Origin of the sequence: Pseudomonas sp. MN1F (genome assembly GCF_009391885.1) — a bacterium.
Lineage (GTDB): Bacteria > Pseudomonadota > Gammaproteobacteria > Pseudomonadales > Pseudomonadaceae > Aquipseudomonas.
The window spans coordinates 55,089-112,759 of record NZ_VZII01000023.1 but is presented as its reverse complement, the minus strand read 5'-3'; the positions used below and the strand labels follow the sequence as shown (position 1 = coordinate 112,759).

The following is a 57,671-nucleotide window of genomic DNA, read 5'->3' as shown; positions in this document are numbered from 1 at the left end:
CATCAGCACGTCCGCAGCGGTCTGGCTGTCCACACCCATCATCACGCTCAGGGCAGTGACGGTGAGGATGGAGAAGCCGAACACCTTGCGCGCCCACTTGCTGTCGTCCTCGGCCTTGTAACCACCCCAGGCCATGTACAGCCAGTACAGGCCCATGGCAGCTGCCACGGCCAGGTAGCCGAGGCCGGCGTAACCGCCGAGGGTGAGCATCAAGGTGGCGAGCAGGAATGCCAGCACGTACAGCACGATCTGCTTCTTCGCTGCGAGAACACCACGTGCCACCGGCAGGACCGGAATGTTTGCAGCGCTGTAATCCTTGAAGCGGAAGATCGCGATGGCAAAGCTGTGCGGCATCTGCCACAGGCTGAACATCACCAGCAGGGTCACAGCAGCCAGGTCGAAGCTGTTGCTCACGGCGCAGTAGCCGATCACCGGAGGCATGGCACCAGACAGGCTGCCGACCAAGGTGCCGTGCACCGATTTGCGCTTCAGCCAGAGGCTGTAGAAACCGACGTAGACGATGAAACCGATCAGCGCGCAGAACGCCGACAACGGGTTGGCCTGCACATACAGCAGGCTGAAGCCCGCCACCCCGAGGAGGGTGGCGTAGACCAGCGCGAGGGTCAGCGACATGCCGCCCTGCACCATGACGCGGTTCTTGGTGCGTTCCATCTTGTGGTCGATGTCACGGTCGATGCAGTTGTTGAACACGCATCCGGACGCCACCACCAGCGAAGTACCGATCACCACCGCCAGGAACAGGGCGAAGTCCACATGGCCCTTCGAGGCAAGGAAGAAACCGCCTGCCACGGAAAGCACGTTACCGAAAATGATCCCCGGTTTGGTGATTTGGATAAAGTGCTTAACGGACATGCAGTCTTACCTCACTTGGCCATCATTTCGAAGTGGATGCTGAACATGATCCACAGCGACAGGCCGACCAGCAGAGCGATTACCAGCGCGGTGAACAGGAACGTCGACACATTGGAACGCTGCTCTTTCGAGCGGTCCATGTGCAGGAAGTACACGAGGTGTACCACTACCTGAATCACGGCCATGGCCACGATGATCAGAACGGTCAGGTTCTTCGGCAGGCTTGGCGACATGGCCAGGCCAAACGGGATCGCGGTCAGGATGATCGACAGGATGAAGCCGATCATGTACGACTTGACGCTGCCGTGGTTACCTTCGTGATGAGTGTCGTGTGCGTTAGCCATTACAGAACCCCCAGCAGGTAGACGACGGTGAATACGCAGATCCAGACCACGTCCAGGAAGTGCCAGAACAGGCTCAGGCAGCTCATGCGGGTCTTGGCGGTCGGCGTGATGCCGTGCTTGTTGATCTGGTACATCATGATTGCCATCCAGATCAGGCCGGCGGTCACGTGCAGACCGTGGGTACCTACCAGGGCGAAGAAGCCCGACAGGAAGCCACTGCGGGTTGGGCCGAAGCCCTCGCCGATCAGGTGATGGAATTCATAGATTTCCATCGCGATGAAGCCTGCACCGAACAGGAAGGTCACAGCCAACCAGCCCAGTACGCCCGCTTTCTTGCCGTCGAACATCTTCAGCATGGCGAAGCCGAAGGTGATCGAGGACAGCAGCAGGAACAGCGTTTCAACAGCTACGAAGTCGAGCTGGAAGATGTCGTGACCCGACGGGCCGCCGGCAAAACTGCCGGACAGCACCGCGTAGGTGGCGAAGAGCGACGCAAACAGGATGCAGTCGGTCATCAGGTACAGCCAGAAACCGAGGACGGTCATCTGGCCCGAGTCGTGGTGGTGGTCATCGTGAGCATGGTCATGACCATGCGCGCCACCGTGGATTACTTGACTGGACATTGATTACACCCGTTCAAACGATTCGACACGTGCGCCGGCAGGCAGAGCACCTGCTTTGGCCAGCGCTTTGAGACGCTCGCCTTCGATGCGCGCCACTTCTTCGGCCGGAACCATGTAGCCCTGGTCGTCACGCGCAGCGTGGCGAACGAAGACTGCGATGGTTGCCAGCAGGCTCGCGCCAACCAGCCACCAGATGTGCCAGATGAAAGCGAAGCCGAAGACAGTCAGGAACATACCCATGAACAGACCGGTAGCGGTGTTGTTCGGCATGTGGATCGCTTCGTACTTGCCCGGCACCTTGTAGGCAACACCGGCTTCCTTGGCTTCGTTCCAGCAGTCCAGGCCAACTTTTTCTGGCATGTGGGCGAAGTTGTAGAACGGAGGTGGCGACGAGGTCGACCATTCCAGGGTACGGCCGCCCCATGGGTCGCCGGTCACGTCCAGGTTCTGCTCGCGATCGCGGATCGAAACGACGATCTGGATCAGCTGGCAGGCGATACCGAACAGGATCAGCACGGCGCCGACTACGGCTACGTACAGGTAGGGTTCCCACAGTGGGTTGTCGGAGTGGTTCAGACGACGGGTCATGCCCATGAAGCCCAGGGCGTACAGCGGCATGAACGCTACGTAGAAACCGGAGATCCAGAACCAGAAGGCAGCTTTGCCCCACTTCTCGTTCAGCTTGAAGCCGAACGCTTTTGGCCACCAGTAGGCGAAGCCGGCGATGTAGCCGAATACCGCACCACCGATGATCACGTTGTGGAAGTGAGCGATTACGAACAGGCTGTTGTGCAGCACGAAGTCAGCACCTGGAACAGCCAGCAGAACGCCAGTCATGCCACCGATCGAGAAGGTGATCATGAAGCCCAGGGTCCACAGCATCGGTGCGGTGAAGCGCACACGGCCCTGGTACATGGTGAACAGCCAGTTGAACAGCTTCACACCGGTCGGAATGGAGATCAGCATCGTCGCCAGGCCGAAGAAGGTGTTGACGCTGGCGCCGGCACCCATGGTGAAGAAGTGGTGCAGCCATACAGCGAAGCCCAGAACGGCGATGGCGCCCGATGCGTAGATCATCGAGTGGTGGCCGAACAGACGCTTGCCGGAGAAGGTCGAAGTCACTTCCGAGAACACGCCGAAGGCCGGCAGGATCAGGATGTAAACCTCAGGGTGACCCCACGCCCAGAACAGGTTGACGTACATCATCGGGTTCCCACCAAGCTCGTTGGTGAAAATGTGGAAGTCCAGATAACGGTCAACAGTCAGCAGAGCGAGTGCAGCGGTCAGGATCGGGAACGAAGCCACGATCAGCACGTTGGCCCAGGTGCAGGTCCAGGTGAAGATCGGCATGTCCATCAGCTTCATGCCAGGTGCGCGCATCTTCATCACGGTGACGAGGAAGTTCACGCCGGTCAGTGTCGTACCCAAGCCTGAGAGCTGTAGCGCCCAGATGTAGTAGTCAACACCCACCCCAGGGCTGTACTGAATGCCCGCGAGCGGCGGATAGGCAACCCAGCCGGTCTTGGCGAATTCACCAACGCCCAGCGAGATGTTGACCAGCAGCACGCCTGCCAGCAGCAGGTAGAAGCTCAGCGAGTTCAGGAACGGGAAGGCAACGTCACGTGCACCGATCTGCAGAGGAACCGCGAGGTTCATCAGGCCGGTGAAGAACGGCATCGCCATGAAGATGATCATGATCACACCGTGAGCGGTGAAGATCTGGTCATAGTGTTCAGGCGGCAGGTAGCCTTCGGAGCCACCGGTAGCGGCAGCCAGCTGGGTACGCATCATGATGGCGTCGGCAAAGCCGCGCAGCAGCATGACCATCGCGACGACGATGTACATCACCCCGATTTTCTTGTGGTCGACGGTGGTCAACCACTCGGTCCACAAGTAGGTCCACTTGCGGAAATAGGTGATAGCACCAACGACAGCAATACCCCCGAGCGCGATCATGGCAAGCGTCACCATGACTATCGGCTCGTGGAAGGGTATCGCCTCCAGGGTTAATTTACCGAACATCTCTTACTCCTCTGCACCGGCAGCTGGTTGCATACTCGATTCCACACCCTTGGTTGTGGCCAGATCTTTGCTGCCTGCTTCTTCGTGGACCGGCTTGCCGCGGTTCATGCCTTCGTACTTGTCGACGATGGTCTGGAACAGCTCTGCTGGTGCCTCGCTGTACAGCGCGACTGGGTTGTATTCGCTAGGCTTGGCCAGAGCTTCGTACTCGGCTTTGCCCAGTTTCAGTGGCGACTGCTTGACCTCGGCGACCCACTTGTCGAAGTCTTCCTGAGAGGTTGCAGTGGCCTTGAATTTCATGCCGGTAAAGCCAGCGCCGCTGTAGTTGGCACTGATACCGTCGAATTCGCCGTTTTCGTTGGCGATCAGGTGCAGCTTGGTGGTCATGCCGGCCATGGCGTAGATCTGGCCACCCAGGCCCGGGATGAAGAACGAGTTCATCACGGCGTCGGAGGTGACGCGGAAGTTGACCGGGACGTTAGCCGGGAAGTTGATCTTGTTGACCGTGGCAATGCCCTGTTCCGGGTAGATGAACAGCCATTTCCAGTCCAGCGCGACCACGTCGATCTGAATCGGCTTCACGTCCGAATCCAGCGGACGGTATGGGTCCAGCTTGTGGGTCGACTTGTAGGTGACGTAACCCAGGGCGATGATGATGATGATCGGGATGATCCACACCGCGGCTTCGATCTTGGTCGAGTGCGACCAGTCGGGGGTGTAGGTGGCGGCCTTGTTGGAAGCACGGTACTTCCAGGCGAATGCCACGGTCATGATGATGACCGGAATCACCACCAGCAGCATCAGGCCGGTAGCGATCAGGATCAGGTTCTTTTGCTCAATGCCGACCTGACCTTTCGGGTCGAGCAGGGTCCAGTTGCACCCACTGAGTAAAAGCATGCCTAAAAAGGGCAATATGCCAAACAGTCTGGGGTAACGCTTTTTACTCATCTCACGACCTCTAGATCAGCTTGCTTCAATGCAATTTGTGTTTTGGTAGCCAACACTTCGTCCTGCCAAGTGCGGCATTTCGCGCCCGTACTCGCTCCTGCCCGGGCCCGACTGCAGGACCTTGGCGCAAAGCGTGTTAGCGGTGCTTATGGTTTCGTAGGCAACAGGCCTGTACTTCAGACCAAGTCCATTTGGTGCGGGAAAACGCGGAGGGGGGTCCGCCCGGTATCGCCGTTGGGCGAAACTTGACGAAGTCAGCAAAAAGGAGCGCTGGGGCTTCCTTCAATCCTGCGACTCGCAAGCAGTGCCGAACGGAAATTGGGGGCGATTGTAGATAGGTCGCCAACCCTTGACTATGACTTATTGAGCAACAGTCTTTTACAGAATCCGTAACAATACCGCTCTACAAATCAACTTCGCGACAGTTTGTCGCACCCCGCTTGCTAGCCCTCAAACCCGCATTACGCAAGGCTTCGAGGTTGATCTGGATCAAGCGGGAGAGGACTTTTTGCTCTTCTCATCCGGTGTAAAAGACCACACCGAAATCAGGACTTATGTCTAAGACTGGCGCCGGTTGCGGTAGATGCCGAACGGTACCAGGATGGCGGTCAGGACGAATGCCACCAGTGCCCACTGCGCCAGCGACAAACCGAGGATCGGCGGGTATGGCGTGCTGCAGAAGCCGTCGACCTGGAACGCCAGCGGCCAGAGCTTGGCCAGGGGCAGGTCATCGACGATCGGTTGCAGGGTATCGATGCCGCAACTGACCATGGGGTTGGCGAGTATATACACATGGTTGCCAGCCGCAATGATTCCGCCAATGGCACTGAGCACCACCAGGCCCTCGAACAGGGTCAGGCTGCGGCGCCCGGGCATGGCGGCGGCAATGAACGCGAAGAGGGCGATAAAGAGCAATGCATAGCGTTGCAGGATGCACAGCGGGCAAGGTGCCTCACCCAGTACCACCTGCATGTACAGCGCACCGCCAATCAGGGCGAGGCAGATCACCCCCAGCAGCACCAGAAAGCGCCGTTCGCGGTTCAGGCGCGATGTTTGTTCGTTCATTGCCGATTCCTTCGATGGATAGGTGGCAGCGTGGTCCGCCCGCCTGAGTGCAATTCTACACGCAGGCATGGCCCCTTAGCGTGTCGAGGAAGCGGCGAGACAGCACTGCGCAGGGCTATCCGGAGATGCTGTGACCGGCTGCAGCGACGTCGGTTCAACGTCGGCCGGTAAAAAAGCGGCTGCCCGGGTGCCGCGCAGGGGCATGCCCCTCGACACCCGGGAGTGAAGGATACAGTGATTAAAGGAGGATTAAAGGTGAAAGGTGCCCGAGGCACCTTTCATCTTTCCTTATATATAGGCAGGAAGTCTTGATCGGCCCTTTCGCGGGCAAGCCCGCGAAGAGGCCGGCACGCTCAATACATCACTTCAGGGCAGCCGCCGGCCCGAAGAACTCATAGCGGCTCTGCTGTTCCGGCACACCCAGGCCCTTGAGCTGGCGCTTGACCGCCGCCATGAAGCCTTTGGGCCCAAGGAAGTAGGCATCCACGTCACGCCCGTGCGGCAGCCACTCGGCCAGCAGGTCTTCGCTCAGCAAGCCCACGGCATCGGCGGCCGAGCCACCTTCCGCCTCGGCGTAGCAGTAGAAGCGCTTGAGCTGCGGATGACGCTCGGCCAGGCCGTCGACCCAGTCGCGGAAGGCATGTACGGCCCCGTTGCGCGCACAGTGGATGAAATGCACTTCACGCGGAGTCTGCAGTGCCGCCTCCAGCATGGCCAGGGTCGGGGTGATGCCCACGCCACCGCTGATCAGCACCAGCGGCTTGTCGCTGGCCGCCAGGGTAAAGTCACCGGCCGGCGGGAACAGCTGCAGCGTATCGCCCACCAGCAACTGGTCATGCAGGTAATTGGAGACCTTGCCGCCCTCCTCGCGCTTGACACTGATGCGGTATTCCTGGCCGTCGCACAGGGCCGACAGCGAGTAGTTGCGGCGCTGCTCGGCACCGTCGATGAACAGCTGCAGGCCGATATACTGGCCAGGCTCGGCCTTGAGTACCGGTTGGCCATCCACCGGGGCGAAATAGAACGAGGTGATTTCACTGCTTTCCTGCTCGCGACGAACCACGCGGAATTCGCGGGCACCGCGCCAGCCGCCAGCGGCTTCTTCCTTCTGTTTGTAGAGGCCTTCTTCGGCGCCGATCAGGATGTCGGCCAGCTGGCCATAGGCAGCGGCCCAGGCAGCGATCACCTCAGGGGTGGCGATTTCCTTGCCCAGCACTTCTTCGATGGCGCGCAGCAGGCAGCTGCCGACGATCGGGTAGTGCTCCGGCAGAATCTGCAGGGCAACGTGTTTGTTGATGATCTGGCCGACCAGGCCACCGAGCTGCTCCAGCTGGTCGATGTGACGGGCATACATCAGCACGCCATTGGCCAGCGCGCGCGGCTGGTCGCCACTGGCCTGGTGGGCCTGGTTGAACAGCGGGCGTACTTCTGGGTACTCGCTGAGCATCATCTTGTAGAAGTGGGTGGTCAGCGCTTCACCACCGGTTTCCAGCAGCGGGACAGTGGCTTTGATGATTGCACGTTGTTCGGCATTGAGCATTTGCGACAACTCCTGAGCCTGAGGCTTCAAATGGTTGCCCTTGTTATTACAGCAATCGTGCCAACTTTTTTCGCCAATGAAATCAGGGCATTGACGCCTATCATGTCAAAACGACCTACTACGGCGTATAGTCAAATCGACCAATAGGAGTCCATATGACTACAAAGCCGTTGCTCACCACCTTGCTCCCCCTGGTCAGTGACCTGTCCCGCGACTTGCCCGACCAGGAGCGCTACCGCCGCCTGCTGCAGGCCATGCGTGGGCTGCTGCCCTGCGATGCCGCCGCACTGCTGCGCCTGGAGGGTGAATGGCTGGTGCCGCTGGCCGTCGATGGGCTTTCGCCAGATACCCTGGGCCGTCGCTTCAAGGTCAGTGAACACCCGCGCTTCCAGATCCTGCTCAGCCGCCCGGAGCCGACTCGCTTTGCCAGCGACTCCGAGCTGCCCGACCCTTACGATGGCCTGGTCAACGCCCCTGACGCCGACCTTGAAGTGCACGACTGCATGGGCTGCCCGCTGATGGTCGACGAGCGCCCGTGGGGCCTGGTTACCCTCGACGCCCTCACCCCCGGCCAGTTCCAGAGCCTGGAGCTGGACGCCCTGCAAGCCTTCGCCAGCCTGGCCGCCGCCACCGTGACCGTGGCCGAACGCATCGAGCACCTGGCCCTGCGCGCCGAGGACGAGCACCACCGCGCCGAGCTCTACCGCCAGGCCAGCGGCCAGGACAAGGAGCTGATCGGCCAGAGCCCGGCGCACAAGCGCCTGCTGGAAGAAATCCGCCTGGTCGGTGGCAGCGAGCTGACCGTGCTGATTACCGGCGAAACCGGCGTGGGCAAGGAACTGGTGGCCATGGCCCTGCACCAGGCCAGCAACCGCGCCGACCAACCCTTGGTCAGCCTCAACTGCGCAGCCCTCCCCGATACCCTGGTGGAAAGCGAACTGTTCGGCCATGTGCGCGGCGCGTTCACCGGTGCCCACGGCGAGCGGCGTGGCAAGTTCGAACTGGCCAACGGTGGCACGCTGTTTCTTGATGAAGTCGGCGAATTGCCACTGACCGTGCAAGCCAAGCTGCTGCGCGTGCTGCAGAGCGGCCAACTGCAACGCCTGGGCTCGGACCGCGAACACCGCGTCGATGTGCGCCTGATCGCCGCCACCAACCGCGACCTGGCCGCCGAGGTGCGCACGGGCAACTACCGCGCCGACTTCTACCACCGCCTCAGCGTGTACCCGCTACAGGTGCCACCGTTACGCGAACGAGGGCGAGATGTGCTGCTTCTTGCCGGCTATTTCCTCGAACAGAACCGGTCACGCCTGGGCTTGAACAGCCTTCGGCTGAGCAGTGAGGCGCAAGCGGCACTGCTGGCGTATGACTGGCCGGGCAACGTGCGCGAGCTTGAACACTTGATCGGTCGCTCGGCCCTCAAGGCCATGGGGCAACACCCGCAACGCCCACGTATCCTCACCTTGGAAGCTAGCGACCTCGACCTGCGACCCACTCAGCCAACTGCGACTGCCCCCCTTTCCCCGGCCACGCCCGCGGCCCTTGCGATACCTGCCGGTGGTCTGCGCGAAGCTACCGATGACTACCAGCGACAGATGATCGATGCCTGCCTGCAACGTCATGAGGACAACTGGGCCGCGGCGGCCCGCGAGCTAGGGCTGGACCGTGCAAACCTGAGCCGCCTGGCTCGTCGCCTGGGGCTTCGCTGAACCAGCAACTCACTAAAGAACTATCCGTAAAGCCATCTGGTGGCAATCCGCTGGGCTGCTATATCTCCCTAATCTCCGGTTACGCGGCCACTACTCGGCCAAGCTGTGCACAACACGTTCAGTTCGTCGGGCAGGTTGTGCCAGCCAAGGATCGCGAAGACGGTCCTGTGTACCGAAATCCAGCAGGGAGCACTCATGGACAACATCGTCGTCGCCGACAAGCAATCTGCCGTCGCCACCCAGAATGCCTGGGGCAACATCACCCTCAACAGCCCAGGCGTCGTGCAGATGCCGGTCGCGCCCGACCAGGTGGCGACCGTCACCCGGCGCAGTCAGGACCTGATCGTCACGCTCAAGAACGGAGAAAAGGTCACCGTCGGCAATTTCTTTGCCGTGGACCAGGCAGGTGTGGGCAGTGACATGGTGTTCGTCGGCGAAGACGGCACCCTCTGGCACGCCAACTATGACGCGACGGCGTTCACGGGCTTTACCTTCGACGAAGTGAATTCGCTCGACGAACTGGTGGCCGGCATCGGCACCGCCGGTAACGAAACCTCGACCTTTGCTATTGCCGGCCTGAGCCTGCTCGGTGTCGGCGGCGTGGCTGCCGCGGCAAACAACGGTGGTGGTGGCGGCGGCGGTGGCGGTGGCGGCAGCGCGCCGGGCGACACCACTGCACCGGCCACGCCCATCGACCTGCTGGTCTCGCCTGATGGCCTGCGCCTGAGCGGGCGCGGTGAAGCGGGTGCCACGGTGAAGGTGTTCGATGCCGCCGGCAACCTGATTGGCAGCGGCACGGTGAATGCCGATGGCAGCTTCGATGTCGCCCTGAACAGCCCGCAGGGCAACGGCGAAAACCTCGGCGTCTCGCTGACCGATGCTGCCGGCAACACCTCGCAGCCCGGTGCCGTCACCGCACCCGACTTCACCGCGCCCACGGCACCGACGGAGCTGGTGATCAACGCACCAGGCAATACCCTGACCGGCCGCGCCGAACCAGGCTCGACCGTGCAGGTACTGGGTGCCAACGGCGCTGTATTGGGAAGCGCGGTGGCCGGTGCCGACGGCCAGTTCAGCGTTACCTTGCAACCGCCGCAGACAGACGGCCAAGCCTTGCAAGTGACTGCCACCGACGCGGCCGGCAACGCCTCCCCCGCCACCGCCATCACCGCACCACACGACAGCGTCGTGAACCCACCCGATACCACGCCCCCGAACGCCCCGACCAACCTGGCCGTCAGCGCCGACGGGCGCACTGTCTCGGGCCGTGGCGAAGTTGGTGCCACCGTCAAGGTGCTGAACGACCAAGGTCAACTGATCGGCACCGGTACCGTTCAAGCCGATGGCAGCTTCACCTTGCAACTGACTTCGCCGGTGGTCGATGGCTCATCGTTGCAGGTCACCCTCACCGATGCCGCCGGCAACGTCTCGACGCCAAGCCCGCTGACCGCACCGGACCTGGTGCCGCCAGCTCAGCCCACCGGGCTCAGCCTGGTCGATGGCGTGACCCTGAGCGGCAGCGCCGAAGCGGGTACCCGGGTGGAAGTGCGCGATGCCAACGGCACCCTGATCGGCAGCGGCATCGTCGGGCCGGATGGCCGCTTCAGCTTCACCCTCGTCGCGGCCCAGACTGACGGCGAACACCTGGCCATCAGCGTGTTCGATGCCGCCGGCAACCGTTCGGCACTGCTGGATTACACCGTGCCGGACACCACACCACCGTCGATCATCAGCAACGTCATCATTGGCGCCGGTAGCCTGGTGGTGGCCGGCCGAGGCGAGCCAGGTGCCACGGTAGAAGTACGTGACGCCAATGGCACGGTCATTGGTACTGGCGTGGTGACAGCCAACGGCACCTTCCTGGTCGATCTGAACGGCCCGGTCAGCGCCGGAGAGTCCATCACCCTGATACAGACCGACCCTGCCGGCAACCCCTCGGTCGCGCTTACCGTCATCGTCCCCGCCGTTGCCGTGCCAGAAAGCCCTGCCGGGCTGGTGCTGGCCGCCGACGGTTCGTCCATCAGCGGCACCGCCCCGGTGGGCAGCCTGGTGGAGGTACGCGATGCCAACGGCACACTCATCGGCAGCGTGCAGGTGGGTAACGATGGCACCTTCACCATTGCCCTCGCCCCGGCCCAGGCCAATGGCGAACTGCTCGACGTGGTGGCCATCGACGCCGACGGCAACAGTTCGTTGCCGAGCCAGATCAATGCCCCGGACATCACCCCGCCGAGCGCGGCCAGCGACCTGAGCCTTACGGCAGACGGCATCACCCTCAGTGGCCGCGGTGAGGTCGGCGCCACCGTGCAGGTCACCAATGCCCAAGGCACGCTGCTGGGCACCGCCACGGTCGGCGCCAACGGTTACTTCACCGTCACGCTGTCGCCCGCCCAGGTCAACGGCCAGGCGCTCGACGTGGTGCTGCGCGATGCCGCCGGCAACAGCTCCACCGCCCCCCTCACCGCGCCCGACCTGGATGGCCCGCTACAACCTTCGGCGCTGGCCGTCGACGCCACCGGCCTGCACCTCACCGGCTCCGGCCAGGCAGGCTCGATCGTCACCGTGCGCGCCGCCGACGGCAGCGTGCTGGGTACGGCCATCGTTGCCGCCGACGGGCACTTCGACGTCACCCTCAACCTGCCCCAGCGCAACGGTGAAGCACTGAGCGTCGAAGCCACCGACTCGCTGGGCAACAGCGCCGGGCCGGTCAGCTTCACCGCCCCCGACAGCACGCCACCGCAGAGCGTGAGCAACCCGAGCATCAACGGTACCGGCACCAGCGTCACCGGCACTGGCGAACCGGGCGCCACGGTCACCGTGCGCGGCCCGAACGGCACTGTGCTGGGCACCGCCGTGGTCAACGGCGACGGCAGCTTCCAGGTCACCCTGAACCCAACCCAAGCCAATGGCCAGGCCCTGACCGTCGAGCAACGCGACCCGACCGGCAACGTCTCGGCCGCCGTCGACCTGACGGCGCCAGACACCCAGGCGCCAGCCATCACTGCCGGGCTGGCGCTGTCCGCCGACGGCACGGTGATGACCGGCACCGGCGAGCCCGGCGCGCAAGTGCAGGTGACGGGCATCGGCGGCGCGGTGCTGGGCACTGCCGTGGTCGAGGCCGACGGTAGCTTCCGCATCACCCTCGCCCCGCCGCAACTCAACGGCCAGCTGCTGACGGTGGTGCAGACCGACGGTGCTGGCAATCCCTCCCCCGCCAACACCCTGACCGCCAGCGACCGCGAAGCGCCAGCCCCTGCCCAAGGCCTCGGGCTCAGTGGCGATGGCATCACCCTCACGGGCCAGGGCGAAGCCGGTGCCACCGTGCAGGTGCGCGATACTGCCGGGCAGTTGCTCGGCAGCGGTGTGGTCGAGGACGACGGCACCTTCAGCATCACCCTGACACCCGCCCAGACCCGCGGCGAAACCGTATCGGTGGTACTCACCGATGCCGCTGGCAACGCCTCGCCATCGGCGCCGTTCACCGCCGCCGACAGCAGCGCCCCGGCCACCCCGGGCGGGTTGCAGGTCAGCGCCGACGGCACCCAGGTGCAAGGTACCGGTGAAGCGGGTGCCACCGTGCAAGTGCGCAACGCCGCTGGCGACCTGCTGGGCAGCGTAGTGGTGCCGGCCAGTGGCAGCTTCAGCGTGTCGCTGAACCCGCCGCAGTTGGACGGCCAGACCCTCGACGTGACCCAGACCGATCCCGAGGGCCATGCCTCCAGTGCCGGCCAGGCGACCGCACCGGATCTCACCCCGCCTGCCCTCCCCACAGGCCTGGCGATCAGCGCCGATGGCCTGACACTGACCGGCAACGCGCCCGGCGCGGCTTCCGTCACCGTGCTCAGCCCGACGGGCGTCGAAACCACCGTCTCGGTCAACCCCGACGGCAGCTTCAGCGTGCCGCTGTCCCCGGCCCTGATCAATGGCGAGACGGTGACCGTGGTGGTCGCCGATGCCGCCGGCAACGGCACCGCGCCGACCAGCTTGACTGCGGCCGACAATTCACCACCGGCACCGGCCAGCGGCATTGCGGTCAGCCCGGATGGCAGCATCATCAGCGGCACCGCCGAACCGGGCACCACCGTAATCGTGCGCGACGGCAGCACCGAGCTGGGCACCGCCACGGTCGGCCCGGACGGTACCTTCGTGGTGCAGGTCAGCCCACCGCTGGCCGCTGGCGACAGCGTGCAACTGGTGGTCCATGATGCCGGCAACAACGAAACCGCCATCACCGTGAACGGCCCGAGTGGCAGCGAGCTCGCCGCACCGACAAACCTTGCCATCAGCGCCGACGGCTTCCTGCTGACCGGCCAAGGCACCGCCGGCTCACTGATCACCGTCACTTCCGGCGGCACTACCCTGGGCACCGGCACGGTCGGCAGCGACGGTTTCTTCCGCATCTTCTTCGCCAATGCCCAGCTCAACGCCCAGATCCTCAACGTCACCGCCCGGGATTCGTCCAGCGGCACCCCGTCAGTGCCTGCCACCATCGTGGCGGCGGACACCACCCCACCCGACGCCCCCACCCAGGTGGCCATCAACCGCAGCGGCAACACGCTCAGCGGCCATGGTGAAGTCGGTGCGACCGTGAGGGTGACCGACGCCAGTGGCACGCTTGTAGGTACCGGCACCGTGGGCAGCAACGGCCTGTTCAACATCAGCCTGGTGCCAGCGCAGACCAACGCGCAGAACCTCACCATTACCCAGGCCGACGCCGCCGGTAACGTGTCGCTGGCCGCCACCTTGCAGGCGCCTGACCTGCAAGCCCCGGATGCCGCCAGCGGCCTGAGCCTGAACAGCGCCGCCACGGTGGTCAGTGGCCTGGGCGAAGCGGGCGCACTGGTGACCGTGCGCGATGCCAGTGGCGCCGTATTGGCCACCGGCACGGTCAACCAGAGCGGCCAGTTCCAGATCACCCTGCCCAGCGCACAGACCACCGGCAGCACGCTCCAGGTCACCCTCAGCGACGCCGCCGGCAACGTGTCCGGCCCGGCCAGCCTGGCAACCCCGGACCGCACGCCACCGGCAGCCATTACCAACCCAGCGCTCAGCAACGATGGCCGGCAGCTGTCCGGCAGCGGTGAAGTCGGTGCCACGGTGCAGGTGCGCGATGCCAGCGGCGCCGTGCTGGGCAGCGCCACCGTGGGTGCCGACGGGCGCTTCACGGTCACCTTCGCGACCTCGCAGGCCACCGGCCAGGCGCTCGGCGTGACCCAGCTGGATGCTGCGGGCAACACCTCGCCAGCAGTCACTGTCGTCACCAGCGACCTCAGTGCCCCGGCGGCGCTGACCAACGTAGTGCTCAACAACAACGGCCTGACCCTCACCGGCCTGGGTGAAGCCGGCGCCTCGGTGACCGTGCGTGGCCCTGACGGCACCATCATCGGCACCGGCCTGGTGGCCGCCAACGGCAGCTTCACCCTCAACCTCACCAGTGCGCAGCTCAACGCCGAGCGCCTGAGCGTGACCCAGACCGACGCTGGCAACAACACCTCTGCCGCCGTCGCTGTGACCGCCCCCGACCATACCCCACCCGCGGCGCCCACCGCCCTGGCCCTGGCCGGCAGCGGCCTGCAACTGAGCGGCAGTGCCGAGGCCGGCAGCACGGTGACCGTGCGCGACGCCGCGGGCAATCTGCTCGGCACCGTCGTGGCCAACAGCAACGGCACCTTCCAGGTCACCCTGAACAGTGCCCAGACCAACGGCCAGACCTTGCACGTCACGGCCACCGATGCAGCAGGCAACGTATCGCCCGCAGCGTCGTACACCGCTGCCGACACCACAGCACCAGCAGCAGTCGCCAACCTGGCGGTATCCGCCGACGGCACCACGTTGATGGGGACCGGCGAAGCGGGCGCAACGGTCACCGTACGCGCCCCGGACGGTTCGTCGCTCGGCACCGCCACGGTGGGCAACGATGGTCGCTTCACGGTCAGCCTTGCACCGGCCGCCACGACGGGCGCAAGCCTCAGCGTGGTGCAGACTGACGCTGCGCAAAATGCCTCGCCAGCCCAAAGCGTCACTGCACCCGGTGCGCTGGCGCCAGACGCACCCGACAACCTGGTGCTGTCCGCCGATGGCCTGGTCGTCACCGGCAGCGCCGCGCCAGGCAGCACGGTCAACGTCTACGGCGCCGGCGGTGTGCTGCTGGGCTCCGCCCCGGTCGGCAACGACGGCACCTTCACCGTCAACCTCGGCAGCGCCCAGGCCAACGGCGAGCTGTTGCAAGTCAGCGCCGTAGGGACCGATGGCAGCGCCTCCCTGCCGGCCGACCTGCAGGCACCGGACACCACTGCGCCGCAAGCGCTGACCAACCTGGTGCTGTCCAACGATGGTCTGGTGCTCACCGGCCATGGCGAACCAGGTGCCACGGTGACCGTGCTCGGTTTCGGCGGGGCCAATCTGGGCACCGCCGTGGTGGGCGCCAATGGCAACTTCAGCGTCAACCTCGCCGCCGCCCAGGTCAACGGCGAACGGCTCAGCGCCGCGCAAACCGACGCTGCCGGCAACGAGTCCAACAGCGTCAGCCTGACCGCGCCTGACACCACTGCACCGAATGCGCCAGCCAACCTGGCATTCGCCAGTGGCGGCAGCCTGCTCAACGGTACCGGCGAAGCCAATACCACGGTGAAAGTCGTCGCGGCCGACGGCACCGTGCTGGGCACCGCCACGGTGATGAGCAACGGCAGCTTCCAGGTCACCCTCAACCCGCCACAGGCCAACGGCCAGGCGGTGCAGGTGGTGCTGACCGATGCCGCCGGCAACCAGTCCAGCGCCAGCGCCATCACCGCACCCGACACCACCCCCCCTGATGCGCCCAGCGAACTGGCCATCTCCAGCGATGGTGCGACCATCACCGGGCGAGGCGAAGCCGGCGCCACGGTAATCGTGACCAGCCCGGCCGGCCAGCAGATCGGCACGGCCCTGGTCGATGCCAGCGGCTACTTCACCCTGACCCTCAACCCGGCCCTGGGCAACGCCGAAGTGCTCAGCTTCACCCAGACCGACGGCGCCGGTACCGTGTCGCCAGCCGCCACCCTGCAGACACCTGACTTCACGCCGCCAGACATCCTCACCAACGTGGTGATCAATGCCAACGGCAGCGTGGTCAGCGGCTCGGGCGAGCCCGGTGCGACAGTCACCGTGACCAACACCGCCGGCGTGGTGCTGGGCACCACCGTGGTGCTCGCCGATGGCAGCTTCCGTGTCGAACTGAGCCCCGCGCAGGTCAACCAGCAGGTGCTGTCGGTGCAGCAGGCCGACCCACCCGGCAACATCAGCGAGCCGGTCACGCTCAACGCACCGGACCTCACCCCGCCGGCCGCAGCCACCAACCTGCACCTCAATGCGGCAGGTGACCAGCTCGGCGGTACCGGCGAAGTCGGCAGCACCGTGCGCGTGTTCGCCGGCACTACCGAAATCGGCACCGCCACGGTCGGGCCCAACGGCACCTTCGTGGTCAACCTCAGCCCAGCCCAGCTCAACGGCCAGACCCTGCAAGTGACCCTGGCGGACGCCAGCGGCAACGTCTCGCCAATCAGTACCGTCACCGCCATCGACAGCACGCCACCGGCCACGGTAGTCGCCAGCCTCAACGCCAGCGGCACCCAGCTGGTGGGCACCGGTGAGGCCGGAGCGCGCGTCACCGTGATGGACAGCCAGGGCAATATGCTCGGCCAGGGCACCATCGACCCTGACGGCACCTTCGTACTCAACCTGACTTCAGCGCAAATCAACGGCCAAGTGCTCAGCGTCATTGCCCAGGACGCCACCGGCAACCCATCTGCACCGCTGCAGCTGACCGCGCCCGACCTGACCCCACCGACGCAGCCCGCCAACCTCAACCTGACCGGCAACGGCACATTACTCAGCGGCACCGGTGAGGTGGGCAGCATCATCAGCGTGCGCGATCCGGCCGGCACCGTGGTCGGTACCGTCACCGTGCCAGCGGGCGGTAACTTCACCGTGACCCTGAACGCGGCGCAGAACAACGGCCAGCTGCTGACCGTGATCGCCACCGACAGCGCCGGCAACACCTCGACGCCCGCCCAGTACCAGACCGCCGACACCTCACCGCCTGCGGCCGTGACCAACCTCGCCGTCAACAACACCTACGACATCCTCACCGGGCGCGGCGAAGCCGGCGCCCGCGTGACCGTCAGCTTCGGCGGCGTGGTAATAGGCACCGGCCTGGTGGACGCCGGCGGCAACTTCTCGATCAACCTGCAACCGGCACCCGGGTCGGTCGCCTCCCTGGCCGTGACCCAGACCGACGCCGCCAACAACACCTCGGCCGTGGCGACCTACGTCACGCCACTGGTGCCGCCACCGGAGCCCCCCATCAGCGTGACACTGGCCGCCGACGGCCTGACCCTCACGGGGACCGCCGCCACCGGCACCTCCATCCGTGTCTATGACGCCGCGGGCAACCTGATTGGCAGCGGCTCGGCCAACATCCTCAACGGTGGTTTCTCCATCACCCTGAGCGCCGCCCAGCTCAACGGGCAACATTTGTCGGTGACTTCGGTGTCGCTGCTGGGGGGTGAGTCGCAACCGGTATTCGTCACCGCCGCCGACATCACTCCACCGGCCAACCCGGTGGTCAGCGCGCTGTCGGCCAACGGCCTGGTGCTCAGCGGTACCGGTGAAGCCGGCGCCACGGTGACCGTGCGCGATGCCGGCGGCAACATCCTCGGCAGCGGCCTGGTCAATGGCGCCGGGGCGTTCAGCATCAACCTCAGCAGTGCCCAGCTCAACGGTCAGGTACTGAGCCTGACCCAGGCCGACGCCGCGCAAAACGTTTCCGGCGCCACCAGCTACACCGCGCCCGACACCCAGGCGCCACTGGCACCGACCAACCTGGCAATCAATGGCGCGGGCACCGTGCTCACCGGTAACGGCGAGCCGGGTGCCACCGTGACCGTGCAAGGCCCGGGTGGTTCGCTCGGCTCCGCCATCGTGCAGGGCGACGGCACCTTCAGCGTCACCCTGACCAGCACCCAGAACAACGGCCAGGCCCTGGTCGTGCGCCAGACTGACGCCGGCAACAACGTGTCTGGCAGTACCGGCATCACCGCGCCCGACACCAGCCCGCCAGCCGCGCCGGTGGCCGCCATCAACGCCAATGGCACCTCGGTCAGCGGCTCTGGCGAAATCGGCAGCACGGTCACCGTGCGCAACAGTGCCGGCACCGTGCTCGGCACCGCCACGGTGGGCAGCAACGGCCAGTACGTGGTCAGCCTGAGCACGGCGCAAATCAACTTCCAGGCACTGACCGTCACCCTCACTGACGCCGCAGGCAACACCTCCACCGCCACGGCGCTGACCGCCCCGGACCTCACCCCACCGGCCAACGCCAGCAACCTGGTGATCAGCGCCGACGGCACCACCCTCACCGGCACCGGCGAGGTCGGCGCCACGGTCACCGTGCGCAGCGCCAGCGGCACCGTGCTGCAAACCGCCGTGGTGCAGGCCAACGGCACCTTCACTGTCACCCTGAGCCCGGCCCAGGACAACGGCCAGGTGCTGTCGGTGACCTTGACCGACCCACGCAGCAACGTCTCCGGCAACGTCAACATCACCGCGCCCGACGTCGATGCCAACGCCCCGGTAGTCGCCAGCAACAACCTGGCCACCGCCACCGTCAACCTGGCGCCGGTCACCGCCACCACCACCTACACCGACAGCTTCACCACCCTGTTGTCGGGCTTCAGCAAGACCTACACCTGGACGGTGGCGCCCGGCACCACGGTCGACCCGACCCTGACGCTGACCACCAACAGCGTGCTGGCACTGCTCAACAACTCCACCTTCACCCTGCAGGTAAAAGACGCCAGCGGTGCCTGGGTCACCATCGCCACCGGCAACACCCAGGGGCTGCTCGACCTGATCGTGCTGCCGCTGGGGCTCCAGGTCGACATCGGCAAGCTGCAGGCAGGCGACTACCGCCTGACCGTGGCCAGCGGCGGCATTGGCCTGGTGACCCAGGTCACCACCAGCCTGGACATCGAAGCCACCAGCCTGACCCAGTTCACGGGCACCGGCACCGCCACCTCGGGCAACGTCATCACCGACCCGGGCACCAATGGCGCGGTCGACGCCCTCGGCCCGGACAGCGGCGCCGTGCTGAAGGTACTGATCAACGGCACCTACGTGACCGCAGCCAGCGGCGCGGGCACCACGGTGCAGGGCCAGTACGGCACCCTGGTGATCCATGCCGACGGCAGCTACACCTACACCCCCAACGGCAGCCCGGCGAGCGTCGGCAAGGTGGATGTGTTCAGCTACGAGCTGGTGCACCCGAACGGGCTGACCTCTACGGCCAACCTCTACGTGCGCATCGACAGCCCACAAGCCACGGAGACCTGGAACAACAGCAACCTCGGCGCGCCGGCCACGGTGGTGGATGCGGTCAACGACGTCGACAGCAGCCACATCACCCTGGGCAACCGGGTCGACAGCAGCAGCGCTACCCTAGGCTCACTGAATCTGCCACTGATCGGCTCGCGCTCGGCCACCTACACCACTACGGTGGCCGCCGACACCACAGCCAACCTGCAAGTGGTGGTCAACTCCACCAATCTGCTGAGCCTGCTCAACGGCACCACCATCCAACTGCTCAAGCTCAACACCAGCACCGGTCAGTACGACGTGGTGCAGACGGTCAGCGGCAGCTCGCTGATCAGCCTGCTCGGTGGCGGCGCCGGCTATACCTTCCAGAACCAGGGCGCAGGCACCTACCACATCGTGGTCAGCGCCGGTGGCATCGGCCTGGCCAGTTCGATCACCACCAGCCTCAATACCACCACCACGCACCTCACCGAGTTCGTGGTCAGCAGCGCCACGGTGGCCAGCGGCAACCTGATCACCGACCCGGCCGGTACCGACAACCTGGGTTCGGCATTGACCGTGCTGAGCGTGCTGACGGCCGCTGGCACCTACACCATCCCAGGCTACAACGGGGTCAGTGTGGCCGGCACCTACGGCACGCTGCTGGTGCATGCGGACGGCAGCTACACCTACACCCTCAACAGCGGGCTGACCTCGGCGGTGATCGGCCAGCACGACACCTTCACCTACGAACTGACCCACCCTAACGGCACCACCGACACCGCCACACTCACCGTCAACCTGGACAACGCCGCCAGCGTCACTACCTTCTCCGCACTGGTGGCCGACACCAGCGACGACAGCCTCACCGTGGCCAGCGTGGCGGCCGCCACGTCCAGCGAAGTGCTCGCCGGTAGCGACGGCAACGACCACCTGGTCGGCAGCCAGGGCGGGCACATCACCCTGGAAGGCGGCGCTGGCAACGACATCCTCGAAGTGGCCGACCAGCAGTTCGCCAGCGTCGATGGCGGCATTGGTACCGACACCCTGCTGTGGGGTGGCGGCGATGCCAGCATCGACCTGGGCACCCTGGCCGACCGTATCCACAACATCGAGGTGATCGACCTCAACGACACCAGTGCGGTGGCCCTGACCCTCAACCTGGCGGACGTGGTGGCAATCACCGAAACCGGCAACGACACGCTGATCATCAAGGGGGATGACAAAGATTCGGTGCACATGACAGACAACTGGACCCTGGTCGGCAACCAGACCGTCGACGGCATCGACTATAACCAGTACACGGCCCAGGAAGATCCAAGCCACCACCTGTGGGTGCAGAACAGCATCCATGTCGTTTGAGGCCGGCGCAATCCGCCGGGCAGTGCGCCCGGCGGCAAGGACGAACAGCAGTAAGGGAATTTCGTGAAGCGACGCAGTCCGCTGTCACCGCTGTGGCTGGGGGCCTTCGGGCTCCTGGTGTTGAACCTCAACCCGGTTGCCCAGGCAGCCGATGACATAGACCCCAGACTGCGCACCATCGGGCCGTCATTGATGCGTGATGCGCCCGATGCCATCCCCGCTCGCCCGCCGTCAGGCCAGGCCACCAGCAATGGCGACCGCCTGGGGCTGGCCGAGGCGGTGCTGACCGCCGCCCAGTGGCACCCGAGCATCGCCGAAGCCGTCGGCAACCTCTACAAGCAGGGCGAAGGCATCAACGTCGCCCGTGCCGGGTATTACCCGCAGATTTCCGGCGGTATCCGCACCGGCTACGACTCCGGCTATGGCGGTGACCGCAACAGCCAGGCATTGAACCTGTCGTTGAAGCAGATGCTCTACGACTTCGGCAAGGTCGACCATGCCGTCAGTGCCGCCCAGGCCGCCGCTACCCGGGCCCAGGCCAACATCCTGCTGGTGGTCGACGACCTCGCCCGCGACACCGCCTACGCCTGGATCGAAACCCGCCGCTATGAACAGCTGATGGTGATTGCCCGCGACCAGATCCGTGGCGTCGGCGACATCGCCGGCATGGCCCGCCAGCGCAGCGACATGGGCGCCAGCACCCGCTCCGATGTGGTCCAGGCCGAGTCGCGGGTGGAAGGCGCCCGCGCCACCCTCGAGGAATACCAGTCGCAGTACGAACGCTGGCGTTCGACCCTGGCCGAACTGCTCGGCCGCGTGGCACCGCCGGCCCTGGCCGAGGAAGCGCCACCGGAGCTGAACCAGGCCTGCAAGCGCTCTTCAGGCGCTAGCGACCGCCTGCCGGCGGTGCTGATGGCCCTGGCCTTGCGCGCCCAGTCCCAGGCCGAACTGGCCCAGGCCAAGGCCGAGGCCTACCCCACACTGTCGCTGCAACCGCAGGTCAACCACTACCTGGACAACGACTACAACCGCGACAACCGCAGCCTGGACCGCACCCAGGCGGGCATCTACCTGAATGTCGAGGTGCCCATCTACCAGGGTGGCGCCATCAGCGCCCGCAGCCGCGCCGCCGGCCACGCCTTGAGCGCCGCCGATTCCGCCGAAGACGCCGCGCGCCTGCAAGCCCGCCGCGGCCTGGCCGAAGCCATGGCGCAGACCTCCGGGCTGGGCCGGCGCCTGAGTTCGCTGGAGGCGCGCCAGGCCAGCATCCAGGAAGCCCGCGAGCTGTATGGCCGGCAGTACCTGGACCTGGGCACCCGGCCCTTGCTCGACCTGCTCAACGCCGAGCAGGAGATCTACCAGTCACGCTTCGAACTCGCCGGCACCCGTTCCGACCTGCTGCGCCTGGACGTCGACTGCCTGTACAACTCCGGCGCCCTGCGCACCGCCTTCGGGCTGGAAGGGCGCAACCTGCAAGGGGTGGAAATCGAGCCATGAACGATACCGTCAAGCTGAGCCAGGCTGGTCAGGCGCAGAACCCGGAGCCGGCGGTGGTGCACCGCCCCGATCTCGGCCCCTGGCTGGAAGTGATGCTGCAAGTCGCCCACCACTACCGCCTGGACGTCTCGCCCCAGCGTATCCGCCTGGCAGCGGTGGAAGATGCGCGCCCGCTGGATGAAATCCTCCGGCACATGGCGCGCCAGGCCGGGCTGACCTTGCGCTTCGTGCGCTACGACGCCAAGGCCTTGCGCCAATGGCGCACGCCGCTGGTGCTGGAACTGGACGATGGCCAGCTGGCCACGGTCGAGGCGGTGACCGAGGAAAACGAACTGGCAGTGGTGTTTGCCGGTGACCAGCGCCTGACCTCGCGCCTGCCCCGCGAAGCGCTCGAAGGGCGCATCAACCGCGTGGCCTTGATGCGCCCGGCACGGCCACTGCGCGATGTGCGCACCGACGACTACACCGCGCCCTACGATCGCCACTGGTTCACCCGCATCGTGCTGCGCGACCTGCGCCCGTATGGCCAGGTGATGGTCGCCTCCTTGGTGGCCAACGTGCTGGCCCTGGCCGGGGTGCTGTTTTCGATGCAGGTGTATGACCGGGTGATCCCCGCCGAGTCCCTGCCGACCCTCTACGTGCTGTTCGGGGGCGTGGTGCTGGCGCTGGTGTTCGATTTCAGCATGCGCCTGCTGCGGCTGAAGGTCACCGACCTGCTGGGCAAGCGTGCCGACCTGCGGGTGTCTGACCTGGTCTACGGCCACGCGCTGCGCCTGCGTAATTCGGCACGGCCGAAATCCACTGGCTCGTTCATCTCTCAGCTGCGTGAACTGGAGTCGATCCGCGACCTGATCACTTCGAGCACCGCCACGGCCTTGGCCGACCTGCCGTTCTTCCTGCTATTCCTGCTGGTGTTCTGGCTGATCGGCGGGGTGCTGGTGTTCATCCCGCTGGTGGCGCTGCTGGCCATGGTCATCCCAGGGCTGCTGGCGCAGCGGCGGCTGGCGGCACTGGCCAATGCCTCGATGCGCGAGTCGTCGCTGCGCAACGCCATGCTGGTTGAGAGCATCCAGGGCCTGGACGAGATCAAGGCGCTGCAGGCCGAGGCGCGCTTCGAGCGCCAGTGGAACCAGTACAACGCCGCCTGCGCGCACTCCAGCCTGCGCCTGCGCACCCTGACCAACGGCCTGGTGACCTGGACCCAGAACGTGCAGGGCGCGGTGTTTGCCGTGGTCATCGTGATCGGTGCGCCGATGGTGATTGCCGGCGACCTCACCACCGGTAGCCTGGTGGCTGCCTCGATGCTGTCGTCACGGATGATGGCGCCGCTGGCGCAGCTGACCCATGTGTTGACCCGCTGGCAGCAGGCCAAGGTGGCCCTGGAGGGCCTGGATAAACTGATGCAGGCGCCGGTCGACCACCCCGAAGGCGAGGCCCGCGTGCACCTGCCGGCGATCCGTGGCGAATATGTGCTGCGCCAGGCCAACTTCCGTTACAGCCCGGAAGCGCCTCCCGTGCTGAACATCGCCCAGCTCGTCATACAGCCCGGTGAGCGCATCGCCGTGCTCGGGCGCAACGGCGCCGGCAAATCGACCCTGCTGCAGGCACTGGGCGGTGCCATGGACCTGAGCCAGGGCGAGGTCAGCCTCGACGGCATCGCCCTGGCCCACCTCGACCCGGCCGACCTGCGCCGTGACGTCGGCCTGCTGGCCCAGTACGCCCGGCTGTTCCACGGCACCCTGCGGGAAAACCTCACCCTCGACGCCGGCCAGGCCAGCGACCAGGAACTGGTGGCCGCGCTGGCCGCCACCGGCGCGCTGGAATTCGTCCGCCACCTGCCCAAAGGCCTCGACCACCTGATCCTCGAAGGCGGCCAGGGCCTGTCCGGCGGGCAGCGCCAGGCCCTGGTGCTCGCCCGTTTGCTGGTTCGCCAACCGCAGGTGCTGCTGCTCGACGAGCCCACCGCCTCGCTCGACGACGTCACCGAACGCAAGCTGCTGGATAACCTCGAGCGCTTCTGCCAGGGCCGCACCCTGGTGATCGCCACCCACCGCCTCAGCGTGCTGCAGCGTGTGGACCGCATCATCGTGCTGGACGGCGGGCGCATCGTCATCGACGACCAACGCGACGCCGCCCTGGCCAAGCTGCAAGGAGCGCAGGCATGAGCAACCACGAACTCCCCGCCTCGTATCTGGACGGCCAGGACGACCAGGCCGTGCTGCGCGCCGGCCGCATCATCACCATTTGCGCACTCATGCTCGCGGCGTTCCTGGCCTGGGCGGCGTGGTTCGAGGTGACCGAGGTGTCCACCGGCACCGGCAAGGTGATTCCCAGTTCACGCGAGCAGGTGATCCAGTCGTTCGAAGGCGGCATCGTTGCCGAGATGAACGTGGCCGAAGGCGACCTGGTGGAACGCGGCCAGGTGCTCGCCCAGCTCGACCCGACCAAGACCGCTTCCAGCGTTGGCGAAAGCGAAGCCAAATACCGTGCAGCCAAGGCCAGCGTGGCGCGCCTGCGTGCCGAGGTCACCGGCAAGCCGCTGAGCTTCCCTGAAAGCCTGCGTGATTCGCCCGAGCTGATCGACGCCGAGACGGCGCTGTACGAGACCCGCCGCCGTGGCCTGGAGCAGACCTTGGCCGGCATCGAGGATTCGCTGCGGCTGGTGCGCGCGGAGCTGAAGATCACCGAGAACCTGGCCAAGATGGGCGCCTCCAGCCGGGTCGAAGTGATCCGCTTGAACCGCCAGCGTTCGGAGCTGGAACTCAAGGCCAACGAAGCCCGCTCCGAGTACCTGGTGCGCGCACGCGAAGAACTGGCCAAGGCCAGTGCCGAGGCCGACAGCCTGTCGGAAGTGATCCGCGGGCGCAGCGATTCGCTGACGCGCCTGACCCTGCGTTCGCCGGTACGCGGCATCGTCAAGGATATCGAGGTCAACACCCTGGGCGGCGTGGTGCAGCCTGGCGGGCAAGTGATGAAGATCGTGCCGATGGATGAGCGCCTGCTGATCGAAACCCGCATCGCCCCACGGGACATCGCCTTCATCCACCCCGACCAGGCAGCCAAGGTCAAGATCAGTGCCTATGACTACTCGGTGTATGGCGGGCTGGAAGGCAAGGTCGTGGGGATATCGCCGGATACCCTGCAGGATGAGGTGAAACCGGAGATCTACTACTACCGGGTGTTCATCCGCACCGAACAGGACAGCCTGACCAACAAGGCCGGCAAGCACTTCGCCATTGTGCCGGGGATGATTGCCACGGTGGATATCCGCACTGGCGAGAAGACCATCCTCGATTACCTGATCAAACCGCTGAACCGCGCCCGCGAGGCCCTGCGCGAACGCTGACCTCAAAGGCAGCACAGAGCCCTGTGGGAGCCGCGCTTGCCGGCGATGGGCCGCAAAGCGGCCCCGGCAATTTATGCAACAACCTGAAATCCTGGGGCCGCTTCGCGGCCCATCGCCGGCAAGCGCGGCTCCTACAAATACAGCGCACACCGACTAAAGAGCAGCGCAGTCAGGCCGATAACCTGGCATCCCCCGTTTCCCACGAAGGTCACCATGGCCACGCAAAATGCCCGCGCGGACGCGCTGTCGCTGCTGCTGTTCACCCTGCGCAGCGGCAAGCTGATGGCAATCAACCTGCTCAAGGTCAGCGAGATCATCCCCTGCCCGCCACTGACCAAGCTGCCCGAGTCGCACCCCCACGTGAAAGGCGTGGCGACCCTGCGCGGCAACTCGTTGTCGGTGATCGACCTGTCCCGGGCCATCGGCGAGCGCCCGCTGGCCGACCCGGACGGTGGCTGCCTGATCGTCACCGAGATCAGCCGCTCGCGCCAGGGCTTGCATGTGCAGGCGGTGAGCCGCATCGTCCATTGCCTGAGCACCGACATCAAGCCGCCGCCGTTTGGCTCGGGTAACCGCTCGTTCATCACCGGCGTGACCCGGGTCGACAACACCCTGGTGCAAGTGCTGGACATCGAAAAGGTCATCCACGGCATCGCCCCGCCCGAGCCGGAGCCACAGTCGGGTGAGCTGAGCGAAGAAGACGCCAGCCTGCTGGCCGCCGCCAACATCCTGGTGGTCGACGACAGTCAGGTGGCGCTGCAGCAGTCGGTGCACACCCTGCGCAACCTCGGTATCGAATGCCACACGGCGCGCAGTGCCAAGGATGCGATGAACGTGTTGCTGGAGCTGCAGGGCACCGCGCAAGAGATCAACATCATCGTCTCGGACATCGAAATGTCCGAGATGGACGGCTACGCCTTCACCCGCACCCTGCGCGAGACCCCGGACTTTCAGCATCTCTACATACTGCTGCACACCTCGCTGGACAGTGCCATGAGCAGCGAGAAGGCCAAGCTGGCCGGGGCCAATGCCATCCTCACCAAGTTCTCCTCGCCCGACCTGACCGACTGCCTGGTGACGGCGGCGCGGACCGTGGTGTTTGCCGAGCGCTGAAGCGCGTGTTGTTATATTCAGCGACAAACTCCCTGGCTTACCGCCAGGGATGACTCGGGCATAATTCGCGCCCCTCGGATCAATTGCCGGAACCGCGTATGAAGTATTTCAGCTCTCTCCTGATTGCCTGCGCCCTGTTCAGCGGTGTCGCCCAGGCCTCCAGCAGCCAGGCCTGGAACGAGCAGCGCCAGCAGATGCTCAAGGCCTGCCTGCAGGCCAGCCAGTTCAAGGATGCCCACGCCCGTGGCAAACCGGCGGAATTCGATGATCAGGTCGGCTTCAGCGCCCTGCTGATCGAAGGGGTTTATCCACAGAAGCACATGCAGCAACGCAACGGCACCGAGCTGTGCCTGTACGACCGCCGGCAGCAGCAGGCCTACATCAGCGAATGGAACCCGGACGCCAAGTGAACGACAGCCTGCGTTTTGCCTGTACCGGCTGTGGCAAGTGCTGCACCGGCCACCATGTGCCATTGACCCTGGACGAGGCACGCCAGTGGGCTGCAGCAGGCGGCCAGGTGATCGTCTTGATCGAGGGTTTCGTCACCGATGGGCCGGGCATGCCGGCGGACCAGCGTGAGCATGTGCTGCGTCGTTCGTATCCGGTGCCTTGCGGGGGCAGCGAAGTGCGCGTTTCGGTGACCTTTGCCGCGTTCAACCCGGGGCGCTGCCGCAACCTCGATGACAACGACCTGTGCACCATCTATGAAAGCCGACCGCTGGTCTGTCGCATCTACCCGGTGGAGATCAACCCGCATATTCCGCTGCGGCCAGAGAACAAGGACTGCCCGCCCGAGGCTTGGGAGCAAGGGCCCGAGCTGATTCATGGTTCGCTGCCGGTGGACCCGGCGCTGCTGGCGCTGGTGCAGGCTTCGCGGCAGGCGGATCGTGATGATATTGCGGCCAAGGTGGCCATTTGCGAGGCGCTGGGGATGACCACCAGTGCGCTCAAGGGCAATGGGTTTACTGCCTATTTGCCAGAAATGGTGGCCTTTGCTGGGGCGCTGGCACAGGCTTTGTCAGGGACAGGGGTCGAGTGGACGCTGCACGTAGAGCAGCCTGAGCTGGTGAATGACTTGCAGGCTCGGGGGTTGCGGACCACTGCTGAAGCGCCGGTCTACTATGCCTTCATCGGTTTTTAGCTAAGCAGGGCCGCAAAGCGGCCCCACCATCGATCAGGCGCTGCGATTCAGACCCATCTCCATATCATTGATCAGTGCCTTGGCCATAGCACTGAGAATCCGCGCCGCACTACCTGCGATCAGGTTGCCTTCCATCTCTGCCTCTTCGCTCAAATGGCGGATACAACCGAGCAAGACTGACAGCTCATCAAACGCGTGATCGAGCGGGATACCCGGCTGGATGGCGTAAAGGTCGAGGAAGGTTTCTTTGCCGGCTGTGCTGCGTGACTTCAGTTCATTGCTCATGGGTAACCTCCTGCATGGCCAAATGGGCGAACAGAACACGGAGCAGTTCAGTGAGGATGCTCATGTTTTCCAGCAGGACCTTGCGGTGGTCTTCGACCTCGGTTTCGAGCAAGACCTGGATGGTGCTGGAGAGGCTGTCCATCAGGGCGGCAGCGTGGGGTTTGGCGTCTTCGAAGGTTAGGTCGGCGATTATTTTGATGTAAGGGAGGGGGAAAGAGGGTGGTGGATCGGGAACTATCTTTTTCATGATTGGATCTCGATTGGAAACGCTGAATAGCGACCACCTTCTCTTTCTCACAGATAGGGTGGCAGCCGTACGCGAGGTGAGAAAACCGCGTCCCAATCACCGCGGCTAGACCGAAGTCTCACGCGCACGGCTGCCATAGCAGTTGGCTTGATTAGGAAAGTTACTGCAGCTTTCTCACGGCCGCTCGCCGTTTTTGGCGAACCGTGAAGTTATCGCTGAAGCAGTTCCCCGACTATCAGACGCCATCCGACAGAGCGCGTAGGATAATTCGTCACCCCAGGCTCTTGAAGCATTTGGTTTCAGTTTGGGAATTTTCCTACAGCTGCTTGCCGCGCTCCGCTCTCCTGTGGGAGCCGCGCTTGCCGGCGATGGGCCGCGAAGCGGCCCCGGCAATTTATGCAACAACCTTGAAATCGTGGGGTCGCTTTGCGGCCCATCGCCGGCAAGCGCGGCTCCCACAAGTACAGCGCAGGACTGGAAGCTGGTCCCACCCCCAACCTGTCACCGCTGTCAGCCAGCTGTCACGCTGCCGACCCGGTCACAGCGCTATAAACTCCAATACACACCTCCGTTCCCCCCTTGGCCAAGGTGCCCGCGCCGATGCGACGTCCTTCCCGTTCCATGCTTATCGCTGCGTTGGCACTGCTCGCCCTGGCGACCGCAGGCGTCTGGTATGCCCAGCGCCAGCCGGCCACCGCGCCGCGTGCGCAAGCGGCGATCCCGGTGCGAGTGGTCAGCGTCGCCCAGCAGGATGTGCCGCGCTTCGCCAGCGCCATCGGCTCGGTGCTATCCCTGCACAGCGTCGAAGTGCGGCCACAGGTCGAAGGCGTGCTGACCCAAGTGCTGGTCAAAGAGGGCCAATGGGTGAAGGAAGGCGACCTGCTCGCCACCCTGGATGACCGGGCGATCCGCGCCAGCCTCGACCAGGCCCGCGCCCAGCTCGGCCAGAGCCAGGCGCAGATCCAGGTGGCCGGCGTCGACCTCAAGCGCTACCGCCTGCTCAGCACCGACGATGGCGTGTCCAAACAGACCCTCGACCAGCAACAGGCACTGGTCAACCAGCTGCAGGCCACCGTCAAGGGCAACCAGGCGGCCATCGCCAATGCCGAGGTGCAGCTGTCGTACACGCAGATCCGCTCGCCCGTGACCGGTCGCGTCGGCATCCGCAATGTCGACCCCGGCAACCTGGTACGGACCACCGATACCCAAGGCCTGTTCAGCGTCACCCAGATCGACCCGATCGCCGTCGAGTTCGCCTTGCCGCAACAGATGCTGCCAACCCTGCAGGCCCTGCTCAAGGCGCCCACTCCAGCGCTGGTGCAGGCCTACATGGATGCCGACGGCGAACGCAACCTGCTCGGCGAAGGCCACCTGGCACTGATCGACAACCAGATCTCGGCCAACACCGGCACGGTGCGGGTCAAAGCCGAATTCGACAACAAGGACGGCCGCCTGTGGCCGGGGCAACTGGTCACCATCCGCTTGCGCACCGCAGTCGAGGAGAACGCCCTGGTGGTGCCGCCGCCGGTGGTGCAGCGCGGCGTCGACGGGCACTTTGTCTACCGCCTGGACGGTGACAAGGTCACCGCCGTGCCGGTCAAGGTGCTTTATCAGGACAGCGGCCTGAACATCATCGCCGGGGTCAAGCCTGGCGAGCGCCTGGTGCTCGACGGCCAGTCACGGCTCAAGCCCGGTTCGCGGGTCGAGGTCACCCCGAACGCCCCGCCGCCGGCGCAAATGGCTGAGCGCAGGAGCCAGCCATGAATACCCGCAACGGTGTCTCGGCCTGGTGCATCGACCACCCGATCGCCACCCTGCTGCTGACCTTCGCCCTGATGCTGCTGGGCGCCATCGCCTTCCCGCGGCTGCCGGTGGCACCGCTGCCCGAAGCGGATTTCCCGACCATCCAGGTCACCACCCAGCTGCCCGGTGCCAGCCCGGAAACCATGGCATCGTCGGTGGCCACGCCGCTGGAAGTGCAGTTCAGTGCCATCCCCGGCATGACCCAGATGACCAGCAGCAGCGCGCTGGGTTCGACCACGCTGATTCTGCAGTTCACCCTCGACAAGAACATCGACACCGCCGCCCAGGAAGTCCAGGCGGCGATCAACACCGCCACTGCGCGCCTGCCCCAGGACCTGCCCAACCCGCCGACCTGGCGCAAGGTCAACCCGGCCGACAGCCCGGTACTGGTGCTCACCGTCAGCTCCGCGCAAATGCCCGGCAATGACCTCAGCGACTACGCCGAAACCCTGCTGGCACGCCAACTCAGCCAGATTGAAGGGGTCGGCCTGATCAACATCACCGGCCAGCTACGCCCGGCCATCCGTGTGCAGGCCCAGCCAGAAAAACTCGCCGCCATCGGCCTGACCCTGGCCGATGTACGCCAGGCCATCCAGCAGACCAGCCTGAACCTGGCCAAGGGCGCGTTGTACGGCGAACACAGCGTCTCGACCATCGCCGCCAACGACCAGCTGTTCCACCCCGAGGACTACGCCCAGCTGATCGTCTCGTACCGTAACGGCGCGCCAGTGCACCTCAAGGACGTGGCCAAGGTCATCAACGGCGCCGAGAATGCCTACGTCAAAGCCTGGTCCGGCGACCAGCCGGGGCTCAACCTGGTGGTGTTCCGCCAGCCCGGGGCGAATATCGTCGACACCGTCGACCGGGTGCTGGCGGCCCTGCCCAAGCTGCAGGAAATGCTCCCGGCGTCGATCGAAGTGTCGGTACTGCAGGACCGCACCCAGACCATCCGCGCCTCCTTGCACGAGGTGGAGCTGACCCTGATGATCGCCGTGGCCCTGGTGATTGGGGTGATGGCGCTGTTCCTGCGCCAGTGGTCGGCAACGATGGTGGTGTCCAGCGTGCTCGGCGTGTCGCTGATCGCCAGTTGCGCACTGATGTATGTACTGGGCTTCAGCCTCAACAACCTCACGCTGGTGGCCATCGTCATCTCGGTGGGCTTCGTGGTGGACGACGCCATCGTCGTGGTGGAGAACATCCACCGCCACCTTGAGGCTGGCGACGACAGCCGCACGGCAGCGCTCAAGGGCGCAGGCGAGATCGGCTTCACCGTGGTGTCGATCAGCTTCTCGCTGATCGCCGCGTTCATCCCGCTGCTGTTCATGGGCGGTGTGGTCGGCCGGCTGTTCAAGGAGTTCGCCCTGACCGCCACCTCGACCATTCTGATTTCGGTAGTGGTGTCGCTGACCCTGGCGCCGACCCTGTGCGCACTGTTCATGCGCCGCCCACCCGGCGAGCAGCACGGTGGCTTCGGCGAGCGTCTGGTGAAGTGGTACGAAAAGGGCCTGAACCGTGCCCTCGCCCACCAGCGCCTGACCCTTGGCGTGTTCGGCGTGACCTTGGCCCTGGCGGTAATCGGTTACGTCGGCATCCCCAAGGGCTTCTTCCCGCTGCAGGACACCGGTTTCATCCTCGGCACCACCGAGGCGGCGGCGGACGTGTCGTACCCGTCGATGGTCGAGAAGCACCTGGCGCTGGCGAAGATCATCGGCGACGACCCGGCGGTGCAGGCCTACTCGCATTCGGTGGGGGTCACCGGCAGCAACCAGACCATCGCCAACGGCCGTTTCTGGATCGCCCTCAAGCCGCGGGGTGATCGCGACGTGTCGGCCAGCGAGCTGATCGACCGGCTGCGGCCGAAACTGGCCCAGGTGCCGGGCATCGTCCTGTACATGCGGGCCGGCCAAGACATCAACCTCAGCTCCGGCCCGTCGCGCACCCAGTACCAGTACGTGCTCAAGAGCAACGACGGCGTGGCGCTGAACCTGTGGACCCAGCGCCTGACCGACCGGCTGCGGGAAGACCCGGTGTTCCGCGACCTGTCCAACGACTTGCAACTGGGCGCCAGCGTCACCCGCATCGACATCGACCGCCAGGCCGCAGCGCGCTTCGGCCTGACCACCACCGATGTCGACCAGGCGCTGTACGATGCCTTTGGCCAGCGGCAGATCAGCGAATTCCAGACCGAGACCAACCAGTACAAGGTGATCCTTGAACTGGATGCGAAGCAGCGCGGCAAGGCCGAGAGCCTGAACTTCTTCTACCTGCGCTCGCCGCTGACCAACGAGATGGTGCCGCTGTCGGCCCTGGCGCATGTCGCGCCACCCAGCACCGGCCCGCTGTCGATCAGCCACGACGGGCTGTTCCCGGCGGCCAACCTGTCGTTCAACCTGGCCCCCGGCGTGGCATTGGGCGATGCGGTGAAAATCCTTGAACGCACCCAGCGCGAACTGGGCATGCCCGACTCGATCAGTGGCAACTTCCAAGGTGCGGCCCAGGCTTTCCAGAGTTCGCTGTCGAGCCAGCCCTGGCTGATCCTCGCCGCGCTGGTGGCGGTGTACATCATTCTCGGCGTGCTCTATGAGAGCTTCGTCCACCCGCTGACAATTATTTCCACCCTGCCGTCGGCCGGCCTGGGTGCGTTGATCTTGCTCTGGGCGATGGGCCAGGACTTCAGCATCATGGGCCTGATCGGCGTGGTGCTGCTGATCGGTATCGTCAAGAAGAACGGTATCCTGCTCATCGACTTCGCCCTGGAAGCCCAGCGCCACCACGGCATGACACCCGAGCAAGCGATTCACCAGGCGTGCCTGACGCGCTTCCGGCCGATCATCATGACCACCCTCGCCGCCCTGCTCGGCGCGGTGCCGCTGATGTTCGGCTTCGGCGCCGGTGCCGAGCTGCGCCAGCCACTGGGCATCGCGGTGGTCGGCGGGCTGCTGGTGAGCCAGGCGCTGACGCTGTTCACCACCCCGGTCATATACTTGGCCCTGGAGCGCCTGTTCCACCGCCGCCAGGCTGCCCGTGCGGCGGCGCAAAGTGCCAGCTAGGACAAGACCATGCGTGTGCTGATCATCGAAGACGAAGAAAAAACCGCCGACTACCTGCATCGCGGCCTGACCGAGCAGGGCTTTACCGTCGACCTTGCACGGGATGGTATCGACGGCTTGCACCTGGCCCTGGAAGGCGACTACGCGGTGATCGTGCTCGATGTGATGCTGCCGGGCCTGGACGGCTACGGCGTACTGCGCGCACTGCGGGCGCGCAAGCAGACGCCGGTGATCATGCTCACCGCCCGTGAACGCGTCGAAGACCGCATCCACGGCCTGCGCGAAGGCGCCGACGATTACCTGGGCAAGCCGTTCTCGTTCCTCGAGCTGGTCGCCCGGCTGCAGGCCCTGACCCGCCGCAGCAGCACCCATGAGCCGTTGCAGATCCAGGTCGGCGACCTGTGGATCGACCTGATGGCGCGCAAGGCCAGCCGCGCCGGCCAGCGCCTGGAACTGACCGCCAAGGAATTCTCGCTGCTCAGCGTGCTGGCCCGGCGCCAGGGCGAAATCCTCTCCAAGACCGCCATCGCCGAGCTGGTCTGGGACATCAACTTCGACAGCGACGCCAATGTCGTCGAAGTGGCGATCAAGCGCCTGCGCGCCAAGCTCGACGGGCCGTTCGACAACAAGCTGCTGCACACCATCCGAGGCATGGGCTATGTCCTGGAAAACCGCGCCGCTTAACTCCATCGCCCTGCGCCTGTCGGCGCTGTTCATCCTGGTGGCGCTGGGGGTGTTCCTGCTGATCGGCTCGGCGCTGTACCGCCAGGTCGACCGCAGCCTCGACCTGTTGCCAGCGGCGGAACTGGATGCGCGCTTCAGCGTGCTCGAATCCACCCTCAACCGCTTCGGCACACCCGAGCACTGGGCCAAGATCAACAACAAGCTCAACCTGCTCAGCGAGGAAGACAAGCGCATCCGCTTCTGGGTGGTCAGCAGCAACCCGGCCTACGAGTACGGCCAGCCCAGCGAGCTGGTCCGCGCCTTCGCCGAGGGCCCGCCAGGCATGCGCGACCTGCACCTGCCCGACCACCTTTACCCGTACAAGGTGCTGGTCAGCGAACTGCCGGCCCTGGGCGAGCGCCCGCCGCTGCGCTTTCTGATCGGCATCGACACCGAAACCTTCTGGCAGGCCCAGCACAGCCTGCTGGTGGCCATTGTCGGCTTGGCGGTGCTGGGGGTACTGCTGGCGTCGGTGCTGGGTTACTGGGTGGCGCGCATTGGCCTGCGGCCACTGCTGGCGTTGTCTGTCGAGGCCCAGGCGCTGGCACCGCCGCGCCTGGATGGCCGCCTGCAGACGCAGAACCTGGCACCGGAACTGGCGCAATTCGCCGGTGCCTTCAATGCCGCCCTGGACCGGGTCAGCCAGGCCTATTCGCGGCTCGAAGCCTTCAACGCCGACGTTGCCCACGAACTGCGCTCGCCACTGACCAACCTGATCGGCCAGACCCAGGTCGCCCTCACCCGCGGGCGTAGCGCCGAGCATTACTTCGAGGTGCTGCAATCGAACCTGGAAGAGCTGGAGCGCCTGCGCAGCATCATCAACGACATGCTGTTCCTGGCCAGCGCCGACCAGGGCAGCAAGGCCACCGCCCTGACCCAGGCCTCGCTGGCCGAGGAAGTGGCCACCACCCTCGATTACCTCGACTACATCCTCGAAGACGCCCAGGTCAGCGTCACCGTCAGCGGCGACGCCCAGGCGCCCATCGAGAAGGCCCAGTTGCGCCGGGCGTTGATCAACCTGCTGAACAATGCCGTGCAGCATACGGCGCCAAACCGGGTGATCGAGGTGCAGATCGAGGCTGGGCCGGAACAGGTCTGCATCGCCGTGAGCAACCCGGGGCCGGCTATCGACGCTGCGCACCTGCCACTGTTGTTCGAACGCTTCTATCGCGTGGATGCAGCGCGCAGCAACAGTGGCGGCGGCAACCATGGGTTGGGCCTGGCCATCGTCAAGGCGATCGCGTTGATGCATGGCGGGGAGGTTTTCGTGCGCAGCGCTGCTGGCGCCAACACCTTCGGCATCCTCCTGCCAAGCGCTCAAGGACGGGGGTTCCCAGCAAAAGTCTAATTGCTTTAGCAGCGATCATTACTTTTTGCGCAACAGTGCTTATCGCCAAAGGCGCTGTTTCCGGGGCATTAAACGGACTAACTTTAACTCCGTCCTCATAGCACTTGCCCCGCAAGAAGGTAGTTTTAAACATGTCCAACAGTATGGGTATTGCCAGCGTTTTCGTTCTGTCGTCCCTGTTGTTGTCGCCCCTGGCCATGGCCGAAGAATCCCCGGCTTTCGTAGCGCGTACTGCAGAACTCGCCGCTGTCCATCAAGACTCCCGCGAAGCCCTGGCACACAAGGCTGACGCCGGCAAAGACGCAGAACAGACAGCTTCGAAAGTTTCCAGCGACGCCAATGCCGATAGTTGATCGTGCGTCGCACCCGCTCCCGTTTTCCCTCGGCTACGCCATGGGCACCGTGGGTGCCGATATGTTAGCCTTTTAAAGCCGCTGCCGATCAGCGGCTTTTTTTATGTGCTCTAACTATCAGCCCCGCCGTAACGTACACCTATAAAAAGACGCACATTCAAAAATAAAAACTGCCCCACCGCCCGACCAAAGGAGCTAGTACCGGTGCCTTCCGCGTTTCGTTTTACCCCGCTGTTCATTGCGTTGACTGCAACGATCCCCTTCGCCGCCCAGGCAGATGAAGACAAGGCTGATGGCTTCATCGAAGGCTCGTCCTTCAACCTGCATTTGCGAAATGCCTACTTCAACCGCGACAACCACAACGCCGACGTCCGCGACACCCGCGAGTGGGGCCAGGGCGCGGTCGCCCGTTTCGAATCCGGCTACACCCCGGGCGTGGTCGGTTTCGGCCTCGACGCCCATGCCATGCTGGGCCTGAAGCTCGACGGCGGTGGCGGCCATGCCGGCACCAGCATCCTGCCCGAACACATCAAGGACAATGGCGAGCTGGGCGCCGCCCCGCACGCGTTCTCCACCGCCGGTGCAGCGGTCAAGCTCAAGGCCTTCGACACCGAGTTGAAAGCCGGTGACCTGTTCATCACCAACCCGGTGATCGCCGGCGGTGAAAGCCGCATGCTGCCGCAGACCTTCCGCGGCGTGAGCCTGACCAACCACAGCGTCGACGGCTTGCTGCTCGAAGGCGGCCAGGTCAGCTTCACCCACCCGTACAACCAGAGCGGCCACCGTCGTATCGACACCTACTACGGCGACATGGACGGCCAGACCAGCAAGCACCTGAACTGGGCCGGCGCGTCGTGGAGCGGCACCGAGAACATCACCAGCAACCTGTACGCGGCCGAGCTGAAGGACGTGTGGAACCAGTACTACGCTGACTTCGACTACACCTACGTGGTCAACGACCTGGTCAGCCTCAACCCGGGCGTGCACTTCTATCACACCCAGGACACCGGCCAGGCGCTGCTGGGCAAGATCGACAACAACACCTACAGCGTGCACTTCACGGTCAACGCCGGTTACCACAGCGTCACCGCCGCCTACCAGCGAGTCAACGGCAACACGCCGTTCGACTACATCAACCTGGGCGACAGCGTGTACCTGGACAACTCGCGCATGTACTCGGACTTCAACGCCCCGAACGAGCGTTCGTGGAAGCTGCAGTACGACTACAACTTCGCCGGGATCGGTATCCCGGGCCTGAGCACCTCGCTGTCGTACTCGCGCGGTGAGGCGGACCTGACCAAGGCCACCCAGGACACCAGCCACTACGACTACTACCGCGCCGATGGCAAGAACGCCATGCACTGGGAGCGGGACCTGGACATGAAGTATGTGTTCCAGGAAGGCGACCTGAAGGATCTGGCGGTGCAACTGCGCTATGCCACCCACCGTGGCAGCCAGGGCTATGCGTCGATCGACGACAACAGCGACAACGATGAACTGCGGGTGATCGTCGATTACCCACTGAACATCTTCTGACCTGAGACCGCTGGCGAGGGCTTCGCCCTCGTTTTGCCGGCGATGGGCTGCAAAGCAGCCCCTTGCTGATTTCCGTCGGACAAAACTTGTCCGACAATCCGCGCTTCCCTAGAATATCGCCCGCCGCAAATGGCCCTGCCTCAGCAGTAGCGCGCATGCCCACTCGATCACCGCGTTTCGCACTCTACAGGTCGCACCCCGAGCTGATCCTCAACCTGGGCAGTTGCCTTGCCGTGCTCGCCATCGTGACGATCGTCAGTTACCTGTTGGCCCGCGAACGCGACAGCGTCGAGCAGTCGGCCATTCGCTCGTCGAACAACATCGTTCAGTTGATCGAAAGCGACATCCTGCGCAATGTCGAACTCTACGACCAGTCGTTGAAGGGCCTGATCTGGGCAGTCAACCGCAAGGAGTTGCCAGAGATCGCCGGCCCCTTGCGCCAGCGCCTGCTGTTCAATGAAGCCTTCGTCGACCGCAAGCGCGGTGATGTGCTGTGGCTGGACAAGCAAGGCGACGTGGTCGGTGACTCCAACAACGCCGTGCCGCGCAAGGCCAACTTTGCCGATACCCGGGTGTTCCAGGCGCACCTGCAGGATCCGAACCTTGGCCTGCTGGTGGGGCCACCCTTCAAGGATCACTTGGGCGCCATGGGCTGGTGCATCAGCTTCAGCCGCCGTATCAACGGGCCACAGGGCGAATTTGCCGGCCTTGCAGCTGGCGCCCTGCGCCTGTCCTATTTCAGCGAGCTGTTCCGCCGCCTGGATATCGGCGACGAGAGCAGCATCAACCTGTTCAATGCCGACGGGCTGCTGCTCGCCCGCGAGCCTTCGCGCCCACATGACCCTGAGATTGGCGCGAACTACAGAGAACGGCCCAATTTCAAGCGCATACTCAGCGAGCACAGTGGCAGCTTCACCGCCCGTTCCGGCAGCACCCATTCCCTGCGCATGTACACCTTCGCCAGGGTCGCCGACCTGCCGCTGATCGTGCTGGTGGTGCACTCCGCGGACGAGGTGTTCCAGTCATGGCGGCGTACGGCAATTCTGGTAAGCGTCGCCACAGGCGGGTTGTGTATCGGCATTCTCTGGCTGACTTTGCTGCTGGGGCGCGAATTGCGCCGTCGCCACGAGGCCGAACAAGGCCTGGCGACGCTTGCCGCCACGGACAGCCTGACCGGCCTGGCCAATCGTCGCCGGCTGGATCAAGTGCTGCGACAGGAATGGTCACGCGCCCAGCGCAACCGCAAACCGTTGGCAGTGCTGATGGTGGATATCGATCATTTCAAGGCCTTCAACCAACGCCACGGCCACGCCGGTGGCGACCACGCGTTGCGCGAGGTGGCCAACACACTGCAACTGTGCATCCGCCGCCCTGCGGACCTGGCGGCACGTTACGGCGGTGAGGAGTTCCAGGTGATCTTGCCGGAAACCGGGCTGAGCGGCGCGCTGCTGCTGGCCGAAACTATCCGAGCGCGTGTCGAGGGGCTGGCGCCCTTTGGCGAAGATGCGCGCTCGGTTACCGTCAGCATTGGTGTCAGCGTCTTCACCCCGGGCACCCAGCAGGACCTGGCACAGGTGCTGGGTGCCGCGGATGAAGCGCTCTACCGGGCCAAGGCCAATGGCCGTAACCGGGTAGAGGGGCCACTCGATTAGGAGCGGGCGCGGGCAGCGTTACGCAGCGCCTTCACCTGATCATGATTGCGCTGTACACCCTGCAGTTGCTTTTCCACCAGCGCATAGCTCTGATCACTGGCGGCGCGGCCCAGCTTGACCAGTTTCTCGCGTGCTTCCTTGTAGGCCTTGAGGGCATGGTCTTCGCCGCGCTCGACCTCATTGAGCACTGCTTCCTCATCCTTGCCGGTGACCAGCGACTTGAGATTGACCCAGCCACGGTGCAGGTCGCCGCTGATGCTGGTGGAGGTTTCCGGGTCGCCGCCCAGGCGGCGCACCTCGCTCTGCAGCTCGGCTGCGGCACTGGCGCATTCACCGGCACGCTGAACGAAGAACGCCTTGAGCTCGGGGTTCTTCACATCATCGGCCGAGGCCTTGAAGCCCTTTTCGCCATCCTTGCTGTACTCGACCAGGTCGTTGAGCACGTCGATCACGTCTTTGTTGGGGTTGCTCATGGCACAAACTCCTTGGCAGGTGATAGTCACCTTTACAGGAGCAGCCTTCATGCCAAGCTGAGCCTTAAAAATAAAACTATATAAATCAGACAGTTAGCAATTTACCAAGGGAAGGTGGAAACGGCGTTATGCATGATTGCCGCTTGGGTGCTCGTGCAGATTGCAGTATCGTCGGCGCTCATTCACTGCCAGGCTTCGTCGATGAAACCGGAAATGCTCGAACTGCTGGTTACCCGCACCATGCCCTTTGGCAAATACCAAGGGCGGATCATTGCCGACCTGCCGGGGGACTACCTGGCCTGGTTCGCACGCAAGGGGTTTCCGGCGGGGGAGCTGGGTGGGTTGCTGGCGTTGATGCATGAAATCGACCATAACGGCTTGGGGGATCTGCTGGTGCCGTTGCGGCAGAAGCACTTGCGCTAGCCTGTCATGACCCATCGCGGCTAAAGCCGCACCTCAGGGTAAAACGCAAATCCCTGTAGGAGCGGCTTTAGCCGCGATGAGGCCGGCAATGCCAACACAAGGCTTTAACCTTTCACCGGCGCCACAGCCAACTCCACCTGCTCGCTCTTCTTGATCACTGCATACACCACGGCAGTCACCAGGCTCCCCGCGACAATCGCCAGCAGATACAACAATGCATGGTTGATCGCATTGGGGATCAGCAACACGAACAGCCCGCCATGCGGCGCCATCAGCTTGCAGCCGAAGTACATCGACAGCGCGCCGGTCAAGGCGCCACCGGCAATGCTCGCCGGGATCACCCGCAATGGGTCCTTGGCCGCGAACGGAATCGCCCCTTCGGAGATGAAACACAGCCCCAGCGCCAACGCCGCCTTGCCCGCCTCGCGCTCGCTCTGGGCGAACTTGCGCCGGGCGAGGAAGGTGGCGATGCCCAGGCCGATCGGCGGCACCATGCCGGCGGCCATGGTCGCCGCCATCGGCGCATAGCTGGAAGACGCCAGCAGCCCCACCGAGAAGGCATAGGCGGCCTTGTTGATCGGCCCGCCGAGGTCCACGCACATCATCCCGCCCAGCAGCAACCCGAGCAGGATGGCGTTGGTGGTGCCCATGCTGTCGAGGAAGTGCGTCAGCCCTTCGAGCATCGCCGCCACCGGCTGGCCGACCACGTAGATCATCACCAGGCCGGTGAACAGGCTAGCCAGCAGCGGGATGATCAGGATCGGCTTGAGCGCCTCCAGGCTGCTCGGCAAGCGTGCCCAGCGGGCAATGGCCTTGGCGCTGTAACCGGCGAGAAAGCCGGCGACGATGCCACCAATGAAGCCCGCGCCCAGGGTGCTGGCCAGCAGGCCGCCGATCATGCCTGGCGCCAGGCCCGGGCGGTCGGCGATGGACCAGGCGATGTAACCGGCAAGCAGCGGCACCATCAGCTTGAATGCCGCCTCGCCGCCGATCTGCATCAGCGCGGCCGGCAAGGTGCCCGGCTGCTTGTAGGCTTCGATGCCAAAGACGAACGACAGGGCGATCAGCAAACCACCGGCCACCACCATCGGCAGCATGAACGAAACACCGGTCAGCAAGTGCTTGTAGACGCCGGCTTTCTCAGCTTTGGCCGGAACCGCCGACGCTGCGTCCGCGCTGCTCTCGACCTTGGCCTCGGCCAGGGCTTTTTCCAGGGTCGCACGCGCCTGCTTGAGGGCGATACCGGTGCCGCAACGGTAGATGGGCTTGCCGGCAAAGCGTGCCGTCGGCACCTCGATGTCAGCAGCCAGCAGCACCACATCGGCATCGGCGATGGCCTGGGCCGACAGCGGGTTGCGCGCACCGACCGAGCCCTGGGTCTCGACGGTGAGCTGGTAATCCAGCTGCTGCGCCGCCTGTTGCAAGGCTTCGGCAGCCATGAAGGTATGCGCCACGCCCGTCGGGCAGGCGGTCACCGCAACAATCCGTACAGCCGCTGACGGCGCCGCGCTAATCGGTTGGGCGGCCAGCACTTCGGCCTTGCCCGCCGCCTCGTCGAGGAAGCCCTCACGGTCGGCCAGGGCCTGCGCCGGGGTGCTCTGGTACAAGCGCTTGCCGGCGAAGCGCGCGAGGTTCACCGGGCCGGTGCTGACCACCAGCACCCAATCGGCCTCGGCGATCTGCGCAGGCGTCAGCTGGCGTTCGGGATGTTCGGCATCCTGCACTTCGACACTGGTGCTCCAGCCGCGGCGCTGGGCGGCAGCCGCCAGCAGGCGAGCACTGAGCACGCTGGACACCTGCCCATTGGGGCAGGCGGTGACTATGGCGATGTTCATCGGCAACCCTCTTGTTGTTCTGTCAGTTGCACGGCGGCTTCCAGGCGCACCAGCTGCTCGCGGTCGCAGATGCCGAAGCCGACCTGGGTCACGGCTTGCGCAGCGATGGCGGTGGCGCGGCGCAAGGTCTGCTGCGGGCTTTCCGCTGCCAACAGGCCATGCACCATGCCGGCGACCAGCGAATCACCCGCGCCCACGGTGCTGGCTACCCGCACCTGCGGCGGCCGCGCCTGCAGCGCCTGGCCAGCGGCGAACCAGCTGACCCCCTGCTCGCCCGCCGACACCACCACATGCTCGACACCGCTGGCCAGCAGTTGCTCGGCAGCGGCACGCTGCTCGGCGGTGCTTTGCACAGCCAGGCCCAGCACTTCGCCCAGCTCTTCGGTATTGGGTTTGACCAGCCAGGGGGCCGTCTGAAGGCCAGCGCGCAATGCGTCGCCGCTGCTGTCGAGGGCCACCTTGAGCCCTTGTGCCTGCAACTGTTCGAGCAGTTGGCGGAACCACTCGGGGCTGATGCCACGCGGCAGGCTGCCCGCGACCACCACCACGTCGTGCCCGGGCGCCACCTGCTGCAAGCGGCGCAGCAGCTCGGTGCGGCCAGCTTCGTCGACTTCCGGCCCCAGGCCGTTGATGTCGGTGACCCGGCCATCGGCCTCGACCAGCTTGAGGTTGCTGCGGGTTTCACCCGCCACCCGCACAAAGCAGTCGGCAAACCTGCGGCGGGCAATCAGTGCTTCGAACGGTTGCAGGTTGTCGCGGCCCAGAAAGCCCCCGACAGTGACGCTGTGGCCCAGGTCGGCCAGCACCTGGGCCACGTTCAGGCCTTTGCCCGCAGCGTGGCTTTGCTGCGCGTGGGCACGGTTGACGTGACCTGGGCGCAAGGCGTCGAGGCTGACGGTGATGTCCAGCGCCGGGTTCAGGGTCAGGGTGAGAATCTTGGCCATCAGTAACGCTCCACCAGCGCGCGAACCGCCGCAGCGCTGTCCTGTTGCAAGGCCTCGCGCGCCAGGGCGCGGGCCGTTTGGTGATCAGCCTGGCGCACCAGGGCTTTGACTTCGGCAATGCTGCGGGCGGCCACACTCAGCTCGTCCACATCCAGGCCCAGCAGCACGGCCACCGCCTGCGAGTCGGCGGCCAGCTCACCGCACACGCCCACCCACTTGCCCTCGGCGTGGGCGGCGCGCACGGTCATGTCGATCAGGCTCAGCACCGCCGGGTGCAGGCCGTCGGCCTGGGCCGAAAGGCTCGGGTGGCCACGGTCGATGGCCAGGGTGTACTGGGTCAGGTCATTGGTACCGATACTGAAGAAGTCCACTTCACGGGCCAACTGCGGCGCCAGCAAGGCGGCGGATGGCACTTCGACCATGATCCCGACCTGCAGGTCGGCGACCGGGATTTCCAGGCGCAGGCGCTCGACCATGGCACGCGCTTCGCGCCATTCGTGAATTTGCCCGACCATGGGGAACATGATACGCAAAGGCCGCTGATCGGCGGCGCGCAGCAAAGCACGCAACTGGTCTTCCATGATCTGCGGACGTTGCAGTGTCAGGCGCACGCCGCGCACACCGAGGAACGGGTTTTCCTCGGCGTCGATCGGCCAGTACGGCAATGGCTTGTCGCCCCCCACATCAAGGGTGCGCACCACCAGCGGCCGGCCGCCGAGGCCGTCGAGCACACGGCGGTACTCCGCTTCCTGGGTGGCCACGTCGGGTGCCTGCGAGTGGGCCATGAAGATCAGCTCGGTGCGCAGCAGGCCAACGCCTTCGGCGCCCTGCTCCACCACCTTGTCGATGCCGCTGCTCTCGCCGATGTTGGCGCACACTTCGATGGCATGGCCATCGCGGGTCACCGCCGGCTCATGGCGCTTGGCCCAGGCGGCTTGCAAGCGTTGTTCGCGCTGGTCGCGCTCGGCCAGGGCGCGTTGCAGCTCGTCGGCGGGCGGTGCGATGCTGACCACACCGCGCTGGCCGTCGAGCAACAGCGGTGTGCCGGAATCAAGCAGCAGGATCGCCGGGCCCGCACCGACTACCGCCGGGATACCCAGGGCGCGGGCGACGATCGCGCTGTGCGCGGTGGCCCCCCCATAAGCCGTGACGATGCCGGCTACGCGGGCCGGGTCCAGGCGGGCGACATCGGAAGGGCCAACCTCGCCCATGACCAGCACATAGGGTTGCTCAGGCTCGGCCTGGGCCTGTACGCCGCACAACTGGGCCAGCACCCGGCGGCCAATGTCGCGCAGGTCGGCAGCGCGCTCGGCCAACAGGGCATCGTGCAGGGCTTCCTGCTGGCGAGCTGCGGCTTCGATCACTGCCATCCAGGCCGCCGCCGCACTTTCGCCTTGGGCCAGGCGGGTGTCGACCTCATCGCTCAGGGCCGGGTCCGCGAGCATTTCCTGGTGGGTGACGAAAATCTCGCCGATCGACTTGTCGCTGCGCTGCACCAGCGCCTGCAATTCGCCGTTCACGGCAGCCAGCGCGTCGCGCAGCTTCAAACGCTCCTGGGCGGGCGACTCGCCGCGCAGTGGGTAGTCGATGTCGCGCTCGACGCAGACATGCGCCGGCCCGCTGGCAATACCGGGGGATGCACTGACGCCCTGGATGCGGCTGCCCGCAGCAGGCGCCTGAAGTGTTGCAGCGGCGTTGGCAACGCATGTTGTGGTGGTTTGCACCAGCGGCTCGACTTCCTCGCCCAGGCCTTGCGCGATGGCTGCCAGCAGCACGGGCAAGGCATCGCCGGCAATCGACGGTTCGGCGCTCAGCTCAAGTTCCTGGCCACGGCGGGCGCCCAGGCTGAGCAGCTTGCTCAGGCTCTTGATCGACACCGCCGGCTGCGCGCTGTCGAGCACACGCACACGGATTTCGCCCTCGAAGCCCTTGGCCAGTTGCGCCAGGACCTTCGCCGGGCGGGCGTGCAGCCCATGCGCGTTGGCCAGCACGATCCGCGCACAGGGCCAGTCAGCCGGTGCCTCACCGCCCAGCACCTCGAGTACCGCGCGGCTGCTGGTGGCCTGGTAGAGCGTTTGCCCACGGCCTTCGATCAGCACCTCGCACAGGCGTTCGAGCAGGGCCTGGTGGGCCGCGCCAAGGCTGGCCAGGCAGAACAGGCCATTGAGCGGCTGGTCGCGATAACGCAGGGGCTGCTGCGGGGTAATGAAGGCAAGGCCCGGTTGGCGCACCTGACGCTCGCTGTGCAGCCACCACAGGCCCTCGCCCAGTGGCAAGGGGTCGGCCTGTTGCAGCACGGCAGCGAAGCCGCTGTCGACACAACCGGCGCGCTGCAACAGACGCGCACCCCGCCAGGCCAGCTCGTCGAAATCTTCAGCCGCCAGGTTCAGGCCGACCAGCTGCGCGTCCAGCGCCAGTTCCTGCGGCGCACCTTGCAGCAACTTGAGCAACGCCTCGGCAGAGCTGGCCCGGCGCAATGCCTCGGCCAGGTCGGTTTCACCGAGGGCGCGGGTCAGCAGCTGGAGCAGGCGCAGGTGTTCATCGGAACGGGCGGCGATACCGATGGCCAGGTAGACGATCTGGCCATCACCCCAGTCCACGCCTTCGGGGAACTGCAGCAGGCGCACGCCCGTGGCGAACACCAGCTCGCGGGTCTGCGGGGTGCCATGTGGGATGGCGATGCCCTGGCCAAGAAACGTCGAGCCTTGCGCTTCGCGCGCCATCAGGCCGTCGAGATAACCGTCGGCAACCAGGCCGTCGGTAACCAGCTGATCCGCCAGCAGGCGCAACGCCCCGGCCTTGTCGGCGGCCGTCTGGCCCATGGCTATCTGCTCTTTGGCGAGCTCGAGCATGACCTTCTCCTTTTGCAGCCCCGGCTTGGTTTTGATGCCGGGTACTGAGGTATTGTTGTGATATTCACAGAATCAGCCAGTTCGACAGCCTTGCACGGCCGGCAGTCGAGGCAGAAAAATTAATGGCTGAAACGTTTAATCTGACCAAGTGGCCACGTTACTCGATAATCTTCCGAGGCAAAAGCCCCATCCTGTCGGACAATTGCGACAATGGTCGCCTGCGCGTGGCGGCCAACCCGGGTCAAACTACCCGGTCCTGGTTCCGTAGCCAGTCCCGGTAATAACAAGGAAAATTCGGTGAAACTCAGCGATATCGCCCGTCTGGCCGGTGTGTCAGTGACCACTGCCAGTTATGTCATCAATGGCAAGGCCGAACAGCAGCGCATCAGCAACAGCACTGTCGAGCGGGTGCGCGCGGTGGTCGAAGCCCATGGCTTCACCCCCAACCCGCAAGCAGCCGGCCTGCGCAGCCGGCACACCCGTACCTTGGGCTTCATTCTCCCGGATCTGGAGAACCCCAGCTATGCCCGCATCGCCAAGCAGCTGGAGCAAGGCGCCCGCGCCCGTGGCTACCAGTTGCTGATTGCCAGCAGCGACGACCAGCCCGACAGTGAGCGCCAGTTGCAACAGCTGTTCCGTGCCCGCCGTTGCGATGCCCTGTTCGTCGCCAGCTGCCTGCCGCCGGAAGACGACAGCTACCGTGAGCTGCAGGACAAAGGCCTGCCGGTGATCGCCATCGACCGGCGCCTGGACCCGGCACACTTCTGTTCGGTGATCAGCGACGACCGCGACGCCAGCCGCCAGCTGGCCGAGAGCCTGCTGGCCACCGCGCCGAAAAGCATCGCACTGATCGGTGCCCGCCCGGAGCTGTCGGTCAGCCAGGCCCGCGCCGGTGGTTTCGACGAAGCCATGCAAGGTTTTACCGGTGTGGTGCGCCGCTACCAGGGCGAGGGCTTCAGCCGTGAATGCGGGCAACGCCTGATGCAGCAACTGATCGACGAACAAGGCGGCCTGCCGGATGCCCTGGTGACCACCTCCTACGTGCTGCTGCAAGGGGTGTTCGATACCTTGCAGGCGCGCCCGGCCGATTCGCGCCAGCTGCACCTGGGTACCTTCGGTGACAACCAGCTGCTCGATTTCCTGCCACTGCCGGTCAACGCCATGGCCCAGCAGCACGGCCTGATCGCTGCCACTGCGCTGGAACTGGCCCTGGCCGCCATCGAGGAAAAGCGCTACGAGCCCGGTGTGCACGCCATTGGCCGGACCTTCAAGCAACGCATCAGCGCGGCCTGAGCATGCGCCTGATCGACACCCATACCCACCTGGACTTCCCCGACTTCGACGCCGACCGCCCGCGCCTGCTGGCCAACGCGGCGGCCCGCGGGGTGGAGCGCATGGTGGTGCTGGGGGTGTACCAGGCGAATTTCCAGCGGGTGTGGGACCTGGCCTGCGCCGAAGGCAGCGTGCATGCGGCGCTGGGGCTGCACCCGGTCTACCTGGAGCAGCACCAGCCGGAACACCTGACGCAAATGCGCGAATGGCTTGAGCGCCTGCAGGGCGACCCTCGGCTGTGCGCGGTTGGCGAATTCGGCCTGGACTACTACCTCGAAGCGCTGGACAAAGTACGCCAACAGGCGCTGTTTGAAGCCCAGCTGCAGATGGCCTGCGACTTCGCGCTGCCTGCCCTGTTGCATGTGCGCCGCAGCCACGCCCAGGTGATTGCCACGCTCAAGCGCTACAAGCCGGCGCGGGCGGGGGTGATCCATGCCTTTGCCGGCAGTTACGAAGAGGCGCGCGAGTACATCAAGCTGGGCTTCCGGCTCGGCCTGGGCGGTGCAGCGACCTGGCCACAGGCGTTGCGCCTGCGCAAGACCGTGGCGCGCCTGCCGCTGGAAAGCATCGTGCTGGAGACCGATTCGCCAGACATGGCCCCGGCGATGTATGCCGGCGAGCGCAACAGCCCGGAGCACCTGCCGGAGATTGCCCAAGCGCTGGCCGAACTGATGGGCATCGAGGCTGAGGTACTGGCTGAGGCCAGCAGCCGCAATGCCTGTGAGCTTTTTGGCTGGTAGTACCGGCCTTAGACCCTGAACGCCCCGATCAGTCGCTTCAACTCCACCACCTGCATCGACAACGCCCGGCTGGCATCCTCGGTCTGGCGAGCGCCTTGGGTGGTATCCTGCGCCGCCCGGTTGATCGCGACGATGTTACGGTCGATGTCATGGGCCACTGCCGTCTGCTGCTCCACCGCCGCGGCAATCTGCTGGTTCTGCTCGACGATGCCCCCCACCGCCCCGAGGATATTGCCCAGCGCCTGCTGCACCTGGCGCGCTTCATCGACAGTGCCCGCTGCCATCTGATGGCTGCTGCCCATCGCCCGCACCGCCTGCTCCACGCCGTCGCGCAGGCGCTGGATCATCTGCGCAATCTGTGCGGTGGAATCCTGGGTACGCCGGGCCAGGGTACGCACTTCATCGGCCACCACGGCAAACCCTCGTCCCTGCTCACCGGCCCGCGCCGCTTCAATGGCCGCATTCAACGCCAGTAGATTGGTCTGCTCGGCAATGCTGCGAATCACCTCCAGCACCTGGCCGATGGCCTGGCTGTCATCGGCCAGCCGGTTGATCGCCAGTACGGTCTGGTCGATTTCCTCGGCGAGGCGACCGATGCTGTGTTGCTGGCTGGCCACCAAGGTACGGCTGTTGGCGCTTTCCAGGTTGACCTGCTGCGCGCCGTTGGCCGCCAGTGCGGCACTGCGCGCCACCTCCTGCGCGGTGGCGCTCATCTGGTTCATCGCCGTGGCCACCTGTTCGATCTGTTCACGCTGGCCACTGACCGCCTGATTGCTCCGCGCCGACACCGCCAGCACCTGCCCGGCCTGCTCTTCGACGGTTACCACAGTGTGCCCGACCTGGTCGATCAGGCTGCGAATACGCCGTACGGTTTCGCTGAAGCCCTGGCCCAGTTCCCCCAGTTCATCACGGCTATGCGCCTGGAAGCTGACTGTCATGTCACCGGCGGCCACTTTGGCCATGGCACCGCCCAGCCGGCGCAAGGTTGACCGGGTCGAGACATAGAAGCCGCCGTACAGGTAGAGGATCAGCACGAAGACACTGGCCAGCAGCGTGCCCAGGGCGAGCATGCGCAGGCGCTGCTCGGCCAGGCGCTCCTGCAACTGCCCCTGCAGGTGCGCAAGCACGGCGTCGTTGAAGCGATAGGTCTGCGCCATCAGGTCGCTGACCTGCTGATAGAACGCCGGCCAAGGGGCATCGAGCGTTTCGGCAACCACCACCTGCTCCTCGAACAACGACGCGGCCTGCCTGAGCGTCGCCTGGCTGGTCGCTGCCGCGCCCGTGAGGCTGGCCTTGGCAGCCCGGTCCGTGGCCAGGGCATCGTCCAACCGCAGGGCATAATCGGCACCCAGGCGATCGAGGCGTTGCAGCAGGTCTTCGAAACGGGCACTGCCCGAGGAGTCGATGAACCCTCGCCCCAGGGCCACGGCGCCCATGGCCCGGCCCTCACCCAGGGCCTGGGTAACCTGCGCCGTGGCAACCCCTAGCAGTTCGCTCAACTGCCGCACCGAAGCCTGGCTGTCCTGGCTCAGGCCGGACTGGCTGACCACCTGCTTGCCGAGTATCTGGGCCTGGGCCAGCAGCTTGTCGAACAATGCGGCCTTGTTCTGCAACGACGATTCCGCGCGCGCACTGGCAAATGCGCTGGCCAGTTCCTCAAGTTTGCCTTGGGGTACTGCTTCATCCCCTTGCAGGGTGCGCAACTGCGCCTGGACCTTGTCCTGCAACGCAGCGATACGCGCCTCCACGTCCCCGGCCTGGCCCGACTGGCCGAGCACGGCATTGATCTGCAACAGGTTGCCAAGCGCCTCAAGATCGGCGCGCAAGACCAGGCTGTCCGCCAGCGGAGCAATGCCCTGCAACTCGGCGCGGGTGGCATGGAACTGCTGATAGGCATCGCGCACCAGATAAAAGCTGGTGGCCAGCATGGGCAGGAAGAACAGGACGCTGATGAGGCTGAACTTCTGACCGAAGCTCAGCCGATTCATCAATGCGATGGCCGGGTAGAGCAGACGCTTCACGGGCACCTCCATGGATTCTTGTTGTTCTGCAGAGATAGCACTAGGCCACTTGTATAACGCAGATCGAATCGGAGGTTTGTAACTTAAGGTTAACCGCTGCCCGCCAAGCTACTCACACCAGGACTGTCCACAGGGCGAACCCTGCATACCACAACACCGCACAGCGCAGCAGCAGCTCCCACAGGCTGTCCAGCCGCCCGAGCCCGCGTTGTGGGTCTTCTTCTTCGGGAATGTCATCGGCAATGCGCCCGACCCTGGCCACCAGGTGCCCGGCGCTGATGTGCCAGTTGAGCAGCTCGTGCAGCATCACCCGCATCACCGCAACGAAATTGCCGACCAGCGCGAAGCTCAGGGCGAGCATGCGCACCGGCAGCCAGTCCATGATATGCCGCAGCTGTTCGGCACGGGCCTTGAGCGCAGGCTGGCGGCTATGCTCGCCCGTCAGCGCCAGCAGGCGGTAGGCCAGCGCCGCGCCTGGGCCAAGCAGGAAGTACCAGAAGATCACCGCGAAGAAGCTCTGGTAGGCTTGCCACAACAAGTAACCCTGCACCCGTACCAGCAGGCTGTGTGGCTCGTCGGCCGCCAGGCCCAGGTCGCGTTCGGCCACATGCAATGCAGCCTGGTCGTCGCCGCGCCGCCAGGCATCGCGAAATGGCCCGAGGGAACCCTTGGCATCGCCGCGCCCCAAGCTGTAGATCAACACCAGCAAGTGCACCGGCAAGGCCAGCAAACCGTAGGCCACCGGGTCCAGCACGTGCAGCAACAGCACCAGTACCGCCACCGGTGCCAGGACCAGGATCGCCAGCGTCCACCAGGGGTGCACTTTACCGCTGCGTTCCAGGCGCACCAGCTCGCCCAGGAAGAAACCGTCCCGTTGTACCTGATGGCGCAGCGCAGAAAACTTCTCTACCCACAGCGCCAGTAACAGCACCAGAAAACTCATGCGTTGTCCTCGTTGTCCTGCACCGCCTTGCGGTAACGCGCCCAGTCGAACGCCGGGCCGGGGTCGGTCTTGCGCACCGGGGCAATGTCGCTGTGGCCCTGGATGCGCTCAAGGTCGATCAGCGGCCAGGCGGCCTGGATCTGCCGGGTCAGTTGCTTCAGCACGGCGTACTGGGCATCGGTATAGGGCAGATCGTCGGTACCTTCCAGTTCGATGCCGATGGAAAAGTCGTTGCAGCCTTCACGCCCGTCGAAACTCGACACGCCGGCATGCCAGGCACGGTCGAGCAGCGACACGAACTGGGTCACCGCACCGTCACGCTCGACGAACAGGTGCGCCGAGACAGTCAGGTGGCTGATGCTGGCAAAGTAAGGGTGTTCGTTCGGGTCCAGGCGGTTCTGGAAGAACTGCTGCACCTTGCCGCTGCCGAAGCAGGCCGGCGGCAGGCTGATGTTGTGGATCACCAGCAGGGAAATCGCTTCACCCTGCGGGCGGGCGTTGAAGTTCGGCGAAAGGCAGTGGGTGATTCCGTTTCCGTGGAACCAGCCAGTGGCACGGTCCAATTGCATGGGGCAGATCCTGAAAAGCACCGGTACAGAGCTGCAGTATGCCCTGCGCGCGGGCCGCAGTGCATGTGAATGATTGTAATGCCGGTGGCTCAACGCACCTGTTGCTGGCGCAGGCCTTCAAGCACGGTTTCCAGTGCCCGCTCGAACAGCAGGCCATCATCCAGCAACCGCGCCTCGCCTCGGCGCAGGGCCTGCGCCAGGCCGACCGTGTTCCATTCGCGCACCTTCATCCCGGTGCGGTTGGCGAAGACCAGCCGATCGCTGCTGTCGATGCGCGCCACCAGCTTGCAGCGCAGTGGCTCGTCGTCATCGAGCATTTCCACCCAGCTACCGATCCGCAGGCGCTGCACCAGGCGCAGCTCTGCCGCTTGCTCATCGAGTTGAAGCAGCGGCACGCAGGCGGACTCGTCGGCAATGGCCAGCACGATATCGTCGGCCACCAGCACTTCAGCCAATTCACCGCTGCCAGCTGGCTGTTCGGCCCCCGCACACGCGCGCAAGTGCAGCTGCTCCAGCTGCTGGAAGAACTCGCGGGTGGCCGCCGAGTCCAGCGCCACGCTGGCCAGGCCCTCACGCAGGGCCTTGAGCAAGCCTGGCACCTGTTGCAGCAACACCTGCGGTTGTTGATGCGGGGCAATGCTGGAGAGCAAGGCATCCATGGTCGCCAGTGCCTGCTGCCAGGCTGGGGATGCCTCGCCCTGCTTGAGCCAGGCCATCAGCAGCACCTGGCTCCAGGCCCGCACGAGCAAGTGCACCACCGCCTGCGGCAAGGTGCGCCCACGTAGACGCTGATTGAGCGCCTGCTGCACCTGTTGCCGGGCCTGCAGCGCACGGGCGCGCCCTTCTTCGGCATCACGCGTGCGCTGCTCCAGCAGCTCGTTGCGCCGGCGCTCGTCCAGGCTGAAGGCGAGAAAATCCTCCAGCAGCTCGGCGAACAGCGTGGTGTCTTCGGTGAAATCATTGAGCAGGCGCTGGACGATGCGCTCCACGCGCAGGTGCAGGCTGTCGCGCAGGCCTTCGCTGCCGGTTTCCCAGCCGATCGCGGCAGCGGCGATCTCGTTGAGCAGGCGCCGGGCCGGGTGGCTGGCACGGCTGAACAGGCTTTTGTCCAGCAGCGCCACCTTGAGCAGCGGAATGTGCAGGCGAACGATCAGTGCGCGCAGGCTCAGCGGCAGGTTGTCGTCGGCGGCGATGCAGGCGAACAGCAGGCCGACCAGGTTGATCATGTCCTCGTCGGCGCAGGCGATGCGCCGGCGCGTTCCACTGCGCACGCTGACCCGCAGCAGCAGCTGTTCAAGCTGCTGGTCCAGGTCGAAGTCATCATCGTCGATCGTGGCCGGCACGTAGTGCTGCAGGTGCGAAAGCAGGCGCAGCAGGTCGGCAGTGCTGATCGGCTGGGCGGCGGCAGCGGCATGCAGGCGCGGTGCGACACGGCCCCTGCATGGCGCCAGCAGGCCTTCCAGCGAGCGCATGAAGGCATGCCCGGCACTGCCTGCGCCCATGGCATCGGACTCGAGGTTGGCCGACACGCGTCGCGCACTCAGGCGGCGGTCCTCGGCACGCCGCCTAGGCGCGGGTTGAAGTTCGGGCAGCACCCCCGCAGCGGCCAGCAACTGGTTGGCATCAACATACAGCACGTCGATGTCACGCAGCACATAGCGCTCGAACAGTTTCAGCAGGATCAGCTTGACCCGCAGGCCCACGCCGAGGTTGCGCCCGGCATCGAGGAAGTAACCACACAGCGCAGCCGGCCCGAACGGGTTCTGCTGTTCGTCGAAGCTGCGCGCGAGCAGGCATTGCAAGCGCAGGCCCAATTGCTCAAGGGCGACGCCATCGCGCGACAGCACCCGGGCGACCATGCCGTCGACGGCGGCGGTACGCTCCATTTGCCCTTTGTTTTTCGCCCCCATCTGGCCCAGCGGGTCGAACTGGCCGATGCGGGCGAAGGTGTCGTAGAAGATGTCGAGAAAGCCGCGCTCGATGTGCTTTCGCTTCAGGCGCAGGTCGCGCATGGCCTCGAAGTACAGGTTCTGATCGAAGCGGTCAGCCGCCCGGTCGGCCATTTCGAACAGCGTATCGTCGGCATTGTCGAACAGCGCCTGCAGGCCCTGACGCAATTGCAGGGCGGCCTTGTCACGGACCTGCAGGAGCAACACCGGAAGGCAAGGCAAAGGCGTACGTGCGCCCCGATCGATGGCGGCCGCCAAGGGCACCACCTTGCCTTCTTTATGCATCCCGGACTCCTTGCTGGGTGACGTATTCGATACGGCGAGTAATCGTCAAAGCTATGACGCCAAATGTTGGGCGCCATTATCGGTAAAAATGCCGACAGCTGCCAGCACTCTTCACTGGCTGACGAGTGACCGCGCTTTCAGGCAAAAGCTCATCCGGCCTGACCAAAGGTCGCCTGCAAGGCAGCTGTACACGGCGCCGCCCCCCTGCCCTATAATCGCCGGCATCTAGCTTGTGGAGCCGACCATGCCGAACCTACGCCTTGCCGACCTGACCGCCGAGATCGAAGCCAATGTGCGCCGCGCACTGCTGGAGGACATCGGCAGTGGCGACATCACCGCGCAGTTGATCCCGGCCGAGCGCCTGGCCAAGGCCACCATCATCACCCGCGAAGACTGCGTGATCGCCGGCACTGCCTGGGTCGATGCCGTGTTCCGTCAGCTCGACCCGCGCGTGGCCGTGCACTGGCAGGTGGCCGATGGCGAGCGCGCCACCGCCAATCAGCCGCTGTTCCACCTCGAAGGCCCCGCGCGTTCGCTGCTCAGCGGTGAGCGCAGCGCACTGAACTTCCTGCAGATGCTGTCGGGTGTGGCCACCCGTGCGCGGTTCCTCGCCGACCTGGTCGAAGGCACCCAGGTGCAGCTGCTCGACACCCGCAAAACCCTGCCGGGGCTGCGCCTGGCGCAGAAGTACGCAGTCACCTGCGGCGGTTGCCACAACCACCGCATCGGCCTGTATGACGCCTTCCTGATCAAGGAAAACCACATTGCCGCCAGCGGTGGCGTGGCCGAAGCCGTGGCGGCGGCGCACCGCATCGCCCCCGGCAAGCCGGTGGAAATCGAAGTGGAAAGCCTGGATGAACTGCGCCAGGCGCTGAATGCTGGCGCGGACATCATCATGCTCGACGAACTGACCCTGGATGAGATGCGCGAAGCAGTGCGTATCACTGCGGGCAAGGCCAAGCTGGAAGCCAGTGGCGGGGTCAACGAAACCACCCTGCGAGTGATTGCCGAGACAGGCGTCGACTACATCTCGATTGGCGCCATGACCAAGGATGTGAAAGCGGTGGACCTGTCGATGCGACTTAGCCTGTGAGCGAATCGCAGGCATGAAAAAACCGGCCAAGTGGCCGGTTTTTTTATTGCCTGAATCAGAACGAGGCGTTGGCCAGGCCGTCCAGGTAACGCTCGACGTCCAATGCCGCCATGCAGCCGGCGCCAGCCGAGGTGATGGCCTGACGGTAAACGTGGTCAGCCACGTCGCCCGCCGCGAACACACCTTCAACGTTGGTGGCGGTGGCGTTGCCTTCACGGCCGCCATTGACCACCAGGTAGCCGTCCTTGAGGGTCAGCTGGCCTTCGAACAACGAGGTGTTCGGGGTGTGGCCGATGGCGATGAACACGCCGTCGACCTTGATTTCGTCGCTGCTGCCATCGTTGTTCTTCAGGCGCGCACCGGTCACGCCCATGTTGTCACCCAGCACTTCGTCCAGGGTGGCATTGAGCTTGAGCTCGATCTTGCCTTCGGCAACTCGGGCATTGAGCTTGTCGACCAGAATCTTCTCGGCGCGGAAGGTTTCGCGGCGGTGCACCAGGGTTACCTTGCTGGCGATGTTGGCCAGGTACAGCGCTTCTTCCACGGCAGTGTTGCCACCGCCGACCACGGCGACTGGCTTGTTGCGGTAGAAGAAACCGTCGCAGGTAGCGCAGGCCGAAACGCCCTTGCCCATGAACGCTTCTTCCGACGGCAGGCCCAGGTAACGGGCGCTGGCGCCAGTGGCGATGATCAGCGCGTCGCAGGTGTACTTGCCGCTGTCACCCTGCAGGGTGAACGGCTTGTTGGCCAGGTCGACGGCATTGATGTGGTCGAAGACGATCTCGGTCTCGAAACGCTCGGCGTGTTCCTGCATGCGCTGCATCAGGGCCGGGCCCGTCAGGCCGTGGGGGTCGCCCGGCCAGTTGTCGACTTCGGTGGTGGTGGTCAGCTGGCCACCCGCCTGCATGCCGGTGATCAGCAGTGGCTTGAGGTTGGCGCGGGCGGCGTAGACCGCCGCGCTGTAACCGGCAGGGCCGGAACCGAGGATGATGACGCGCGAATGACGTACTTCAGACATGTCGAACTCCTGTCGAGCGGGCCGCAGGGGCCGCCAGCTGGAAATTAAAAAGGACCCACGCAGCACTTGGGGAAGGCTACAACGCGCAGGCCCAGAAAGCGGAAAGTTGAACGCACTGTAGCGAGGTGGCAGAGATTAAGGAAATATCCTTCGACAATCCACCTCATAGGCATCCTCTATCTGCGAATTTCACCTGGGCAAACGGCCCTGGCACATTTGTTACAGCCGGTTTCTTCATGTGTGCCTGCCTTTCGTCGGCGCGGCAAACTCGGTAAGGTCAGCGCGTTTTCCCTTCTCTGCGGAGTGTCCCGATGCAAGCCCCTGTCCTCTCCGGCCCCCAGTACCTGCGCGAAGGCCTGAAACTGGTGCTGAGCCCCAACCTGCGGATGTTCGTGCTGCTGCCGCTGGCGATCAACCTGCTGCTGTTCGGCGGCCTGATCTACTTCGCCGGCCACGAGTTCAGCCTGTGGCTCGACGCGCTGATGCCGACCCTGCCCAGCTGGCTGAGCTTCCTTTCCTACATTCTTTGGCCACTGTTCGTCGCCTTGCTGGTGCTGATGGTGTTCTTCACCTTCACCCTGGTGGCCAACGTCATCGCCGCGCCGTTCAACGGCTTCCTGGCGGAAAAGGTCGAGGTGGTGGTGCGTGGCCAGGACCCGTTCCCGGCGTTCAGCTGGGGCGAGCTGGTGGCCATGGTGCCGCGCACCTTCGGCCGCGAAATGCGCAAGCTTGGCTACTTCCTGCCACGGGCCATCGGTCTGTTCATCCTGTCGCTGATCCCGGTGGTCAACGTGATCGCCGCGCCGCTGTGGCTGATCTTCGGGGTGTGGATGATGGCCATCCAGTACATCGACTACCCGGCGGACAACAACAAGATGAGCTGGCAGGACATGCTCGCCTGGCTGCGCCAGAAGCGCTGGCAGTCGCTGGGGTTTGGCGGGATTACCTACCTGGCGCTGATGGTGCCGCTGGTGAACGTGTTGATGATGCCGGCGGCGGTGGCCGGGGCAACGCTGTTTTGGGTGCGGGAACGAAATTGAATTGGGCGAGGGGCTGCTGAGCAGCCCCTTTCGCAGCGTGATCTATCAAAAATCCGAGAAGCTGTAGGGTTTGAGAGGCGACAACTGAGAGAGCAGTATCAAATGCTCCACTGCGCTTACCTTTTGTAGATTCTCAAGTTTGCTTAACCCGCCAAACGCTAGCGCCGGAACAAACCCGTACATCTCATCACACCCAAGCACACCTAAATTTTTCTTTGCAGGCTCAAAAAAGCCCCCAAAATCATTAGACTCCCGCTCCATCAAAAGAAAGAAACCCTGCACTTCCCCATCCGTATTATCTGCATCAAACTCATGAACTGTACCGCAATAACTCGACGTAAACGCCGCGATATTTAATGAGAACCCGGAATTCTCACCAATACAGATAGAGGTCACCAAAAGCGCCCCGAGCAATGATGTGATATCTATCCCGTCATTCTAGCGGTGTGCCTTCTATGAATGAAGCGGCTACGCCCTCGTAGTCTTGAGGATTGACTGTCCAAAATATCCCATCACCATATCCGCACCAACCGTGCTCGGCCCAATACTCCAACAGTTTCTTTGGCAACTTACCTCTGTAGCGCTCGATACTAGAGAGGGGTACCTCCTGCCTGAACATGGGCTCGCCCATTTCCTCTAAGAAAAGTGAGTAAATTTCGTCCATTGTCGCGCTCCTTTGCTTGTCAGCACTTATGCAATCTAACATTCAAAAAACCTGAGGCGCCACCTTCTTTGGATTGCTTTTCGATTGATTGTATTAGCTCCCCCACCCTACTTCTCCACTGGGGACCTATAGTGGAGTTTACTTGTCTATCTCCGAAGTCAGAAATGACATCTCTGCCGCCGGCGATTAAATCTGGATTGTGCAGTGCAGCAAGAGAAGACATCGTTTCCTTTGCCTGCTTCGCTGAGAGTTTTTTTGCTTCAACTGGGCTCATCGGTGATGCGTGTCTCGACATCGCGCCAGGTGGGCACGATTTGCCAGAGCAGCATGAGGCGTCTCCCTGCCAGTTTTGTGCAGGGGAAATCACATCATGGAGTGGGTGTGGGACGTTCCTGAGACGATTGTAGGAAAAGTCTAATTCGTAGTTACAGCATTTGTGAGCAAGACCCTGTAAGCAGACAAGGGGGTAGATAGTTAGAGCAAACGGGTTATCAATCCATCGTTCAATCATCCCCGCCACCTGCTGGCGCTCATTTCAAGAGGACAACCAGATGATTGACGATGAAAAGTTCGAGGAAATA

General features: G+C 64.7%; 40 protein-coding genes and 2 pseudogenes (2 of these 42 cut by a window edge). 21 read left to right on the top strand and 21 right to left on the bottom strand.

Annotated features, from left to right (window positions below):
• The 7 genes from cyoE to hmpA all read right to left on the bottom strand — a co-directional run.
• Nucleotides 1-873, bottom strand: the 5' portion of a protein-coding gene (cyoE, locus tag F6X59_RS13230) for a heme o synthase (RefSeq protein WP_110638487.1). Its footprint begins 15 nt before the window's first position; only the first 873 of its 888 coding nucleotides appear in the window; it begins with the start codon at nt 871-873; its stop codon lies beyond the left edge, outside the window.
• 11 nt (nt 874-884) lie between these two features.
• The gene (gene cyoD / locus F6X59_RS13225) at nt 885-1,217 is read right to left on the bottom strand and encodes a cytochrome o ubiquinol oxidase subunit IV (RefSeq protein ID WP_027920307.1); all 333 of its coding nucleotides are present in this window, start codon (nt 1,215-1,217) and stop codon (nt 885-887) included.
• Nucleotides 1,217-1,840 carry a cytochrome o ubiquinol oxidase subunit III gene (gene cyoC / locus F6X59_RS13220; protein WP_027920308.1) on the bottom strand — a complete coding sequence of 208 codons (624 nt, stop codon included), beginning with the start codon at nt 1,838-1,840 and terminating at the stop codon, nt 1,217-1,219. Before cyoC ends, cyoD begins: the two co-directional genes overlap by 1 nt.
• Before the next feature lie 3 nt (nt 1,841-1,843).
• Nucleotides 1,844-3,862: a cytochrome o ubiquinol oxidase subunit I gene (gene cyoB / locus F6X59_RS13215; RefSeq protein WP_027920309.1), complete on the bottom strand. Its 2,019-nt coding sequence runs from the start codon at nt 3,860-3,862 to the stop codon at nt 1,844-1,846.
• A gap of 3 nt (nt 3,863-3,865) precedes the next feature.
• The gene (gene cyoA, locus F6X59_RS13210; RefSeq protein WP_152956609.1) at nt 3,866-4,810 is read right to left on the bottom strand and encodes a ubiquinol oxidase subunit II; all 945 of its coding nucleotides are present in this window, start codon (nt 4,808-4,810) and stop codon (nt 3,866-3,868) included.
• 558 nt (nt 4,811-5,368) lie between these two features.
• Complete coding sequence (locus F6X59_RS13205) at nt 5,369-5,875, bottom strand: disulfide bond formation protein B (protein ID WP_060511471.1); 507 nt, start codon at nt 5,873-5,875, stop codon at nt 5,369-5,371.
• A gap of 361 nt (nt 5,876-6,236) precedes the next feature.
• Nucleotides 6,237-7,415 carry an NO-inducible flavohemoprotein gene (gene hmpA, locus F6X59_RS13200; RefSeq protein ID WP_152956608.1) on the bottom strand — a complete coding sequence of 393 codons (1,179 nt, stop codon included), beginning with the start codon at nt 7,413-7,415 and terminating at the stop codon, nt 6,237-6,239.
• A gap of 155 nt (nt 7,416-7,570) precedes the next feature.
• On the opposite strand from hmpA, the gene norR reads away from it, so the two are divergent.
• From norR to F6X59_RS13160, 8 genes are all read left to right on the top strand, one after another.
• A complete protein-coding gene (norR, locus tag F6X59_RS13195) occupies nt 7,571-9,124 on the top strand; it encodes a nitric oxide reductase transcriptional regulator NorR (protein ID WP_152956607.1) in 1,554 nt (517 codons plus the stop codon).
• Between the two features lie 195 nt (nt 9,125-9,319).
• The gene (locus tag F6X59_RS13190) at nt 9,320-20,815 is read left to right on the top strand and encodes a BapA/Bap/LapF family large adhesin (protein ID WP_152956606.1); all 11,496 of its coding nucleotides are present in this window, start codon (nt 9,320-9,322) and stop codon (nt 20,813-20,815) included.
• Between the two features lie 63 nt (nt 20,816-20,878).
• Nucleotides 20,879-22,312 (top strand): TolC family outer membrane protein, encoded by a 1,434-nt coding sequence (locus tag F6X59_RS13185; protein ID WP_372240377.1) that lies wholly within the window; start codon nt 20,879-20,881, stop codon nt 22,310-22,312.
• The gene (locus tag F6X59_RS13180; protein WP_152956605.1) at nt 22,309-24,477 is read left to right on the top strand and encodes a type I secretion system permease/ATPase; all 2,169 of its coding nucleotides are present in this window, start codon (nt 22,309-22,311) and stop codon (nt 24,475-24,477) included. Before F6X59_RS13185 ends, F6X59_RS13180 begins: the two co-directional genes overlap by 4 nt.
• Complete coding sequence (locus F6X59_RS13175) at nt 24,474-25,658, top strand: HlyD family type I secretion periplasmic adaptor subunit (protein ID WP_152956604.1); 1,185 nt, start codon at nt 24,474-24,476, stop codon at nt 25,656-25,658. Before F6X59_RS13180 ends, F6X59_RS13175 begins: the two co-directional genes overlap by 4 nt.
• A gap of 213 nt (nt 25,659-25,871) precedes the next feature.
• Nucleotides 25,872-26,771: a chemotaxis protein gene (locus F6X59_RS13170; protein WP_152956603.1), complete on the top strand. Its 900-nt coding sequence runs from the start codon at nt 25,872-25,874 to the stop codon at nt 26,769-26,771.
• 98 nt (nt 26,772-26,869) lie between these two features.
• Nucleotides 26,870-27,181, top strand: coding sequence for a hypothetical protein (locus F6X59_RS13165; protein ID WP_152956602.1), 312 nt, complete (start codon nt 26,870-26,872; stop codon nt 27,179-27,181).
• Complete coding sequence (locus F6X59_RS13160) at nt 27,178-27,912, top strand: YkgJ family cysteine cluster protein (protein ID WP_372240376.1); 735 nt, start codon at nt 27,178-27,180, stop codon at nt 27,910-27,912. The genes F6X59_RS13165 and F6X59_RS13160 overlap by 4 nt, the downstream gene beginning before the upstream one ends.
• 33 nt (nt 27,913-27,945) lie before the next feature.
• On the opposite strand, the gene F6X59_RS13155 is transcribed toward F6X59_RS13160, so the two are convergent.
• Nucleotides 27,946-28,197, bottom strand: coding sequence for a DUF3077 domain-containing protein (locus F6X59_RS13155; protein WP_152956600.1), 252 nt, complete (start codon nt 28,195-28,197; stop codon nt 27,946-27,948).
• Complete coding sequence (locus F6X59_RS13150) at nt 28,187-28,444, bottom strand: hypothetical protein (RefSeq protein ID WP_152956599.1); 258 nt, start codon at nt 28,442-28,444, stop codon at nt 28,187-28,189. Before F6X59_RS13150 ends, F6X59_RS13155 begins: the two co-directional genes overlap by 11 nt.
• Nucleotides 28,445-29,044: 600 nt before the next feature.
• On the opposite strand from F6X59_RS13150, the gene F6X59_RS13145 reads away from it, so the two are divergent.
• From F6X59_RS13145 to F6X59_RS13115, 7 genes are all read left to right on the top strand, one after another.
• Nucleotides 29,045-30,208: an efflux RND transporter periplasmic adaptor subunit gene (locus tag F6X59_RS13145; RefSeq protein ID WP_152956598.1), complete on the top strand. Its 1,164-nt coding sequence runs from the start codon at nt 29,045-29,047 to the stop codon at nt 30,206-30,208.
• The gene (locus F6X59_RS13140; RefSeq protein WP_152956597.1) at nt 30,205-33,297 is read left to right on the top strand and encodes a multidrug efflux RND transporter permease subunit; all 3,093 of its coding nucleotides are present in this window, start codon (nt 30,205-30,207) and stop codon (nt 33,295-33,297) included. Before F6X59_RS13145 ends, F6X59_RS13140 begins: the two co-directional genes overlap by 4 nt.
• A gap of 9 nt (nt 33,298-33,306) precedes the next feature.
• Nucleotides 33,307-33,981, top strand: a complete 675-nt coding sequence (locus tag F6X59_RS13135) for a heavy metal response regulator transcription factor (RefSeq protein WP_099814267.1) — start codon at nt 33,307-33,309, stop codon at nt 33,979-33,981.
• Nucleotides 33,956-35,368, top strand: a complete 1,413-nt coding sequence (locus F6X59_RS13130; protein ID WP_152956596.1) for a heavy metal sensor histidine kinase — start codon at nt 33,956-33,958, stop codon at nt 35,366-35,368. The genes F6X59_RS13135 and F6X59_RS13130 overlap by 26 nt, the downstream gene beginning before the upstream one ends.
• 131 nt (nt 35,369-35,499) lie before the next feature.
• The gene (locus F6X59_RS13125; protein ID WP_060512429.1) at nt 35,500-35,721 is read left to right on the top strand and encodes a hypothetical protein; all 222 of its coding nucleotides are present in this window, start codon (nt 35,500-35,502) and stop codon (nt 35,719-35,721) included.
• A gap of 204 nt (nt 35,722-35,925) precedes the next feature.
• Nucleotides 35,926-37,257, top strand: a complete 1,332-nt coding sequence (locus F6X59_RS13120) for an OprD family porin (protein WP_372240375.1) — start codon at nt 35,926-35,928, stop codon at nt 37,255-37,257.
• A gap of 155 nt (nt 37,258-37,412) precedes the next feature.
• Nucleotides 37,413-38,909 carry a GGDEF domain-containing protein gene (locus tag F6X59_RS13115; RefSeq protein WP_152956595.1) on the top strand — a complete coding sequence of 499 codons (1,497 nt, stop codon included), beginning with the start codon at nt 37,413-37,415 and terminating at the stop codon, nt 38,907-38,909.
• On the opposite strand, the gene F6X59_RS13110 is transcribed toward F6X59_RS13115, so the two are convergent.
• Nucleotides 38,906-39,382: a PA2169 family four-helix-bundle protein gene (locus F6X59_RS13110; RefSeq protein WP_152956594.1), complete on the bottom strand. Its 477-nt coding sequence runs from the start codon at nt 39,380-39,382 to the stop codon at nt 38,906-38,908. The two genes, F6X59_RS13115 and F6X59_RS13110, sit on opposite strands and share 4 nt — an antisense overlap.
• Nucleotides 39,383-39,583: 201 nt before the next feature.
• Between F6X59_RS13110 and F6X59_RS13105 the strand changes: the two genes are divergently transcribed.
• Nucleotides 39,584-39,805, top strand: a complete 222-nt coding sequence (locus F6X59_RS13105) for a DUF3820 family protein (protein ID WP_152956613.1) — start codon at nt 39,584-39,586, stop codon at nt 39,803-39,805.
• Between the two features lie 104 nt (nt 39,806-39,909).
• Here F6X59_RS13105 and F6X59_RS13100 read toward each other — a convergent pair whose 3' ends face one another.
• The 3 genes from F6X59_RS13100 to ptsP are packed head-to-tail and all read right to left on the bottom strand — an operon-like array spanning nt 39,910 to nt 45,436.
• The gene (locus F6X59_RS13100) at nt 39,910-41,640 is read right to left on the bottom strand and encodes a PTS fructose-like transporter subunit IIB (protein ID WP_152956593.1); all 1,731 of its coding nucleotides are present in this window, start codon (nt 41,638-41,640) and stop codon (nt 39,910-39,912) included.
• The gene (gene pfkB, locus F6X59_RS13095; protein ID WP_152956592.1) at nt 41,637-42,584 is read right to left on the bottom strand and encodes a 1-phosphofructokinase; all 948 of its coding nucleotides are present in this window, start codon (nt 42,582-42,584) and stop codon (nt 41,637-41,639) included. Before pfkB ends, F6X59_RS13100 begins: the two co-directional genes overlap by 4 nt.
• Nucleotides 42,584-45,436 (bottom strand): phosphoenolpyruvate--protein phosphotransferase, encoded by a 2,853-nt coding sequence (gene ptsP / locus F6X59_RS13090; protein WP_152956591.1) that lies wholly within the window; start codon nt 45,434-45,436, stop codon nt 42,584-42,586. The genes pfkB and ptsP overlap by 1 nt, the downstream gene beginning before the upstream one ends.
• Before the next feature lie 297 nt (nt 45,437-45,733).
• Here ptsP and cra point away from each other — a divergent pair, with 297 nt between their 5' ends.
• Both cra and F6X59_RS13080 read left to right on the top strand, forming a co-directional pair.
• Nucleotides 45,734-46,729 carry a catabolite repressor/activator gene (gene cra / locus F6X59_RS13085; protein ID WP_372240374.1) on the top strand — a complete coding sequence of 332 codons (996 nt, stop codon included), beginning with the start codon at nt 45,734-45,736 and terminating at the stop codon, nt 46,727-46,729.
• A 2-nt stretch (nt 46,730-46,731) separates the two neighbouring features.
• Nucleotides 46,732-47,508, top strand: a complete 777-nt coding sequence (locus F6X59_RS13080; RefSeq protein WP_152956590.1) for a TatD family hydrolase — start codon at nt 46,732-46,734, stop codon at nt 47,506-47,508.
• An 8-nt stretch (nt 47,509-47,516) separates the two neighbouring features.
• On the opposite strand, the gene F6X59_RS28965 is transcribed toward F6X59_RS13080, so the two are convergent.
• The 5 genes and pseudogenes from F6X59_RS28965 to F6X59_RS13060 all read right to left on the bottom strand — a co-directional run bounded on the left by F6X59_RS28965 (nt 47,517) and on the right by F6X59_RS13060 (nt 53,275).
• A complete protein-coding gene (locus F6X59_RS28965) occupies nt 47,517-48,221 on the bottom strand; it encodes a methyl-accepting chemotaxis protein (RefSeq protein ID WP_372240378.1) in 705 nt (234 codons plus the stop codon).
• A 153-nt stretch (nt 48,222-48,374) separates the two neighbouring features.
• Nucleotides 48,375-48,578 (bottom strand): annotated as a pseudogene (locus tag F6X59_RS28960) (HAMP domain-containing protein); the annotation flags it as partial.
• Nucleotides 48,579-49,641: 1,063 nt separating this feature from the next.
• Nucleotides 49,642-50,472, bottom strand: a complete 831-nt coding sequence (gene ampE, locus F6X59_RS13070) for a regulatory signaling modulator protein AmpE (protein WP_152956588.1) — start codon at nt 50,470-50,472, stop codon at nt 49,642-49,644.
• Nucleotides 50,469-51,041 (bottom strand): 1,6-anhydro-N-acetylmuramyl-L-alanine amidase AmpD, encoded by a 573-nt coding sequence (gene ampD / locus F6X59_RS13065; RefSeq protein ID WP_152956587.1) that lies wholly within the window; start codon nt 51,039-51,041, stop codon nt 50,469-50,471. The genes ampE and ampD overlap by 4 nt, the downstream gene beginning before the upstream one ends.
• An 89-nt stretch (nt 51,042-51,130) precedes the next feature.
• Nucleotides 51,131-53,275, bottom strand: coding sequence for a DUF1631 domain-containing protein (locus tag F6X59_RS13060; protein ID WP_152956586.1), 2,145 nt, complete (start codon nt 53,273-53,275; stop codon nt 51,131-51,133).
• Between the two features lie 244 nt (nt 53,276-53,519).
• On the opposite strand from F6X59_RS13060, the gene nadC reads away from it, so the two are divergent.
• Nucleotides 53,520-54,368 carry a carboxylating nicotinate-nucleotide diphosphorylase gene (gene nadC / locus F6X59_RS13055; protein WP_152956585.1) on the top strand — a complete coding sequence of 283 codons (849 nt, stop codon included), beginning with the start codon at nt 53,520-53,522 and terminating at the stop codon, nt 54,366-54,368.
• Nucleotides 54,369-54,423: 55 nt separating this feature from the next.
• On the opposite strand, the gene trxB is transcribed toward nadC, so the two are convergent.
• On the bottom strand, nt 54,424-55,386 hold the full coding sequence (trxB, locus tag F6X59_RS13050) for a thioredoxin-disulfide reductase (protein WP_016484911.1): 963 nt from the start codon (nt 55,384-55,386) through the stop codon (nt 54,424-54,426).
• Nucleotides 55,387-55,697: 311 nt separating this feature from the next.
• On the opposite strand from trxB, the gene cysZ reads away from it, so the two are divergent.
• Complete coding sequence (cysZ, locus tag F6X59_RS13045; protein ID WP_152956584.1) at nt 55,698-56,426, top strand: sulfate transporter CysZ; 729 nt, start codon at nt 55,698-55,700, stop codon at nt 56,424-56,426.
• Between the two features lie 45 nt (nt 56,427-56,471).
• On the opposite strand, the pseudogene F6X59_RS13040 reads toward cysZ, so the two are convergent.
• Both F6X59_RS13040 and F6X59_RS13035 read right to left on the bottom strand, forming a co-directional pair.
• Nucleotides 56,472-57,090, bottom strand: a pseudogene (locus tag F6X59_RS13040) (GAD-like domain-containing protein).
• A 19-nt stretch (nt 57,091-57,109) separates the two neighbouring features.
• A complete protein-coding gene (locus F6X59_RS13035; RefSeq protein WP_372240373.1) occupies nt 57,110-57,364 on the bottom strand; it encodes a polymorphic toxin type 15 domain-containing protein in 255 nt (84 codons plus the stop codon).
• A gap of 277 nt (nt 57,365-57,641) precedes the next feature.
• On the opposite strand from F6X59_RS13035, the gene F6X59_RS13030 reads away from it, so the two are divergent.
• Nucleotides 57,642-57,671, top strand: partial view of a hypothetical protein gene (locus F6X59_RS13030; protein ID WP_152956583.1) — the 5' end (the start) only. The gene runs 474 nt beyond the window's last position; only the first 30 of its 504 coding nucleotides appear in the window; its start codon is at nt 57,642-57,644; its stop codon lies off the right edge, out of view.

Excerpts from the sequence above, each read along its gene's own strand:
- pfkB (WP_152956592.1), bottom strand. The coding sequence starts at position 42,584 with ATGGCCAAGATTCTCACCCTGACCCTGAACCCGGCGCTGGACATCACC.
- F6X59_RS13100 (WP_152956593.1), bottom strand. The coding sequence starts at position 41,640 with ATGAACATCGCCATAGTCACCGCCTGCCCCAATGGGCAGGTGTCCAGC.
- F6X59_RS13170 (WP_152956603.1), top strand. The coding sequence starts at position 25,872 with ATGGCCACGCAAAATGCCCGCGCGGACGCGCTGTCGCTGCTGCTGTTC.
- F6X59_RS13165 (WP_152956602.1), top strand. The coding sequence starts at position 26,870 with ATGAAGTATTTCAGCTCTCTCCTGATTGCCTGCGCCCTGTTCAGCGGT.
- F6X59_RS13125 (WP_060512429.1), top strand. The coding sequence starts at position 35,500 with ATGTCCAACAGTATGGGTATTGCCAGCGTTTTCGTTCTGTCGTCCCTG.
- cyoA (WP_152956609.1), bottom strand. The coding sequence starts at position 4,810 with ATGAGTAAAAAGCGTTACCCCAGACTGTTTGGCATATTGCCCTTTTTA.
- ampE (WP_152956588.1), bottom strand. The coding sequence starts at position 50,472 with ATGAGTTTTCTGGTGCTGTTACTGGCGCTGTGGGTAGAGAAGTTTTCT.
- F6X59_RS28965 (WP_372240378.1), bottom strand. The coding sequence starts at position 48,221 with ATGAGCGCCACCGCGCAGGAGGTGGCGCGCAGTGCCGCACTGGCGGCC.
- F6X59_RS13145 (WP_152956598.1), top strand. The coding sequence starts at position 29,045 with ATGCGACGTCCTTCCCGTTCCATGCTTATCGCTGCGTTGGCACTGCTC.
- F6X59_RS13180 (WP_152956605.1), top strand. The coding sequence starts at position 22,309 with ATGAACGATACCGTCAAGCTGAGCCAGGCTGGTCAGGCGCAGAACCCG.
- ptsP (WP_152956591.1), bottom strand. The coding sequence starts at position 45,436 with ATGCTCGAGCTCGCCAAAGAGCAGATAGCCATGGGCCAGACGGCCGCC.
- cyoD (WP_027920307.1), bottom strand. The coding sequence starts at position 1,217 with ATGGCTAACGCACACGACACTCATCACGAAGGTAACCACGGCAGCGTC.
- F6X59_RS13110 (WP_152956594.1), bottom strand. The coding sequence starts at position 39,382 with ATGAGCAACCCCAACAAAGACGTGATCGACGTGCTCAACGACCTGGTC.
- trxB (WP_016484911.1), bottom strand. The coding sequence starts at position 55,386 with ATGTCTGAAGTACGTCATTCGCGCGTCATCATCCTCGGTTCCGGCCCT.
- cysZ (WP_152956584.1), top strand. The coding sequence starts at position 55,698 with ATGCAAGCCCCTGTCCTCTCCGGCCCCCAGTACCTGCGCGAAGGCCTG.
- F6X59_RS13135 (WP_099814267.1), top strand. The coding sequence starts at position 33,307 with ATGCGTGTGCTGATCATCGAAGACGAAGAAAAAACCGCCGACTACCTG.
- F6X59_RS13105 (WP_152956613.1), top strand. The coding sequence starts at position 39,584 with ATGAAACCGGAAATGCTCGAACTGCTGGTTACCCGCACCATGCCCTTT.
- cyoC (WP_027920308.1), bottom strand. The coding sequence starts at position 1,840 with ATGTCCAGTCAAGTAATCCACGGTGGCGCGCATGGTCATGACCATGCT.
- cyoB (WP_027920309.1), bottom strand. The coding sequence starts at position 3,862 with ATGTTCGGTAAATTAACCCTGGAGGCGATACCCTTCCACGAGCCGATA.
- ampD (WP_152956587.1), bottom strand. The coding sequence starts at position 51,041 with ATGCAATTGGACCGTGCCACTGGCTGGTTCCACGGAAACGGAATCACC.
- F6X59_RS13175 (WP_152956604.1), top strand. The coding sequence starts at position 24,474 with ATGAGCAACCACGAACTCCCCGCCTCGTATCTGGACGGCCAGGACGAC.
- F6X59_RS13150 (WP_152956599.1), bottom strand. The coding sequence starts at position 28,444 with ATGAAAAAGATAGTTCCCGATCCACCACCCTCTTTCCCCCTCCCTTAC.
- hmpA (WP_152956608.1), bottom strand. The coding sequence starts at position 7,415 with ATGCTCAATGCCGAACAACGTGCAATCATCAAAGCCACTGTCCCGCTG.
- F6X59_RS13190 (WP_152956606.1), top strand. The coding sequence starts at position 9,320 with ATGGACAACATCGTCGTCGCCGACAAGCAATCTGCCGTCGCCACCCAG.
- F6X59_RS13115 (WP_152956595.1), top strand. The coding sequence starts at position 37,413 with ATGCCCACTCGATCACCGCGTTTCGCACTCTACAGGTCGCACCCCGAG.
- F6X59_RS13130 (WP_152956596.1), top strand. The coding sequence starts at position 33,956 with ATGTCCTGGAAAACCGCGCCGCTTAACTCCATCGCCCTGCGCCTGTCG.
- F6X59_RS13140 (WP_152956597.1), top strand. The coding sequence starts at position 30,205 with ATGAATACCCGCAACGGTGTCTCGGCCTGGTGCATCGACCACCCGATC.
- norR (WP_152956607.1), top strand. The coding sequence starts at position 7,571 with ATGACTACAAAGCCGTTGCTCACCACCTTGCTCCCCCTGGTCAGTGAC.
- F6X59_RS13060 (WP_152956586.1), bottom strand. The coding sequence starts at position 53,275 with ATGCATAAAGAAGGCAAGGTGGTGCCCTTGGCGGCCGCCATCGATCGG.
- F6X59_RS13080 (WP_152956590.1), top strand. The coding sequence starts at position 46,732 with ATGCGCCTGATCGACACCCATACCCACCTGGACTTCCCCGACTTCGAC.
- F6X59_RS13205 (WP_060511471.1), bottom strand. The coding sequence starts at position 5,875 with ATGAACGAACAAACATCGCGCCTGAACCGCGAACGGCGCTTTCTGGTG.
- F6X59_RS13035 (WP_372240373.1), bottom strand. The coding sequence starts at position 57,364 with ATGAGCCCAGTTGAAGCAAAAAAACTCTCAGCGAAGCAGGCAAAGGAA.
- F6X59_RS13155 (WP_152956600.1), bottom strand. The coding sequence starts at position 28,197 with ATGAGCAATGAACTGAAGTCACGCAGCACAGCCGGCAAAGAAACCTTC.
- nadC (WP_152956585.1), top strand. The coding sequence starts at position 53,520 with ATGCCGAACCTACGCCTTGCCGACCTGACCGCCGAGATCGAAGCCAAT.